We start from the raw sequence: 54,191 nt of genomic DNA on the forward strand, positions 1-54,191 counted from the left end.
AGCAGGTCGTCACCGTGAAGAAAGGCGTGTCGGGCGATCTCGCGAAGAAGATCGTCAAGATCGTGAAGGACAGCAAGATCAAGGTGCAGGCGAGCATTCAGGGCGACACGGTGCGCATACAAGGCACGAAGCGCGACGACCTGCAAAGCGCCATTGCACTGTTGAAGAAGGACGTCACGGATACGCCGCTCGACTTCAACAACTTCCGCGACTGATCGTTCGCGGGTTCGGGCTTTCGAAAAAGCCGTTCCGGGTGGCACCGGAACGGCTTTTGTTTGATTGGCCGCTGTTTGACTTCCGAGGCCTTCAAGTCCCGGTCGCGTAACGCCGGCAATGCTCCAGATAGCCGGCTTCGTGACTGCTCACCAGCTGGACGATGCTGTTCCAGAGCCACAACGGCGCATCGATGGTTTTCGACCGGTTGCGCCGCAAGTCGGCCTGCCATTCTTTCCGCGTCGCCGCCTCCATCTGCCGTGCATGCGCCTTGCCGACGACGGCGGCCAGATAGTGCGCCACGTGCATCGCGTCGTCCTTGTCCAGTTGCTCGATTTCGAGCTTCATGTCCTGCGGCAGCAGTTCGCGAATGACGACCGCGCGATCGAGCAGACGCGCCGCCCGCATCCGTTCGCCGAGAAACGGCGAAAGATGCCGCGCGCCTTCGATGACGCGCAACGCGTTGTCGCGCGGCATCGTCACGTCCTTGTAGCGCGGAGCGGCCGCCTTCACGCCTTCCTTGATGTCGATGAGACACAGATCGTCTCCCTCGACCACGCCGCCGTCCACGTCGAGCAAGACCGCATAGCGCGCGCGGCCGAGCGAGCTGCAGCCCTTGACCCAATAGGCGGCGTCGAGCATCACGACCTCGCCGGAGTCGTCGCGGCCCCGCAGGCCCGTCGCGAGGCTGGCGATGTCCTTCTGCCGAAAGAGCGCTTCGATCTCGCGACGCTCGTCCTTCGCGAGCGGCCAGAACCGCCTGCCCAGCGGTATCGACGGATGGAGGTCGTCAATACGCTCGCGGGCGAGGTTCTGCCACGAGCGCCGGACCGCCTCCTTCAACGTCACATGGACGGGTGCGGGACGCCGCGACTCGATGTCCAGGTTCGAGAACGCTGATTCGTAGCCGGCGGCCAGCGCCTCGATCATGCGCACGACATTCAGTCCGGACAGCGAAGAGCCCCGCGCGGCCGTGGCAAGCGACAGCCCGAGCCGCACCAGGTCATGCACCGGATTGCCGATGACGGTCTGATCGAGATCGCGAATCTGGATCTCGACCTTGCCCTTCGCGTTGGCGATCGGGCCCAGATTGCCCGTGTGGCAGTCGCCGCAAATCCAGACAGCGGGTCCGTGCGGCAAGGTGTCGCCGTTTGCCTCGAGCACCCACTCGTAGAAGCGCTCCGTGTTGCCCCTGACGTAGGCGTGCGGGGAACGCGCCATCTTCCATCGACGTCGTTCCGTCAGTACGGCCTGCCGGCCCTCGGCTACAGGCAGCCCCTTCTTTGCTCTTGTGATTTTGTTCATGTGCCTTTGCGCTCAAGTTCGAACGCTCCAGGCGCAGAATGCGTGCCGCGGTCTTGCAGTCGTCTTACAGCGGGCACGCCGGATGCGGGTGTGCCCTGGCCAACATAATCCTCAGACGATGACAGCTAGGCTTGGCGCATCACTGCAAGCCACGCACCGCCACGCACGCATGGACAACTATTTCACGACACAGGAAGGCGCGATCCGACGGCTCGTCGGCATCAGGCGCGGCTCGCCGGGGACGCCCGGGCCGTCGATCATCGTCGGCAAGAGAAAGGACGGCGTCGAGGTCAACGGCATCGCCGATATCCTGTCCGCCGTCCGTGCAGGACGCATCGCGAGCTTCTTCTATTCGAGCCCGGCGGATACGTACATCGTCTTCGTCAGCTGAACCGGTCCGTCCGGCGCCTTATTCGGCTGCTCCCGCTGCCTTCTTCTTGTCGCCGATGCGGCTCTCCTGCCCCGCCAGCAGCTTCGAGATGTTCGCGCGATGCCGCCAGATGAGCAGCAGGCTCATGGCCAGCACCGCGAGCGAGATACGGCTGGGGCCGAACAGGAACACCTGGTAGAACGGCGCGAACACCGCCGCGACGAGCGCCGCCAGCGACGAGTAGCGGAAGAAGAACGCAATGATGAGCCAGGTCAGCAGCGTGGCGAGTCCGAGCACCGGATGAATGGCGAGCAGCACGCCCGCCGCCGTGGCCACGCCCTTGCCGCCTTGGAAGCGGAAGAAGACCGGGTACAGATGCCCGAGGAACACGGCGATGGCCGCGAGCGCCGTGGCCGTGTTGATGAGCGCCGGATCCCAGCCGAAGCCCGCGCCGAAATGCACGACGACCCACACCGGCAGCCAGCCCTTGAACGCATCGCCGATCAGCGTGAGGATCGCGGCCTTCTTGTTGCCGGTGCGCAGGACGTTGGTGGCGCCGGGGTTGCCGGAGCCGTAGGAGCGCGGATCGGCGAGACCCATTGCGTGGCTGACGACGACGGCAAATGAAATCGAGCCGATCAGATAGGACACAACGGCGACGATCAAAGGAATCATGGTGTCTTTTCGGTGGTGACGAGAGCGGAGTGCATTCTAATCGACGCTTGCGCACTGCACGGGCGTGGCATGCAGCAGGCGCGTCAGGACCTCCGGCGCGAGGCTGACCAGATAACCACGCCTTCCACCATTCAGATAGATGCGGTCCAGTTCGAGGATGCTGGCTTCGACGTACACCGGCATGGCCTTCTTCGTGCCGAATGGCGACGTGCCGCCCACCAGGAAGCCCGAATGGCGGTTCGCGACTTCCGGCTTGCACGGCTCGATGCGCTTCGCCCCTGTCTGCCGCGCGAGGTTCTTGGTGGACACGGTGCGGTCCCCGTGCATGAGCACGATGAGCGGTTTGGCGTGCTCGTCTTCCATCACCAGCGTCTTGACGACCTGATGCTCGTCCACGCCGAGCTGGCGCGCGGACTCCTCGGTACCGCCGTGCTCGACGTACTCGTACGGATGCTCGCCGAACGCGACCTGATGACGGCGCAGGAACTGCGTCGCGGGCGTTTCGGATACGTGTTTGCTTTTCGACATGGACGCATTGTAGCGGCGCGTCCGGCGCGTCACCATTGGCCAAATGGCCGAGTGTGCGTGCCCCGGCACCTGTGGCACGATCGTTCTCCAGCACAAGGAGATTCCATGATCCGCGACACCGAAATCCAGACCCTTCTCGAAGACACCATTCGCCGCTTCGTGCGCGAGCAGCTCGTGCCGCGCGAGCGCGAAGTCGACGAAACCGACGAGATCCCCGCGGACCTCATCGGCGCCATGCGTGAAATCGGCATGTTCGGCCTCACCATCCCGGAAGCCTACGGCGGCCTCGGCCTCACCATGGAAGAGGAAGTGCGCATCGCGTTCGAACTGGGGCAGACCTCGCCGGCGTTCCGCTCGGTGATCGGCACGAACAACGGCATCGGCTCCATCGGTATCGTGCTGGACGGCACCGAGGCGCAGAAGTCGCACTATCTGCCGAAGCTTGCTTCCGGCGAATTGATCGGCTCATTCTGTCTCACTGAACCGGATGCCGGCTCGGACGCGGCCTCGCTCAAGACCAGCGCGCGCAAGGAAGACGAGTTCTACGTGCTCAACGGCACCAAGCGCTTCATCACCAACGCGCCCGAAGCCGGCCTCTACACCGTCATGGCGCGCACCGGCGACCCGCAGGAAGCGAAGGGCGCGAGCGGCATCTCGGCGTTCATCGTCGAGCGCGGCACGCCGGGGCTGTCCATCGGCAAGCCGGACCGCAAGATGGGCCAGCGCGGCGCGCATACCGCGGACGTCGTCTTCGAGGACTGCCGGGTGCCGGCGAGCCAGCTGATCGGCGGAGTGGAAGGCGTGGGCTTCAAGACGGCGATGAAGACGCTCGACAAAGGCCGCATTCATATCGCCGCCATCGCGGTGGGCGCGGCCCGGCGCATGCTGCGCGACGCCGTTGCCTATGCCCAGGAGCGCCGTCAGTTCGGCCAGCCCATCGGCGAGTTCCAGCTGGTGCAAGGCATGCTCGCCGACAGCAAGGCCGAGCTTTACGCCGCCGAATGCATGGTGCTGGACGTGGCGCGCCGCCGCGACGAAGGACGCGACGTGTCGGTGGAAGCGTCATGCGCGAAGTATTTCGCCACCGAGATGTGCGGACGCGTCGCGGACCGCGCGGTGCAGGTGCATGGCGGCGCGGGGTATGTCGCAGAGTACGGCATCGAGCGCTTCTATCGCGACGTGCGGCTCTTCAGGCTGTATGAAGGCACGTCGCAGATCCAGCAAGTGATCATCGCGCGCGGACTCATGCGCGGCGCGGAAATCTGAAGCGCTTCCAACGCTCGAACCTACCCGCGCGGATGATGCTCGCGATGCAGCTTGTGCAGCCGCTCGCGCGCCACGTGCGTATAGATCTGCGTCGTCGAGATGTCGGAGTGGCCGAGCAGCAGTTGCACGACGCGCAAGTCCGCGCCGTGGTTGAGCAGATGGGTGGCGAACGCGTGCCGCAAGGTGTGCGGCGACAGCGGCGCATGCACGCCGCCATTCAGCGCGTGGCGCTTGATGATGTTCCAGAACTGCTGGCGCGTCATGCCCTCGCCGCGCGAGGTGACGAACAGCGCATCGGCGGCGCGCGGGCCGAGCAGCGCCGGGCGTGATTCGCGCAGATAACGCTCGATCCATTCGTGCGCCTGCTCGCCGAACGGCACCAGGCGTTCCTTCGAACCCTTGCCCATCACGCGCACCACGCCCTCGTTCAGGCCCAGCTCCACGGTCTTCAGCGTCACGAGCTCGGTCACGCGTAGGCCGCTCGCGTACATCAGTTCGAGCATGGTGCGGTCGCGCAGGCCGCGCGGGGTGTCGGTGTCGGGGGCATGGAGCAGCGCCTCGACCTGCACTTCGTTCAAGGTCGAGGGAAAGCGCGGCGGCTGCTTGGCCGAACGCAGCTTGAGCGTCGGATCCGCCGCAGTGCGGTGTTCGCGCATCGCCCATGCGTAGTAGCGGCGGAACACGGACAAACGCCGGTTCGCCGAAGTCGCCTTGTCGCCGCGCCGGGCCGCCATGTAGCCGTTCATGTCGTTCTCGACGGCGGCATCGATCGACGCGCCGCGCGTCTTGCCGAGCCATTCGGCGAAGAGCTTCAGGTCGCGCCGGTAGGCTTCGAGCGAGTTCTTGGCCAGGCCGTGTTCGAGCCAGAGCGCGTCGCAGAAGAGGTCGATGGCGTCCCGGCTCGCGGCCAGCCCGGGCGTGTGGACCGGGTTGGTCGCCGCGTCCGTCGCGTCTGCGGTATCTGCTGGGTCCGTTGCGTTGATTGCGCTCGTCATGCGATGGATACACCTTCATGCGCCAGCAGCCAGCGCTTCACGTTGCGATAGAAACCGTCGCCGGGATGATGCGCGAATCCGCCGATTCCGCTCGCCGCGACGACCCGGTGGCACGGTATCACGATCGGCAGCGGATTGGAGCCGCACGCCTGGCCCACCGCGCGCGGCACGCTGCCTATTGCCCGCGCCAGTTGCCCGTAGGTCCACACCTGTCCCTGCGCAATGCCGCTGATGCCCTGCCACACGCGGCGCTGAAACGCCGTCCCGCCGACGCCGAGCGGCAGCTCGAAGCGCATCGACGGGGTGTCGAAGTAACGGCGGATCTGCCCGGCCGCTTCGCATGCCAGCGTCCCACGCGGCTCGACGCTGTCCACGTCATCGGGCAAATAGACGATCTCGCGCACGCACGCTTCGTCGGCGCGGATGCCTACCTTGCCGAATGGCGCGTCGATCACGGCATCGAATGGCTTCATGGTTGTTCCCCCGGGCTCTCTTGCTTCAGCGCCCACGCTACGTGCTCACGCACCAGCGCGGACGCATCTTCCACACGGGCTTCCAATGCGGCGACGATGGCTTCCCGCTCGCGGGCATCGAGCCCGGATGCGCGCAATGCATTGCCCATCGCCACCGCGATATTGCGCAGCCAGCGCTCGTGCCCGATGCGACGAATCGCGCTGCCCTGCATGCGCGTGTCGAAATCGTCCGCGCTCCACGCGAACAGGTCGACCAGCGTCGCGCGATCCAGCCCGTGACGCACGTCGAAATCCGCGACCGGCGCAGCCTGCGCGAACTTGTTCCACGGACAGATCAGCTGGCAGTCGTCGCAGCCATAGACGCGATTGCCGATCAGCGGACGCATCTCTTCGGGAATGCTGCCATGCAGTTCGATCGTCAGGTACGAGATGCAGCGCCGCGCATCCACGCGATACGGCGCGACGATCGCCCCCGTCGGACAGGCGTCGATGCAGCGCGTGCACTGCCCGCAGTGCGCGCCGTCGTGCTGGGGATCCGGATCCACGGGCAGCGGCACGTCCACGAAAATCTCGCCGAGGAAGAACAGCGAACCCGCGTCCCTATCGAGCAGCAAGGTGTGCTTGCCGCGCCAGCCGTTGGCCGCCTTCTGCGCCAGCGCCACCTCCAGCACCGGCGCGGAATCCGTGAACGCGCGATAGCCGAAGGCGCCGATCTCCCCTTCAATGCGCTCCGCCAGCTGCTGCAGCCGCTGCCGCATGACCTTGTGATAGTCGCGGCCGCGGGCGTAGACCGAGACCATCGCCTGCCCGGGCTGCGCAAGCCGCGACCATTCGACGGCACGCCAGTCGTTCTTCTGACCGTCGCCTGTCGCGACGCTTTCAGTGCCCGTCTGCGCAAGCGTCGCCGCGGGCAGATAGGCCATCCGCGCGGTGATGACACGTCGCGTGCCGGCCACAAGCTCGGCCGGCCGCGCGCGTTTCATCCCATGTTTGGCCATATAATCCATGTCGCCGTGATAGCCTGCTTCGAGCCACTCAGCAAGGCCTTGCTCGGCATCCGCCAGGTCGATATCGCTGATGCCGACCGCACCGAATCCCAACTCGCGCCCCCAGGTCTTGATGCGCTGCGCGAGTTCCGCCAGCGCAGCTTCCTCCATGCGAGTCGAGGCGCGCGACTCTGAGACGGACTCAGCGGCGGCGTCGCTGGACGCGGTCGTGATTTCAACGGAATGTTCCGGCAATCGGTTCATCACGATATTTTACGAGCAATGCCCGAAAGCCCCGACCGCATCACGCCCGATTCTTCTGCCGCGCTGCTCGAACGCCGCTTCGACCTGCGCGACGAAGCGGCCACGCTCGCGTTCGGCGCGCGCTTCGCGCAGGCCATCGACGCCACCCGCCAGCTCATTTCGCCTGAACGTTTCGCGGGGCTGCAAGTCCAGTTGATCGGGGATCTTGGCGCAGGCAAGACCACGCTCGTGCGCGCGACCTTGCGCGCGCTCGGGCACCAGGGCCGCGTCAAGAGTCCGACATACACGCTCGTCGAGCCGTACTCGCTCGCTACCCGCAGCGGTCCGCTCGACGTCTATCACTTCGATCTCTACCGCTTCGCCGATCCGGCCGAATGGGCCGATGCCGGCTTTCGCGAATATTTCGACCGGGGCGCGGTGTGCCTGGTCGAGTGGCCGCAGCAGGCAGGCGGACTGCTCGGCGTGCCGGATCTCGTGTTCCAGCTATCGCTGCCGGGCGAGCATGATGCGCCCGGCGATTCGAACGAAGAAGAAGGCCGCGTGCTGACCGCGCGGGCGTTTAGCGAAACAGGAAAGACATGTCTCGAAAGATGTTGATCAAGCCGTTCCATTCGATCGAATCGAGCGCCACCGCGCCGCACAACTGGCGTCGCCGCCAGGTGCTGCGCGCAGGCGCTTCGACGCTCGTGCTCGCGCTCGTCGCGCCGAAGCTCGCCCATGCCAGTTCGGTGCTCGGCGTGCGCGTGTGGCCCGCGCGCGACTACACCCGCGTGACGATCGAATCGGACCAGCCGCTGCAGAACACCAACCAGATGCTGCAGGGTCCGGACCGGCTCGTCGTCGATCTCTCCGGTATCGATCTCGACCAGGCGCTGCGCGACCTCGTCTCGAAGATCGCGCCGAACGATCCGCAGATCCAGGCCGTGCGCATCGGGCAATATCAGCCGCACGTGGTGCGCATGGTGTTCGACCTGAAGGGATCGGTGAAGCCGCAGGTGTTCACGCTGGGGCCGATCGGCAGCTACAAGTACCGGCTCGTGTTCGACCTGTACCCGGCCGTCGCCCCGGACCCGCTGATGGAACTGCTCGCGGAAACCGAGCGCAAGCAGGAAGCGCTCGACCGCGCCAACCCGAATCCGTCCGCGCCGCCGCCCGCCACGCTGTCCGGGCCGACGACCGCGCAGAAGCCCGGCGCGTCCGACTCGACCGACGAGTTCTTCCAGAAATACGCGCAGAACGACGCCGCGCCGGCCGTTCCCGCGGCGCCGTCCATCCCCGTGCCGAAGCCCGCGCCGAAACCGCGCGTGCCGTCCGCGCCGCCGGTCATCGCGCAAAAGGACGACGACGATCAATACACCTTCTCCGCGCCCAAGCAGGGCGCCGGCACCACGCGCCTGCTGACGGTCGCGATCGATCCGGGACATGGCGGCGAGGATCCGGGCGCGATCGGCGGCCAGGGCACCTACGAGAAGCACATCGCGCTCGACATCGCGAAGAAGCTGCGCGCGAAGATCGACGCCCAGCCGAACATGCGCGCGATGATGACCCGCGACGCCGACTTCTTCGTGCCGCTCAACGTGCGCGTGCAGAAGGCCCAGCGCGTGTCCGCCGACCTGTTCGTGTCGATTCACGCCGACGCCTTCACGTCGCCCGACGCGCGCGGTTCCTCGGTGTTCGCGTTGTCGGAACATGGGGCGTCGAGCGCGGCGGCGCGCTGGATGGCGAACAAGGAGAACGCGTCGGACCAGGTGGGCGGCATCAACGTGAAGTCGCAGGATGCCAGCGTGAACCGCGCGCTGTTCGACATGTCGACGACCGCGCAGATCCGCGATTCCATGCGCTATGGCAGCTTCGTGCTGAACGAGATCGGCGGCATCAACAAGCTGCACAAGGGCTCGGTCGAACAAGCGGGCTTTGCCGTGCTGAAGGCGCCGGACATTCCGTCGATCCTCGTGGAAACGGCCTTCATCAGCAACCCGGACGAGGAAACGCGCCTCAACGACGACGCCTATCGCGAAAAAATGGCCAACGCCATTCTCAAGGGCATCAAGCGCTACTTCGCGGCCAATCCGCCGCTCGCGAAGAGCCGCATGACTTGAGACTCGCGCAGGAACTCGTTCAGCGCGCCGCCGGCATCAGCCGCTGAACGAGCCACTTGCCGAACACGTTCACCACGAGCCCCGCCATCACCAGCGCTGCGCCGGCGATCTGCGCGGCGCTCAGGTCTTCGCCGAGAAACACCGCCGCCGACACCAGGCCGATCACCGGCACGAGCAGCGAAAACGGCGCGACGCTCGCTGCCGGATAACGCGCGAGCAGCTTGCCCCACAGGCTGTAGCCGACGATCGTCGCGACGAACGCGAGATAGCCGATCGCAAGGACCGACACGAGCGGAATGGCAGCGAGACTGGATTCGATGCGCGCCGGGCCTTCGAAGATCAGCGACAGTGCGAGGAACGGCAATGGCGGAATCAGGCTGCCCCAGACGACCAGCGACAGCAGGTCGACCTTGCCCATCGCTTTCGTCACGACGTTGCCGAGCGCCCACATCGCGGCGGCCGCGAGGGTGAAGAGGAAGCCGGTCAGCGTCATCGCGTGGCCGCCCTGGATGCCGATCAGCGCAAGACCGGCCGCGGCGATCACGAGCCCGACGAGATTGGCCGCGTGAATGCGCTCGCCGAGGAACATCGCGGCGAAGAACAGCGTGAAGAACGCCTGCGCCTGCAGCACGAGCGACGCGAGCCCCGCCGGCATGCCGACCGACATGCCATAGAACAGCAGCGCAAATTGTCCGAGCGAGATGGTGAGGCCGTACGCGAAGAGCCAGCGCAGCGGGATCTGGGGACGCTTGATGAAGAACGCGGGCGTGGCGGCCAGCGCGAAACGCAACGCGCCGAGCAGCATCGGCGGTACGCCATGCAGGCCCAGCTTGATGACGACGAAGTTCACGCCCCACGCGAAAATGACCACCGTGGCGATCAGCAAGTCCCTTGGCGACATCGCCCTTCCCCTCGTGCCTGACGCAATGTTGTCGAGGCGCAAAGTGTAATCGAGCGGCGCTGGGTTTCGCTTGTGAGTTGCGCTTGCCGGATCGTGCAGGAAACAGCACGGCGCTCGCGCCGCCGAAGCGACGCGAGCGCCGGAACAGACTCGCAGCAGCGCGTATTACTTGCTTTGGCCCGACTCGGCCGCCGCGTTGTTGCCGGTGGTCGCTTCAGGCGTCTTCTTGCCCGACGACGGACGCGCCATGTGCTTGCGCGGCTTCTTGTGCTGGGTCATGCCGCTCGAATTGTCCGTGGTCGTCGCGGCGGTATCGTTGCCCATTGCCGCCGACGAATTGCCCGACGACGTCTGCGCGAATGCGCCGCCCGCGGCGGTCGCGGTGAAGACGCCTGCGGCAATGGCCATCAACAGTTTGTTCTTGCTCATGTCTTTACTCCCCAGTCAGGTTGGATGACGTCGCGCGCGTCTGCGCGCATGCTCGAAAACGCGACGGCAGAAGATGAAGGACCGACTCCGAACCGGAAAGCGCATCTGCGCCGCGCGGCGTCGGCCGGTAGAATCGAAAGTTCCGCGAGCGCCATTCCGGCACTCCCATCACGTCCGCTCCCGCTCATGCCCTCGACCCCGCGCACGCTGCTCAAGCCTCACCAACACGACGTCGGCGGCCTGACGGTGCGGCGCGTCCTGCCCGCACTGGCTGCCCGGACGGTCGGGCCATTCATCTTCTTCGACCACATCGGTCCCGCAACGCTCGTGCCCGGCAAGGGCCTCGACGTGCGTCCGCACCCGCACATCGGGCTCGCGACCGTCACCTATCTGTTCGAAGGCGCGATCATGCATCGCGACAGCGTCGGCTCGGTGCAGAAGATCGTTCCCGGCGACGTCAACTGGATGACCGCCGGACGCGGCATCGTCCATTCGGAACGCACGCCCGACGCGGAGCGCGCCGCCGGCCAGACCATGCACGGCATCCAGACCTGGGTGGCGCTGCCGGTGGCGAGCGAAGAGGTGGAGCCGTCGTTCGAGCATCACACGGCGGCCGCGCTGCCGCAGATCGAACGCGATGGCGTCACGCTGCGCGTGATTGCCGGCAGTGCGTTCGGCGCCACCGCGCCCACGCGCACTTTCTCGCCGACGCTTTACGTCGCCGCGCAGTTCGCGCCCGGCAGCGCGATCACGCTCGACACCGAGCACGAAGAGCGCGGCGTCTATCTCGTCAGCGGCGACCTGAGCCTCGACGGCGAAGCGCTGCCCGAACAGCAGATGGCCGTGCTCGCGCCCGGCGCGGACGTGCAGCTCACGAGCGCCGGCGGCGCCGTCGCGATGCTGCTGGGCGGTGCGCCGCTCGACGGCACGCGCTTCATCGAATGGAATTTCGTGTCGAGTTCGCGCGACAAGATCGCGGCGGCCAAGACGGCCTGGAGCGAACAGCGCATGGGGCACGTGCCCGGCGAAAGTGAGTTCATCCCGTTGCCGCCGCAGCGCCGCGAACCGCAAGCGCCGGAAGCCTGACGCGCGGCGCAACTTGAAAAATCGCGCATCGCCCTTATTTGAACGAGATTGACTGCAGGCACTTGGAGAACGCATGGAAACGACCCTCGCCACTTTCGAGAACGATGTCATCAACGCGTCGATGCTGGCGCCCGTGCTCGTCGATTTCTGGGCGCCGTGGTGCGGCCCGTGCAAGACGCTCGGACCGATGCTCGAAAAGCTCGAAGCCGAAGCCGCCGGGAAATGGAAGCTCGTCAAGGTGAACGTCGATGAAAACCAGGAGCTCGCCGGGCACTTTCAGGTGCGCAGCATTCCGCACGTGATCGCGTTCGCGGAAGGCCGTCCGGTCGACCAGTTCATCGGCGTGCTGCCGGAAGGCCAGTTGCGCGAGTTCCTGGACCGGCTCGTGCCGGCCGGCGCCGACGCCGAACGCCTCAGCGCGCAGGCCGCCTGGGCGGCGGGCAACCGCAAGCTCGCCATCGACACCATCAAGGCCGCCATCGCGCTCGATCCCGGCTATGACGACGCCCGCCTCGACCTGATCGAATGGCTGATCGCCGAGCGCCGCTACGACGAAGCGAAGGAAGAAGACAAGCTGCTGTCGCCGAAGACGACGCAAGGCATCGACGCGCGCTACAACGCGCTGAAGACCGAGCTCGACGCCGCCGACGCAGCCGCCGACCTCCCGCCCGCCGACGCCCTGTACGCCGCCGTCAAAGCCCATCCGGACGATCTCGACGCCCGCTTCGCGCTGGCCAACCGGCTGATCGCGGGCCGCGAATTCGACGGCGCCCTGGAGCATCTGCTGGAAATCGTCGTGCGCGACCGGTCCTTCATGGACGATGTCGGCCGCAAGACCATGCTCTCGGTCTTTGAACTTGCCGCGAATCAGCCGGATGTCGTCTCGCGCTGGCGGCGCAGGCTCAGCGCGGCGATGAACTGAGCGGCGCTCGACGCTCCCTCAAAGACAAACGGCCAGCTCGTGCAGCTGGCCGTTTTGCATTGGCAACGCGCGACGCTCAGCCCGCGCGTTTCGCCAGATCTCTCAGCACGCGCGCGGCGGCCGCGAAGCCGAAGCTCGCCGTCACGCACACGCTCGAACCGAAGCCCGCGCAGTTGAGCCCGACCGGCCCCTGATGTCCGCTGCCGGTTTCCAGATGCTCCGCGCCTTCGCTCAGATCGCAGACGGGCGCTTCGGGATAGATCAGCGGCTCGTCCGAATACACCGCGTTCACCTTGAAACGCGCCTTCGGACCGCGCGGAAAGCCGTGCAGCTTGCGCAACTGGCCGCGCACCTTCGACAGCAGCGGATCCTGGATGGTCAGCGCGAGATCGTCGATGCGGATGCGCGTCGGATCGAGTTGCCCGCCCGCCCCGCCCACCGTGATCAACGCCTGCCCGTTCTTCACGCACCACGCGATCAAAGCGGTCTTCGTGCGCACGCTGTCGATGGCGTCGACCACGTAATCGAAGCCGGTGCCGAGCACCGCATCGAAGTTGCCGGGCTCGATGAAGTCCTCGATCTCGCGCACCTCGCACGCCGGATCGATCAGCCGGATGCGTTCGGCCATCGCCGTGACCTTGGCCTTGCCGTAGTTGCCGTCGAGCGCGTGGATCTGCCGGTTCGTATTGCTCTCGGCGACGTTGTCCAGATCGATCAGCGTCAGGCGGCCCACCGCGCTGCGCGCCAGCGCCTCCGCCACCCAGGAGCCGACGCCGCCAATGCCGATCACCGCGACATGCGCGCGCTCGAACGCGGCCAGCGCGGGTGCGCCGTACAGACGCGCAATGCCGCCGAAACGGCGCTCGCGGTCGGCGGCATCGGCGGTATCGGCAGGGAGAGAAGCGGGGGAAACGGAAGAAGCGTTCATGGCGGACGAGGTAAAAGCACACTGCACTGAAAGCAAATCTGAAGCCTGCAACAAGTCGAAAATCGCCCGAAGCTTGTGCTGCCTCAACACACGCTTTCAAATGCCTGTCGGTGTTTCGTTCAGGGGTACGGATTCATGCAAAATACGGCCGGATTGCGTATTCTGCCTTATCGAAACCCGTGACGTGATAGCCGCTCACGATCCTTCCTGCGCATCCGGAGTCGCGCCCGGGTAATCAGGGCAAGATCGTTTCACGTTGGCTATACTGTCGCGACTGAAGCGTTTGCATAAAAATGACGACCCTCGCAGATCTTCGCCAAAACTATTCGCGCGGCGCGCTGGACGCGGCCGACGTGGACCCGAACCCGGTGCGTCAATTCGAAACCTGGTTCGCACAAGCACTCGATGCGAAGTTGCCCGAACCAAACGCCATGACGCTCGCCACCGTCGATGCAGCCGGCCGGCCTTCTGCCCGCATCGTGCTCATCAAGGGCGTCGACGAACGCGGCTTCGTCTTCTTCACCAATTACGACAGCCGCAAGGGCCGCGAACTCGCCGCCAACTCCGCGGCGAGCCTGCTGTTCCACTGGATCGAACTCGAGCGCCAGGTGCGCATCGAGGGGCGCGTCGAAAAAACCAGCGAAGCCGAGAGTGACACCTATTACGCATCGCGTCCGCTCGGTTCGCGGATCGGCGCGTGGGCCTCGCCGCAGAGCGAGCCGCTCGACAGCCGCGCGACGCTCGAAGCGCGCGAGCGCGAGATGATCGCCCGCTATGGCGACGCACCGCCGCGTCCGCCGCACTGGGGCGGTTATCGCGTCGTGCCCGACACCATCGAATTCTGGCAGGGACGCCCTTCGCGCCTGCACGACCGCATCGTCTATACGCGGGATCGTGCGGACGACGCATGGCGAATCACGAGACTCGCGCCCTGACGCGAGCACTGCGGCAAGCGAGACGACAACGGCAACGAGCATGAAGGCACACGCCTTCCCCTTGATTTTCTTAGCGCGGAGAAACAAGCATGTTCTGGGAGAAGAAGCTGACGCAATGGGTTGAGGAAGTGCGGGACCGGGCCAACCTGCCCGCGCGTCTCGTGCTGTGGGATGGCCAGCAGCATGACTTCGGCCAGTTCGCCGCGCCTCAGGTGACGCTGCATGTGAAGAGCGCGACTGCGCTGCAGTACCTGCTCGAACCGACCCTCGACAATCTCGGTGAAGCCTATGTGAAAGGCAAGATCGACATCGAAGGGAAGCTGAGCGACATCATCAACATCGGCTATTCGCTCGCGAAGAGCACGGTGACCAGCGCCAGCAAGCTGGCCCGCGTGCGGCGTTACTTCACGCACTCGAAGGCGTCGGACAAGAAAGCCATTCAGTACCACTACGACGTGTCGAACGAGTTCTACCAGCTCTGGCTCGACAAGAACATGGTCTACTCCTGCGCGTACTTCGAGAACGGCGACGAAGACATCGACACCGCGCAGCTCAAGAAGATCGACCACATCCTCACCAAGATCCAGGTGCAGCCGGGGCACACGCTGCTCGACATCGGCTGCGGCTGGGGCGCGCTCGTGATACGCGCGGCGCAGAAGTTCGGCGCGAAGTGCGTCGGCGTCACGCTCTCGGAAAACCAGTTCAAGCTGGCGACCGAACGCGTCAAGGCCGCCGGGCTCGAAGACAAAATTGAGATCCGCCTCCAGGATTACCGCGACATCCCGGGGCAGTTCGACCGCATCACGAGCGTCGGCATGTTCGAGCACGTCGGGCGCAAGAATCTGCCGGCCTATTTCGCGAAGATCCGCGAACTGCTCGTCGATGACGGCGTCGCGATGAATCACGGCATCACCTCGTCGGACGCCGACAGCGGTGAAACGTCCTTCGGCGGCGGCGAGTTCATCGACAAATACGTGTTCCCGGACGGTGAACTGCCGCACATCAGCCTCGCCTTGCAGACGATGCAGGAAGGCGGTCTGGAGGCGCTCGACGTCGAAAGCCTGCGCCGTCACTACGCGCACACGCTCGACGTCTGGGCCGACCGCTTCGAGGCCAATGCCGAGGAAGCGAAGAAGCTCGTGGACGACGAGCATTTCCGCATCTGGCGCGTGTATCTGGCGGGCTGCGCGTATGCGTTCGAAAACGACGACGTGTCGATCTACCAGGTGATCTGCCGCAAGGCGGGACGCAGCGCGAAGACGCTGCCGTGGTCGCGGCGCTATATCTACGAGAAGGCGCTCTGAACCGCGATCTCACGCAGCACGACGCGGGCGGGCCGGACGAGGACACCCTCGACCTGTTCGGCGAGCCTGCGCCTGTGGTGGGTGAACCTTCGAAGCCCCCGCCGAAGCCGACGCCCAAGTCCACCAAAGCGCGCGGCGTACTGCCCGCGCCGTCGCAGCCCGAACTCGAACTGCTCGCGCAACGCCTTCCTGATTCGATCCATCTCGGCACCTCGACATGGTCGTTTCCGGGCTGGCGCGGCATCGTCTACGGCGACGACTATTCGAACACCAAGCTCTCCCGCGACGGTCTCGCCGCTTATGGCGCGCATCCGCTGCTCAGAAGCGTATCGATCGACCGCTCGTTCTACGCGCCGTTGTCGCTCGCCGAATACGCACGCTATGCGTCGCAGGTGCCCGATCACTTCCGCTTTATCGTCAAGGCGCCCGCCTCCGTCACCGATGCCTTCGTGCGCGGCGAACGCGGCGCGCCCGACGCGGACAATCCCGCGTTTCTGAACGCGCAAATTGCCATCGATGAATTCGTGACACCCTGCATCGGCGGATTGGGTGCGAAAGCGGGCGCGCTGGTGTTCCAGTTCTCGCCGCTGCCGGATGCGCTGGTGGTCGAGCCGGCGTTGTTCATCGACCGTCTCTATGAATTTCTGAAAGCGCTGCCGCCGCTCGAAGGCGACGCCTGCTACGCGGTGGAAATACGCGACGCGGTCATGCTGACGCCGCGTTTCATCCGCGCGCTGCGGGAGGCGAAGGTGCGCTATTGCATCGGCGTGCACGCGCGCATGCCCGACGTGCGCCGCCAGGCCAAAGCGCTCGCGCTGCTGGATGAGGACGGCCTGGGACCGCTCGTCGTGCGCTGGAGCCTGCACAGCGGCTTCCGCTACGAGCAGGCGAAGTCAAAGTACGAGCCGTTCGACCGGATCGTCGACGAGGACCTCGACACGCGCGAAGCGCTGGCCGAACTGGCCGCGCAATATGCGATCGCGGGCCAGCCGGTGGTGATCGCGGCGAACAACAAGGCGGAAGGCTCCGCGCCGCTCACGTGCTTCGAGCTGGCGCGGGGCATTGCCGCGGCGTGCGAACGCGCCTCGTAGGCGCGCTCACGCCTTTACCTCATCACGCTTTGAGGCGATGCGCGAACTTCTTGCGGAACTTGGCGACCTTCGGCCCGACGACCGCCGCGCAATAGCCCTGCTCCGGATGCTGCGCGAAGAAGTTCTGGTGATAGGCCTCGGCGGCATAGTAGTTGCCGTCGAGCGGGCTGACTTCCGTGACGATCCTGCCGCCGTAGATATCTTCGCGCTGGAGTTCCTCGATCACGTCGAGCGCAATCTTGCGCTGCTCGTCCGAATGCGTGAACACGACGGAGCGGTACTGCGTGCCGGTGTCGGCGCCCTGGCGGTTGAGCTGGGTCGGATCGTGGGTCGCGAAAAAGATCTCGAGGATTTCCCGGTAGCCGATGACGGCAGGATCGAACACGACCTTCACCACTTCGGCGTGGCCGGTGTCGCCGCCGCAGACCTGTTCGTACGACGGATTCAGCACCTTGCCGCCCGCGTAGCCCGATTCGACCGATGCCACGCCCTGCACGGCCAGAAACACCGCTTCGGTACACCAGAAACATCCGCCGCCGAGCGTCGCGGTTTCATATCCGGCCTGCTCGTTCTGCTGGGTCTGCTGAGTCATAAGGCGCAACTCCTCATCAAGTGCATGCGGCGCTTGCCGCGGATCATGCATATGGATGCGCACGGCCGCTTCTTCAATGCATGCGCGGCCGGGATCATTCATCGAGTTTATTGGGTTTGGACAGGCGACGCTGAAGGGCCTCGCAGGCAGAAAACCTGCTTGCCCGGTACGGCCTTGAACGTCCGGCGACAGCCGATTCCGCTAGAATCGCAACACATCACCTGTTTTTACATGACTTCCGAAAAGTCTCACCGACTGAAGCGCGACGCGCGGCCGGCTCGGTAGCACACGGCAGACTCGACCGCCCATCCGCACCATGACACGCGCCAAAGCCCCGAATTTCGACCCGTCAGCGTTTCGCACCGCACTCGGCCAGTTCGCGACCGGTGTCACCGTCATCACGACGCTCACGCCGTCCGGTCAGCCTATCGGCATTACGGCAAGCTCGTTCAACTCCGTGTCCCTCGACCCGCCGCTCGTGCTGTGGAGCCTCGCGACCCGGTCGGCGTCCATGGCGGTCTTCCGCTCGAACAGTCACTACGTGGTCAATGTGCTGGCGGCGTCGCAGCTCGACTTGTGCCGGCGCTTCGCGACGGTCAAGGGCGACCGTTTCGCGGGCGTGTCGCACGCGGCCGGCGACAGTGGCATGCCCGTGCTGGACGGGGCCATCGCCTGGTTCGAGTGTCATAACCGCAGCCGCTATGACGAAGGCGATCACGTGATCTTCGTCGGCGAAGTGGAGCGCTGCGGCGTGCGCGAAGATGGCGACCCCGCCGCGCCGCTCGTCTTTCAGGCTGGCGGCTTCCATACCCTCGGGCCGCTGGACTGATTCGGAACTTCGCCTCGCTCAGGACGCCGCTGAAGACGTCCCTGAGGCCACCGCCGAAGACGCCACCGAGGACGCCCGCTCGATCCGCACGGCCGGCTGGTCGATCAGCGCGACCGGCACGCCCGCGTCGTCCTTCATCGTTTGCAGCACGATGTTCGAGCGGATGTCGATCACGCCGGGCGCCTTGTACAGCTTCGAGAGAATGAAGTCGGAATAGTGCTTGAGGTTGTGCGCGAGCACCCGCAGCACGTAGTGCGTGTCGCCGGTGACGACGAACGCGCCGACCACTTCCGGCCAGTCGCGCACGGCGGCGGCGAACTTCTCGTGCCAGTTTTCTTCGTCGTTGCGCATCGAGACGTGGACGAACGCTTCAAGTTCGATACCGAGGCGTTCGCGGTCGAGGCACGCGCGATAGCTCGCGATTACCCCTTCCTCTTCGAGCAGACGCATTCGGCGCAGGCACGCCGACGGCGAGAGCGAAATGCGCTCCGCCAGGTCCAGGTTGCTGATCCGTCCATCTTCCTGCAGTACCGCCAGAATTCGGCAATCCGTTGCATCGAGCGTGAAGCCGGTCATTTTTGATTCCCCTAGGCCCGTTTCATCGAATTATGTTCTAAGCGCGACACTTTTGGGTATTTATTTCGCAAGCACCTTGCGAGACAACACGACTATGATTTGACGCATCTCCACGCTTTCTGCTAAGGCGCGTCATGACGCTGCTGGATATTTCCCCGCCCATCGAACCCGCCACGCCCGTCTGGCCGGGCGATACGCCTGTCGGCATCGAGCGCGTGTGGCGCATGGAAGCGGGCTCGCCGGTCAACGTCGCGCGGCTCACGCTGTCGCCGCACACCGGCGCGCACGCCGACGCCCCGCTCCATTACGACGAACACGGCGCGCCGATCGGCGCCGTCGCGCTGGACACCTATCTCGGCGCGTGCCGGGTCGTGCATTGCGTCGGCGTCTCGCCGCTCGTGCTGCCGGAGCATGTTGCCGGGAAACTCGACGGCATGCCGCCGCGCGTCCTGCTGCGCACCTATCGGAATGCGCCGCTCGACGCGTGGGACAGCGCCTTCACCGCGGTCGCACCCGAGACCATCGACCTGCTGGCCCGGCACGGCGTGAAGCTCATCGGCATCGATACGCCGTCGCTCGATCCGCAGGAATCGAAAACCATGGACGCACACCGGCGCATCCGCGCCCACGGCATGGCGATCCTCGAAGGCCTGGTGCTCAATGCCGTCGCGCCGGGCGATTACGAACTGATCGCCCTGCCGCTCAAACTGTCCACGCTCGACGCCAGCCCGGTGCGCGCCGTCCTGCGTCCGCTGGCCTGATTCATAGTCATAGCCGATCTTTATTACAGAAATGGAATTTTCGATGCGACATCGTGACGAAGCTGCGGCGCTCGACCGCGACGACCCGCTCAACGCCCTGCGCAAGCAGTTCGCCCTCGCTGACGGCGTGATCTATCTCGACGGCAATTCGCTCGGCGTGCCGCCGAAGGCCGCTGCGGCGCGCGCGGCGAGCGTGATCGGCGCGGAATGGGGCGAAGGCCTGATCCGCAGCTGGAACACGGCCGGCTGGTTCGCGCTGCCGAAGCGCCTCGGCAACAAGCTCGCGCCGTTGATCGGCGCGGCCGAGGATGAAGTCGTCGTGACCGACACGATCTCCACGAATCTGTTCAAGGTTCTTTCGGCGGCGCTGAAGCTGGCGCACGAGCGCGATCCGAAGCGCCGCGTGATCGTCTCCGAACGTTCGAACTTCCCGACCGATCTGTACATCGCGCAAGGCCTGATCGAACAACTGGACCGCGGCTACGAGCTGCGCCTGGTCGACGATCCGTCCGAACTGCCCGCCGCCATCGACGAGCACACGGCGCTCGCGATGATCACGCACGTCAACTACCGCACGGGCGCCATGCACGACATGGCCGCGCTCACGCCGATGATCCAGCGCGCGGGCGCGCTTGCCGTGTGGGACCTCGCGCATTCGGCTGGAGCGGTGCCGGTCGATCTGAACGGCGTCGGCGCGGATTACGCGGTCGGTTGCACCTACAAGTACCTGAATGGCGGCCCTGGATCGCCGGCCTTCGTCTGGGTGCCGAAGCGGCATCAGAACGCGTTCTCGCAGCCGCTGTCCGGCTGGTGGGGCCACAAAAAACCGTTCGAAATGAACCCGGTTTATCGTCCGGACGACGGCATCGGCCGCTTCCTGTGCGGCACCCAGCCGATCGTGTCGATGGCGCTGGTCGAGTGCGGTCTCGATGTCTTCCTGCAAACCGACATGCAGGCGCTGCGCCGCAAGTCGCTCGCGCTGAGCGATCTGTTCATCGAGCTCGTCGAGACGCGCTGCGGCGAATTTCCGCTGTCGCTGGCCACGCCGCGCGAGCACGCACAGCGCGGTTCGCAGGCGAGCTTCGAGCATCCGAACGGTTATGAGGTGATGCAGGCGCTGATCGCGCGGGGCGTGATCGGCGATTATCGCGAGCCGCGCATCCTGCGTTTCGGCTTCACACCGCTTTACACGCGGTTCGTCGATGTGTGGGATGCCGTCGAGATCCTGCGCGACGTGCTCGCGACCGAAAGCTGGCGGGCGCCCGAATTCGCCGAGCGGGCGTCGGTGACCTGAACGGACGACGATCATGACCCAGACCCAAGGCTGCCCGTTCGGGCATGGCGCGACGAACACGACCAACACGGGCGACACCACCGGCGCCGGTCAGAAAGAAGGCTGGCACGAAGCCAAGCTCGATTTCACCGACTCGATGAGCTACGGCGATTATCTCGGCCTCGATGCGATCCTGAGCGCGCAGCATCCGCTCTCGCCGGATCACAACGAGATGCTGTTCATCGTGCAGCATCAGACCAGCGAGCTGTGGATGAAGCTCGCGCTCTACGAACTGCGCGCGGCCCTGGCGGCGGTGCATCGCGACGAACTGCCGCCCGCGTTCAAGATGCTCGCGCGCGTGTCGCGCATCTTCGAACAGCTGGTGCAGGCGTGGAACGTCCTCGCGACGATGACGCCCTCCGAATACACCGCGATGCGTCCGTATCTCGGACAATCGTCGGGGTTCCAGTCGCATCAGTACCGGCAGATCGAATTCATGCTCGGCAACAAGAACGAGCAAATGCTGAAGCCGCACGCGCATCGCCCGGAAATCCACGCTCAGGTGCGGGAAGCGCTCGAAGCGCCTTCCTTCTACGACGAAGTGATTCGCCTGCTGGCCCGGCGCGGCTTCGAGATCGATCCCGCGCGCCTGAACCGCGACTGGTCGCAGCCGACCCTCCACGACCCGTCCGTCGAGGCGGCCTGGCTCGCGGTGTATCGCGATCCGTCGCGGCACTGGGACCTGTACGAGATGGCGGAAGAACTGGTCGACCTGGAAGACGCGTTCCGGCAATGGCGCTTCCGGCATGTGACGACGGTCGAGCGCATCATCGGTTTCAAGGGCGGCACGGGCGGTACGGCCGGCGCGTCCTATCTGCGCAAGATGCTCGATGTCGTGCTGTTTCCGGAGCTGTGGCACGTCCGGACAGTCTTGTAAGCGTCAGGCGCTCAGGCCAGCCGTGCGGCCAGCGCCTTGAGACGCGGGCCGATGGTCTCGCGGAAATACGACTCGCCCATCGAAGAAGCCGGCCCGCTGCTCGACAGCACCAGCCAGCGCCCGTTGCGCAAATCGCGGAACGGCGCGGCGACGGCGTTGACGTCGTCGTGCCATTCGCGGAACGAGTAACAGCAGCCATCGCGCGCGAATTCGTCGAGCGCGGCGCGCGCTGCATCGACCTTGTCCGCACCCTCGTTGCGGCCGAGCTCATCCAGCAACGCCTCCCGCGCCGCCGGTTCCTGCACGGCGAGCCAGGCACGGCCCATCGAACTCGTCAGCATCGACAGCCGCGAGCCGGGCGCCAGGCCCAGCGTCAGTGCTGTCTCGCTGCGGATGGTGTCGAGATAGATCATGTCGAGCCCGTCACGGCAGCCCAGCGATACCGCCGCGCCGATCTCCTTGGCCAGCGCGCGCATGTGCGGACGCGCCAGTTCGAGCGTGTCCGACTCCGCCAGCAACGTGAAACCCAGCGACAGCACGCCGGTATCGAGCGCATATTTGCCGGCGGATTCGTCGAAGCGCAGATAGCCGAGTATCGTCAGCGTGTAGGCGAGGCGGTTGACCGTCGCCTTCGGCAAGCCGGTGCGTTCGACGAAATCGCGATTGCCGAGCAGCGTCTCGCCCGGACGGAACGCGCGCAGCAGATCGAGCCCGCGCGCCAGCGCAACCACGAACTTGCGCTCGTCGAGGTCTTCCGGCGCGACATGGCGCAATGAAGCGGGCGTGGAATTTCGATTGGAGCCGACTGACATCGGATGCTAGACTCAAGGCTGATTTGCAAAACATTGTTTCGCCTAGCGGAACGCATGTCAAGCGCGCGTGCCCGGGTTCCTGATACGACATCCCGCCCGGGGCAGCGCTTTTCACTGAATCAGGAGATCGCACATGGCCGAAGCCGCCCGTTTCAACTGGGAAGATCCGCTGCTGCTGGATCAGCAACTGAGCGAAGAAGAACGCATGGTGCGCGACGCGGCCCGCGCCTACGCGCAGGACAAGCTTCAGCCGCGCGTGACGCAGGCGTTCCGCGAGGAAAAGACGGATCCGTCGATCTTCCGCGAGATGGGCGAACTCGGCCTGCTCGGGCCGACCATTCCGGAACAGTACGGCGGCCCGGGTCTCAACTATGTGTGCTACGGCCTGATCGCGCGTGAAGTGGAGCGCGTGGACTCGGGCTATCGCTCGATGATGTCGGTGCAGTCGTCGCTCGTCATGGTGCCGATCAACACCTTCGGCAGCGACGCGCAAAAGGAAAAGTACCTGCCGAAGCTCGCGCGCGGCGAATGGATCGGCTGCTTCGGGCTGACCGAGCCGAACGCCGGCTCCGATCCCGCCGGCATGACGACCCGCGCGAAGAAGGTGCAGGACGGCTATTCGCTTTCCGGCACGAAGATGTGGATCTCGAATTCGCCCATCGCGGACGTCTTCGTGGTCTGGGCCAAGCTGGAGGAAGACGGCCGTGACGAGATCCGCGGCTTCATCCTCGAAAAAGGCTGGAAGGGACTGTCCGCCCCGGCGATCCACGGCAAGGTGGGACTGCGCGCGTCGATCACGGGCGAGATCGTGATGGACGAAGTGTTCGTGCCGGAAGAAAACCTGCTGCCGGACGTGCGCGGCCTGAAGGGTCCGTTCACGTGCCTGAACTCGGCGCGCTACGGCATATCGTGGGGCGCGCTCGGCGCCGCCGAGGCGTGCTGGCATACGGCCCGGCAATACACGCTGGATCGCAAGCAGTTCGGCCGGCCGCTGGCGGCGAACCAGTTGATCCAGAAGAAGCTTGCCGACATGCAGACGGAAATCACGCTGGGTCTGCAAGGCGTCTTGCGTCTGGGACGTATGAAGGACGAAGGCACGGCGGCGGTGGAGATCACCTCCATCATGAAGCGCAATTCGTGCGGCAAGGCGCTGGATATCGCTCGCCTCGCGCGCGACATGCTCGGCGGCAACGGCATCTCCGACGAATTCGGCGTCGCGCGGCATCTGGTGAATCTGGAAGTGGTGAACACCTATGAAGGCACACACGACATCCACGCGCTGATCCTCGGACGCGCGCAGACGGGCATTCAGGCGTTCTTCTGATGGCTTCGTCTGGCCTGGTTTCGATGGCGTGAAAGAGCCGGCACTTGCCGGCTCTTTGCATTTTGGAAAGGCACGCCTTTGTAACTTTCGATATGCCGCTGAAACTTTTACGGGACAGATCGTATCCATTCTGGATGATGTCGAAGCTTTGACCAGTCACAGCGCCGCGGGCCGCGTCGGCTTGCCCTTTGCGGAACTGGAATGAAATCTGCGTCATCTGGCCCGCGAGAGTCAGCCTCCTCGTCAGCGACCCCATCTTTGGTTACGATTCGCGTAGCCTCATCGATTGGAGCCTTTAATGTCAGAAATCAACAAGGAGCGATTCATGTCGGATATCAAAACCGTACTCGCTGACGCCGAAGACCTTTTGAAGCAAGCGGCGACCGCCACCGGTGAACGCGCCTCCGAGCTGCGCGAGACCGCGCTTGCCCGCCTCAAGCAGGCGAAGGAAAAGGCCGCCGATGCGCAAGTCGTCGTCATTGAACGAGGCAAGAAAGCGGCGCGCGCCACTGATGACTATGTGCATGAACATCCGTGGGCGTCCATTGGCATTGCGGCCGGCCTCGGTATGGTGATCGGCCTGCTCATCAACCGAAAGTAGAGAACGCACGGGCCTGACTTGCTGTCGAGGTCAATGGCCCGTTGTTTGCTGAACCCGTATCCGTCGGGGTCGCAACCGGACTGAACCGAAAGCGCCTTGCCCGGGCGCGCGGCTCGACCGCGGCTCGACATTCGTACCGGCAGGCCGCTCCGCGCGCCGGCCGGAAGCACACCAAGCGGCACCACTGCGCTTCTCGCATTCAAGCCATGACGACAGAACGGCCACCGCAGCAATCGTCCCCCGGACCATTGCGACGCATCTTGACCTCCGCCTTCGCCATCTTCGAGACGCGCCTTGAACTGATCGGCATCGAGCTCCAGGAAGAGAAGGAACGTCTGATCGGCGTCCTGTTTCTCGGACTTGCCGCCATGATGCTCGCGATGATGGCGCTCATCTCGCTGACCGTCCTGATCGCGATTTTCTTCTGGGACACCTACCGCTGGCAGGCGCTGGGCGGCATCACGCTGCTGTATGCGCTGATCGCAATCGCATGCGGCCTGCGGGCGCGCAGCAACCTGCGCGACGCGCCGCACCTGTTCGACGACACACTCACCGAGTTCCGCAAGGACCGCGACATGTTTCGTTGATCCCCGATCCGCGTACCTGAATCCGCCATGAGCCAACAAGACGACACCTTCAAGACGCCGAAGCGCGACAAGATGCAGAAGCTGCGCACGCCGCACATGCGCGCGCTGCGCAAGGAACTGCTGATTGCGCGCGCGGACGTTGAACGCATGGAAATGCGCCAGGCCACGCACGACCTGCGCTCGTCCATCACGCATTTCAGCTTCCTGCGCTTCCTGATCCCGGGCGGCGGCACCAGCCGCTGGAGCAAACGCGGCCGTGGCGCGTCGACGGGCGGCGTCGGCGGGATGCTGGGATCGCTGCTCGGATCGAAGAACATCGGCGTGCTGTTCAAGCAGTATCCGATCATCGGCTCCGTCGCCTCGCTTGTGCTCACCAAGACGGTGCGGACCAAGCTCCTGAGCGGCGCCAAGCCGCTGCTCAAGTGGGGCGGCCTTGGATTTGCCGGCTGGGAAGCCTGGCGCATCTATCAGCAGATGAAGTCGAACACGCCCGAGACATCGAACGACGCCGTCGATCCGACGGTCTTCTGACGCCCTCCCGCCCCGCTACATTCTCCCCGCCCAGCAGGCAAGCGACTGCGCCGCGTCCAGCGACGCAGTCGCCCCGGGCGCGCGATTCCAGCGCAGTCCGGTGGCATCGACGACGAAGACACCACACGCGTCATCCTGCATCGCACCGGGGGAGACCGGCGTGGCTTCGATTCCATACCCGCCATTGGTGGCGTTCTCGGGCAGCACGGCGAGGCGATAGACTGCTCTGCCGTTCGATGGCGCCTGATCGAAGCCCGCGCTCAGGACGATGGCATCGCCGCCGGCCGCGACCTGTGCGAGCCGCGCCGTTTCGACGAACTGGACCGCCTTGAGCGCCGCAGTGGCGGCGTCGACGCGATGCGCCTTAGTCACATGCGTCCGATAGGCCGGTACGGCGAAAGCCGCCATGACCGCGGCCACGGCAAGCGCGATCATCAATTCGAGCAGACTGAACGCTGCCTGCCTCGTTGCTTCGACGCGTTTCATGCGCACCTCTCAGAACGGTCGGGCGACGACGCGCCGCCAATGCTGCGCGCTGACGTCGTCGGCGACGTCGATGCGCAATTGCAGCCACGTTTCCGAGTCCGGCGTGGCGCCGAAACCGCGCGCGGTGATCAGGTAGGAGACCTCGGCCGTGCCCGACGGATGCGCCCACGCTTCGATCAGGCATTGCGGCGCGCGATAGGCATACGGCCAGGTGTCGAATGGCTTGACGGCAGGGGCCGCCGCGCCTTCGAACGAAGCCTTCGAGCGCCAGCGCGCTGGCTCGCTGTTCGTCGCCGGCAGTGCTGCCGCGAGCATTTCGGTGCAGCGGAGCAGCGCGCCGTCCGCCGCGTGAAATGCCTGGGCCCGTTCGCGCGTGGCGACCGTCGAGCGCGCCGCGACCAGCGAGCCTTGCAGCCAGGCACTCGCAGTGACGAGCATCATCGCGGCGAGCATCAGCACGATGGGCAACGTGGCGCCGCGCGAATGTGAACGTGAGCGTGAAGGTGCTTTCATGGCTCAGCCGGTCTCGCGCGCCGAAAAAAGCGGCGCATTGCGCAGCGCGACGCGCCGCCAGAAGGCTTGTCGGGCGCGGCCGTCATCGCTGTAGGCGGGGGCGCCGTCGCAATCGATATGATTCACGCGGCGTTTCGCCTGCGCCGTGAAGCCGCGCACCAGCACGCAGAGATCGACAGCATGCACCTCCTTCCAGCGTGCGCGCGCAATACCCGAAGCGGCCAGCGCGACGGGCGCGCCCGGCAGCCAGTACAGCGCGCGAATACGCTCGACGCCCTCGACGATCGGCTGCGCCTGCTTGCCGTTGCCTTCGCAATAAAGCTCGGGCTCGCCGGTGGAGGTGCTCGCCTTCGCATGGAAGCGAATCGTGGCGTAGGCGTCGGGGACCGCCTGGCCGAGGCAGTCGGTGGGCGCACCGCCGGAAGTCGGCCAGGTGGCGATGACGTCGGCCGCGTAACGGACCTGCACGCCGTCGGAGCGGCTCGCGAGCGTCTCGCAGGAAGCAGCGGCCTCATCGCCGATCACGCGCCCCTGCGCACAACCGAAGAGCGGCGCGTCCAGCGCGGCGTGCGGGTCGAGGTCGGCGTTGAATCCTGCCATCTGCAACTGCTGACCGAGCATGTCCAGCGCGACCGACGCGGCTTCATGCATGCGCACGGCGTCGGCGGCTCGGTCGAAAGCCGCGCGCTGGGCGCGGTAGAGCGAGAGACATGCGCTCACGATCGACAGGCCCAGCGCGAGTGCGATGCTCAGTTCGAGCAGCGTGTGCCCGCGTGAGCGTGAGGCTGAGAACCGGATGCGCGGATTCATCGTGCGAACGCCACTGCAACGCACGACGAGCGCGGCGGCGCCTGCGGCTCCGGACAAGCCTGCCCACTCTCCTCCGCGCGCCAGCTCACGGTCGCGACATGCACGCCGGCTGCGCGATCGAACACGGCGACATCACCCGCGGGAAGCATGGACGCCGCTCTCGTGCGCCATTGCGACAGGATTGCCGCGCTATCCGCGTCGCCGCGCATGCTTTCGGCAACGGAATCCGCAATGAGCGCGGCGCGCTCGCGCAGCAGCGCCATGCGCTCGCCCCGCGCCAGCGCGCTCTGCAGGCCGGTCACTCCCAAGGCAGTCACCGCCGCGAGCGAGAGCGCGATCATCACCTCGACCAGCGAGTCGCCGCGTTGAACCTGCTTCATGCCGATGCTCCGCACGCGCCCTGCGTCATGCGCGCGCGCCCGCCCGCCGCGATGCGGATGCAGCGCCGCAGCGCCGCGCTCGCGGAAGATTCGCTACCGCGTGAAGCGAACTCGAAACTGCGAAATCCGCCGATCACCTGCCCCGAGGGCGGCGTGAACGACATGTCACTCGACGTTCCCGCAATGGATACAGACGACATCGCCGTCTGCAACCGCAACAACACCGGTACGCCCTCTCGTTCGACGAACAGCCCCCAGCCGCACGACCAGTCGATGGCGCCGCCCTCGCAGCTGCGTCCGGCCGCGAGGCAGCGACGCGCCGCATCGATCCGGCACAACGTGACGCGCACGCCGCGCCGAATGGCTTCGGCGCGAGCGAGTGAAAGCGTGGAAAAGAGCGCGTGCGCGCGGGCATCGACCTGATCGCGCATTTGCCAGGACACGAACGAGGGCGCGGCGAACATCGCGACGATCGCCATCACGGCGAGCACGACGCACAGCTCGACGAGTGTGAAACCTGGAGGTAGCCGGTGAAGCTTGTGGACCATCTGCATGCCTTATCGAATGAATTGAGCCGGAGAGCCCAATCTAGCGACAAAACATGCCGGCCGCCATTAGCCGGATGGACGAGTGTTCACGCCGCCCGAAGCCCGGCACACTGCGCGGACGAACGGCTGGAAACCTGTCTGGGAGAAAGAGATGCGAGAAAAATCAGCGCTTGCGCGTAGTGGTTTTCTTCGGCGCGGCGCGCCGGAATTCCTCGAGCACGTCCTCGAATTCGGAGACGTCCTCGAAACGCTTGTAGACGGAAGCGAAACGAACGTAGGCAATGGTGTCGAGCTGGCGCAACTCGTTCATGACGAGTTCGCCGAGCCGCTCGCTCTGCACTTCACGCTCGCCGCTGCCGAGCAACTGGTACTCGATACGCGCGACGGACGCATCCACTGCATCCGCCGCAACGGGCCGCTTCCTGAGCGCGAGCTGCATGCTGGAAACGATCTTGCGCCGGTCGAACTCCACGCGGCTGCCATCCTTCTTGACGACCGAAGGCAGCGCCAGCTCCACCCGTTCATACGTGGTGAAGCGCTTGTCGCACGCGGGACAGCGGCGCCGGCGCCGGATCGCCGCGCCGTCCTCCGACACGCGAGAATCCACGACCTGGGTGTCTTCGTGTCGGCAGAACGGGCAGCGCATGAGCGTCGGACTCGCAGATTAACGGTAGACCGGGAAACGCTTGGTCAGGTCGGACACTTGAGCGCGCACGCGCTCGAGGTTCGCCTGATCTTCCGGGTTGTCGAGCACGTCGGCAATCAGGTTACCGACGATCTCCGCTTCCTTCGTGCCGAAGCCGCGCGTGGTCATGGCCGGCGAGCCGAGACGCACGCCGCTCGTGACAAACGGCTTTTCCGGATCGTTCGGGATGGCGTTCTTGTTGACGGTGATGTGCGCGGCGCCCAGTGCGGCTTCAGCAGCCTTGCCGGTGATCTTCTTCGCGCGCAGGTCGACCAGCATCACGTGGCTTTCCGTACGGCCCGAGACGATGCGCAGGCCACGCTTCACCAGCGTTTCCGCCAGCACGCGCGCGTTCTCGACCACGGCCTGCTGATAGGTCTTGAACTCCGGCGAGAGCGCTTCCTTGAACGCAACGGCCTTGGCGGCAATCACGTGCATCAGCGGACCGCCCTGGATGCCCGGGAAAATCGCCGAGTTGATCTGCTTTTCGAACTCGGCCTTCATCAGGATCACGCCGCCGCGCGGGCCGCGCAGGCTCTTGTGCGTGGTCGTGGTGACGAAGTCCGCATGCGGCACCGGGTTCGGATACACGCCGGCGGCAACCAGACCGGCATAGTGCGCCATGTCCACCATGAAGTAAGCGCCAACGCTCTTCGCGATCTTCGAAAGACGCTCGAAGTCGATCTTCAGCGCAAACGCCGAAGCGCCCGCGACGATCAGCTTCGGCTTGTGTTCCTTGGCAAGCGCTTCGGTCTTTTCGTAGTCGATGTCTTCGGCTTCGTTCAGGCCGTAGCTCACCACGTTGAACCACTTGCCCGACATGTTCACGGGCGAGCCGTGCGTCAGGTGGCCGCCTTCGGCGAGGCTCATGCCCATGATCGTGTCGCCCGGCTTGAGCACCGCGAAGAACACGCCCTGGTTGGCCTGCGAGCCGGAGTTCGGCTGCACGTTCGCTGCTTCCGCGCCGAACAGTTCCTTCACGCGGTCGATGGCGAGCTGCTCCACCACATCCACGTACTCGCAACCGCCGTAATAGCGCTTGCCTGGGTAACCTTCGGCGTATTTGTTGGTGAGTTGCGAACCTTGCGCGGCCATGACCGCCGGCGAGGTGTAGTTTTCCGACGCGATCAGCTCGATGTGATCTTCCTGGCGGCGGTTTTCCTGCTCGATCGCCTTGAGCAGTTCGGGATCGACTTTGGCGAGGGTACTTTCGGCTCTGTCAAACATACGTTTTCCGTGAGTTCAATACAGGTTGACCGGATCGCGCGCGCGCCATGTTCGAAGTTGACTTCAGAGCAGACTTCGAAGCAGACGCAGGGAACGCTGGACACCGAGGATGTCCAGGCGCGACGGATGAGGGAAGAATCCGATTTCGCAAGGCGGACAGCCACCGGCAACGCAGCAACGGCGTGCGGATCTCAGCTGCCCAGGCGAACGGCAAAACGACGCTCCGCGCTTCCTGGTGGGTCGCTCCACCTTGAATCCGAAGATTCTATCGCCAGTCACGCGGGGTTTGAGCGTTGTAGTGTAATGGGCGGCCCCGCTTTAGGCAACCGACTCCCCAGGCCCGCCGGATGGCGCGGGACGGCACTTAAAGCACGATCGTTCGCACCCGCGATTGCTTGCCGCGATGCATCAATGGAAGTACCCTTTGCGCCGTTGCCGGACGCGCGTCCCTACCTGCTCCGGCTCTGCACAATCAACCTCATCCGGAGTCCGCCCATGATCGTCTTCGTCACCGGTGCATCCGCCGGCTTCGGCGCTGCCATTGCCCGCACCTTCGTCAAGGGCGGCCATCGCGTGATCGCCGCGGCGCGCCGCAAGGACAGGCTCGTCGCGCTGTCGAAGGAACTCGGCGATGCCCTCCTGCCGCTCGAACTCGATGTCCGCGACGAAGCCGCCGTCCGGAACGCCATCGCGTCGCTGCCCGAGGCGTTCGCCCAGATCGACGTGCTGGTCAACAACGCCGGCCTCGCGCTCGGCCTGGAGCCCGCCCAGCGCGCCAGTCTCGACGACTGGAAGAACATGATCGACACGAACTGCACGGGCCTCGTGACCATCACGCATGCAATCCTGCCCGGCATGGTCCAGCGCAACCGCGGTCACGTGTTCAACATGGGTTCGGTCGCGGGCACCTATCCGTATGCGGGCGGCAACGTCTATGGCGCCACCAAGGCGTTCGTGCGGCAATTCAGCCTGAACCTGCGCGCCGATGTCGCAGGCACCGCGCTGCGCGTGACCGACATCGAGCCCGGACTCGTCGGCGGCACCGAGTTCTCGAACGTGCGCTTCAAGGGCGACGACGCGAAGGCGGACACTGTATACAAGAACACGCAGGCGCTCACGCCCGAGGACATCGCCGACTCCATTTACTGGATCGCAACGCGCCCCGCGCATGTGAACGTCAACGCAATCGAGATCATGCCGATCGCGCAAAGCTTCGCACCGTTGCAAATTCACCGCGCCTGAATCGCGGATCCGCCTAAGGATTTGGCGGTGTCGCGTCCGCTTCCGGTAAAATGCCGCCGATGAATATTTGTCAAAAAGCGAGCCGTGGCGGTCTGACCTCCCACGGCGCGTGCAAGGCAGCACACAGGTGAGTGATCCGTTGACCTTCGAGTGGCCGATTCGGGTGTATTACGAGGACACCGACGCCGGCGGCATCGTCTTCTACGCGAACTACCTGAAGTTCTTCGAGCGGGCGCGCACCGAATGGCTGCGCGCTTGCGGCATCGACCAGCAGGTTCTCGCCGAGTCCGAAGGCATCGTGTTCGTCGTGAGGCGCACGGCCGTCGAATACTCGTCGCCGGCACGTCTGGACGATGTCATCCGGGTCGAGAGCCGCATCGAACGACTCGGACGCGCATCGGTGGATTTTCATCAGGAAGCGTGGCGCGACGGCGTGCTGCTCGCGACCGGCGACATTCGCGTCGCGTCGGTGGCGCGCGCATCGATCCGTCCGGTCGCGATTCCCGATGCGGTGACCGACGGACTGCGGCGCGGCCCGCACGCCGCCGGGCGCAGTGCCTGTCCTGACCGATCTGACCGAACCTGACCGATGAACTTGTCGCACCTCCAGACGGTCGATGCACCGCGCAACAGAGGAAGCACTACTGAACACGAGCCGGCCACGGCGCGGCTTTCGTTTTATTCACATTCGTTTCACGAAAGCATGACGCTTTGACCGGACGCCCCGTTCGGGACGTTACAGCGGACCTTTATGAACAATACTCAAGACCTGTCAATCGTTTCCCTCGTCATTCACGCGAGCCTGCTCGCACAGGCGGTGATGGCGCTGCTCCTGCTGCTGTCGCTCCTGTCCTGGACTTTCATCTTCCGCAAATGGTTTGCCATTCGCCGCGCACGTGCGCAGACCGAGCGTTTCGAGCGCGATTTCTGGTCGGGCGGCGACCTGCAGGCGCTGTATCAGAGCGCGGCCAACAATCGCCACACCATCGGCGCGCTGGAGCGTATCTTTGAATCCGGCATGCGCGAATTCCTGAAGGGAAAGGAGCGCCGCATCACCGATCCGGGCGCAATTCTCGACGGTTCCCGCCGCGCCATGCGCGCCGCCTTCCAGCGCGAAATGGACGTGCTCGAAGCGAATCTCGCGTTCCTCGCGTCGGTCGGTTCGGTGAGTCCGTACATCGGTCTGTTCGGCACGGTCTGGGGCATCATGAATTCGTTCCGCGGCCTCGCCAACGTGCAGCAGGCCACGCTCGCGAACGTGGCGCCGGGCATCGCCGAAGCGCTCGTCGCAACCGCCATCGGCCTGTTCGCCGCAATTCCGGCCGTGGTCGCCTACAACCGCTACGCGCATGACATCGATCGCCTGGCGATCCGCTTCGAGACCTTCATCGAAGAGTTCTCGAACATCCTGCAGCGTCAGGCGCACTGAGAAAGGAGTCCGCGATGGCAGGCCCGATTCGTTCCAGCATGCGCGGCAGTTCGCGCCGCGCCATGGCCGACATCAATGTCGTGCCGTACATCGACGTGATGCTCGTGCTGCTCGTCATCTTCATGGTGACGGCGCCGCTCGTTTCGCCTTCGATCATCAATCTGCCGACCGTCGGCAACGCGCAGCCGCAGGAACAGCAGCCGCCGGTCGTCATCAACATCAAGGCCGACGGCAGCATGAACGTCCGCTACAAGAACGACGACGGCGCGACGCAAGAGCAGAAGATGACCAAGGACGATCTCAACACGTTCGTGCTGAACCGCCAGGAGTCGCATCCTGACCAGCCGGTCGTGATCGCCGCCGACAAGACGGTGAAGTACGAGGTCGTCATGAACGTGATGTCCGATATGAAGTCGCGCGGCGTGAAGCGCGTCGGCTTGCTCGTCAAATCGCAATGACCGTTTCGCAGAACAAGCATCAGCCAGCGCGCGGCGCGTCCGCACGCCCTCTGCGCCCGCCGCGCGAGCGCGGCACGGGCCGCGCGTTCGCGCTGGCCGCGCTGATGCATCTGCTGCTCATCTGGCTGCTGTATCACGGCATCAACTGGCAGAACAACACGCCCGCCGGCGCTGAAGCAGAGATCTGGACCGAGCTCCCCGACACGCCCGCGCCGACGCCCCGCCCCACCCCCACGCCGCCCGTCCCGCAAGTGAAGGCGCCGCCGGCGCCGCCGCCCGCGAAGGACGAAGACGCGGACATCGCGCTGCAGGAAAAGAAACGCAAGCAACAGGAAGCCGCCGCGCGCGAAGCGCAGCTCGCCGAACAGCGCCGCCAGCAGGAACAAGCCCAGCAGGAAGCGGAAGCCAAGCGCCAGCAGCAGGCCGCGCAAGCCGCCGCAGCCGCGCAGCAGAAAGCGATGCAGGACAAGCAGAAGCAGATCGAGCAGCAGCGTCAGGCCGAACTGCAGAAGCAGCAGCAACAGAAAGCGCAGCAGGACAAGCAGCGTCAGCAGCAGGCCGAAGCGCAGAAGCAGGAACAAAAGCAGGAGCAGTTGAAGGAACAGCAGGAAGCCAAGGCAAAGGCTGAAGCCGACGCCAAGGCCAAGGCGGCCGCCGATGCGAAAGCCAAGGCCGCTGCCGATGCGAAAGCCAAGGCGGCCGCCGAAGCCAAGGCCAAGGTCGATGCAGAGCGCAAGGCCCGCCTCGCGCAATTGCAGGGTCAGCTGGGCGGCGGTACGGCGTCGAGCGGCGATGGGCTCGCGAAGAGCGGCACCGGCAAGGGCGCGGGCGGCAATGCGACCTCGCCGGGCTATGCGGAGAAGGTGCAGCGCCGCGTGCGGCCGAACATCGTGTGGGCGGGTGAGACCGCCGGGCTGGAGACGGTCGTGTCGGTGCGCTGCTCGCCGTCGGGCACGTTGCTGTCGGCGAACATCACACGCTCGAGCGGCAACGAGCAATGGGATCAGGCGGCATTGCGCGCAGTGCAACGATCGGATCCGATGCCCGTCGACACCGACGGCAAGGCGCCCGATCACTTCACGATCACGCTGCGCCCGGCCGGAAGCTGATGACGCAGGACACGCGATGCCTCGGCAACAGCAGCCAAGGCGCGTTGAAAGCCTGCATTAAGCAGCGGGAACGAATCGTGCGTCCGCGGGTCTGTTCTGCAATCCGCGGACACTTGAAAACGCTTTTTTCTGGAACCTATACAGCATGAGTTTGATGACGAAGCTTGGCCTGAGAACGCTGGTCGCGTCCTGCCTGATCGCAGCCGGCACTGCCGCACACGCCCAGTTGAACGTACTCGTGACCGGCGTCGGCTCCACGCAATTCCCGATCGCCACGGCCAACTTCGCCAATGAAGCGAGTTCGCCGCAGCAGGTCAGCGCGATCATCCGCCAGGATCTGCAGCGCAGCGGCAAGTTCACGAACATCGACGCGGGCAGCACGCCCGTCTCCGAAGGCGATACCGTCGATCTCGGCGCCTGGAAAGCCAAGGGCGCGGATGCGTTCGTGTCGGGCAGCGTGAACAAGCTGCCGAACGGCCAGTACGAAGTGCGCTTCCGTCTCTACGACACGGTCAAGCAGCAGAACCTCGGCGGCCTGTCGCTCGTCAGCGCCGAAAGCGGCCTGCGCATGAGCGCGCACAAGATCGCCGACTATATCTACGCCAAGCTGCTCGGCGGCCGCGGCGTGTTCGCGACGCGTCTGTCCTATGTCATCCAGACGGGCGGCCGCTACCAGTTGCAGATTTCCGATTCGGATGGTCAGGACGCGAAGATCGCCCTCTCCAGCCCCGAGCCGATCATCTCTCCGGCATGGTCGCCGGACGGCACGAAGGTCGCGTACGTGTCGTTCGAGCGCAAGAAGCCGGTGGTGTACATCCACGACCTGCCGACGGGACGTCGCGTGGTCGTGTCGAATCAGAAGGGCAATAACAGCGCCCCGGCGTGGTCGCCTGACGGCCGCAAGCTCGCGGTCGCGCTCTCGCGCACCGGCAACACGCAGATTTTCGAAGTCAATGCAGACGGCTCCGGCCTGCGCCGTCTGACCCAGGGCAGCTCGATCGACACCGAGCCGTTCTACTCTCCTGATGGCAACTCGATTTATTTCACGAGCGATCGCGGCGGCCAGCCGCAGATCTACAAGATGCCGGCGGCAGGTGAAAGCGCCGGCGCGGCCCAGCGGGTCACGTTCACCGGCGCGTACAACACGAGCCCGCGCGTGAGCCCGGACGGCAAGCAACTCGCGTACATTTCGCGCACTGGCGGCGGCTTCAAGCTGTATTTGCTGGACCTCGCGTCCGGCACGGCAACGGGGCTGACCGACACGACGCATGACGAATCGCCGAGCTTCGCGGCGAATGGTCAGTACATCCTCTACGCCACCCAAGTGAACGGACGTGGCGTGTTGGCAGCCGTATCGACCGATGGTCGCACGCGGCAAGTCTTGTCAGTACAGGGCGGTGCGGTGCGCGAGCCGTCCTGGGGTCCGTTCATGCAATAAGTCCAGCAATAACGTTCACATACAACGTTCAGCTACAACACAAGGAGAGGTACCATGATGTCGAAACTTCGTATCGGCCTGGCAGTTGCGATGGTCGGCGCATTGGCGGCTTGTCACTCGGGCGTGAAGCTCGACGAAGGCCAGAACAAGGGTGCAGTCGGCACGCAGCCGAACCCGACGGACGTGAAGCAGGTCAACATCGACCCGCTGAACGACCCGAACAGCCCGCTCGCCAAGCGCAGCATTTTCTTCGACTTCGACAGCTACGCCGTGAAGGACGACTATCAGCCGCTGCTGCAACAACACTCGTCGTATCTGAAGAGCCATCCGGAGCGTCACGTCCTGATCCAGGGCAACACCGACGAACGCGGCACGAGCGAGTACAACCTGGCGCTCGGCCAGAAGCGTGCGGAAGCCGTGCGTCGTGCGATGTCGCTGATGGGCGTGGCCGATTCGCAAATGGAAGCCGTGAGCCTGGGCAAGGAAAAGCCGATGGCGACGGGTCACGACGAAGCGTCGTACGCGCAGAACCGCCGTGCGGATCTCGCATACCAGCAGTAATCACGTAACGTAACCTGTCACGGGTGAGTCGCTCTATGTTGTATCGCTTTCCCTTGCTGCGCGCCGCCGCAGCCGCTTGCGTGGTGGGTTCGACGATGTTCGGCGTGCCTGCGCACGCCGGCGTCTTCGACGACAACGAAGCGCGCAAGGCCGTGCTCGACCTGCGCACGAAAACCGACAGTCTGTCGAATCAGTTGCAGGCCGCGCAACGCACGATCCTCGATCAGCAGAACCGCATCGACCAGTTGAATCAACAGGTCGCCACGGTTCGCGGGCAGAACGAGGATCTGACCAACCAGGTCGTGACGCTGCAAAAGCAGCAGAAGGACTACTACGCCGATCTCGACTCGCGCCTGAAGAAATTCGAGCCGCAGCAGGAGACGATCGACGGCGTATCCGGTTCGGTGCAGCCTGGCGAGACGGAAGCGTTCAACGCGGCGTCGACTCAATTCCGTAGCGGCGATTACAAGAACGCCGCGGCGTCGTTCAAAACGTTCGTGGCGAAGTATCCGCAGAGCCCGTATCAGCCGACGGCGCAGTACTGGCTCGGCAACGCGCTCTATGCCCAGCGCGACTACAAGGGATCGACTGCGGTCTGGCAGAACTTGGTGAAGAGCTATCCGACGCATCCGCGAGCACCCGAAGCGCTGCTTGCGATCGCGAACAACCAGATCGAGCAAGGCCAGAAGGCGGCTGCCAAGCAGACGCTTCAGCAGATCATCTCGCAGTACTCCGGTACCGAAGTCGCGACGACGGCGCAGAGCAAGATGTCGCAGGTGAAGTGAGCCAAAAGTGACCCAAGCCTGTTGCAAAGAATGAGGGAGAACGCCTGCGGCCGGTCACGCCCGCAGGCGTTTTTTCTGAGGCCATTGGCCGGTTTGCAATGCGGTTTGGTTGACAAAAAGCCAATTCGCAGATTATAATTTCGCCTCTTTTGGGTCGTTAGCTCAGCTGGTAGAGCAGCGGACTTTTAATCCGTTGGTCACAGGTTCGAATCCCGTACGGCCTACCAAAAGATTCAAAGGGCTCAGCGCATGCTGAGCCCTTTTCTTTTGCGTGAGCGCTTTGCACGCTCCTCACTCCCGCAGCATGCTCAACCGCGGCGTCAGTTCGACCTCCGTGACCGCGTCGAACATCGCATTCGCTTCGGCTAACGAACGATCCGCTGCTGCCCTGCGCTTCCGGTAGGTCAGAAGCTGGTTGACTCCAGCGGCATACACCATCGCACCCAGCAGCGCCCATTGCCACGCGACGAACGCCATCAGCACCAGCGCCGTGCCCCAGAATACGTAGGGCCACGGCTTCGGTTTTGCCGGCACGGTGCGCAACGCTACGCCAATCCGCGCCACCGACGTCTCCAGCCCTTCCACCGTGCCCACGTGCTCCGCGAGCCGGGCTTCGATTTCATACACGGCGCGCATCGACTTTTCCTTCGACGCCAGCGACAGCGAACCGATATCCGACAGCAGGCTGATCGCCTCATTGACCTGCGCGAAGCACGGCGTCAGAGCGGCAAAGGTCGCTTCATGCTCGGGCAGGCGCATCGCCTTTCGAATCTCAAGACGGCCCACACAGACGCCGTGCGAGAAAAAATACTGCTGAACGGCACGCGCTGTCCGGCCTTTGAGCCGCTCGAGAAATTCCTCGTTGGCTTGATCGCGCTTGCTCATGATGTCGCTCCTCGATAGCAAACCGGTTCCCTCACGAATGAACTGACCGGGCGCGGCTATTCTTTCCGCATCCGTCGAGCGTCGTCACCAGAACAATCTGAAATCGATGCACGGCGAGCCGGGCCGCAGCACTCGGACACAATCTGTCCCGGTGCTTCTTATAATCAAGCGCGGTTCCCAACTCGCCAAGAATTAGCCCAAGAGCTCGCCCAAGCCATGACCAACAGTCTCGACGAAGCCATCCTCCGCGTGCTGCCGACCGAACGGGACGCCACCGCCTGGCTTCCCACGCCGGAAATCCGCCGCCGTCTGGAGGAGCGCGGACATCGCGTCGGCTATACGAAGAAGGTGCAACGCCACTTGACGGCGCTCGAAGCGGACGGCCGCGTCGTCTCGATGCTCAACGGCCGCGAACTGCTGTGGCAACGCAAGCCCTGGCTGCACGGTCTGCAGGAAGGAGTCGGACTGATGAGCGCGTCGGAGGCCGTGGCGTTCCATATCCTCCAGCGCTTCGCCGGCAACAAGCTGCCGAACGCCGTGACCCGCGACATCGATCCGCTCTTCAAGGCCGCCGAGGCGCGGCTGTCGCAGGAAAAGGAGGACAGCCGCATCTATCGTGCGTGGGCGGACAAGATCGATTCCGTCGATGGCGCCTTCACGCTGATTCGTCCGAAGCTGCGTCCGGAGATCTTCCAGGCCGTCGCGACCGCGACCTTCTTCGAACGCGAACTGCTCGTGCAATACCGTCCCGCATACAAGAACGAAAAGAACGAGAAGAACGAAAGCGGCAGCCAGGCCGATGAACCGAAGACCCGCACGCTCTGGCCGCTCGCGCTGGTGGAATCGGCGGGCGTGATGTACATGGTCGCGCAGGATCCGAAGCGCGCGCCGCGTCCCGAGAAAGGCGAAACCGAGTGGATGCGCACGCTGTATAGGCTCGACCGGATTCGCTCGGTGACAGAGTCCGGCGAGGCCTTCACGTACCCCGAGGACTTCAAGCTGCGCAAGTACATCGAGACGCAGCAGGTGTTCGATTTCCTGCCCGAGCCCGCCGTGCGTCTCGAACTCGCCTTCGAAGGTCACGCCGGCAATCAGCTGCGCGAATCGCCGATGTCGAAGGATCAGCAGATCGATACCCTGCCCGACGGCCGCACGAAAATCTCCGGCACCGTCACGCCGAGCCTGAAACTGCGCTGGTGGCTGCGCGCCCTCGGCGCGGGCGTCGAGATTCTTGCGCCGCAGACCCTGCGCGATGAATTCGCGCAAGACTATCGCAAGCTCGCCAACCGTTATGTCGAAGGCACGTCGCCATGAACGACACCGCGCTGCTCGAACAAGCCGCCGCCTGGATCCGCGCCGCCGATGGCTTGCTCGTCACCGCCGGCGCCGGCATGGGCGTCGACTCGGGCTTGCCGGACTTTCGCGGACCAGAAGGGTTCTGGCGCGCGTATCCGGCACTGCGGCATCACGGCTTCTCGTTCGAGGACATGGCCAATCCCGCCGGCTTCGTGCGCCATCCGCAACTGACGTGGGGCTTCTACGGGCATCGGCTGGCGCTGTACCGGGCAACGCAGCCGCATGAGGGCTTCCACGTGCTGAAGCGCTGGGCGGCACGCATGCCGCGCGGCGCGTTCGTGTTCACGAGCAATGTCGACGGCCAGTTCCAGCGCGCGGGTTTCGCGCCGGAGCGCGTCGCCGAATGTCACGGCGCGATCGACACGCTGCAATGCCTCGACGCCTGCACGCACCACCTCTGGTCCGCGGACGGCTTCGATCCCGTCGTCGATGAAGCGCGCTGTGAACTGCTCAATGCGCCGCCGCGCTGCCCGCGCTGTCATGCGCTCGCGCGCCCGAACATCCTGATGTTCGGCGACTGGAACTGGGTCGAGCGGCGCTCGGCGCAGCAGGAACGCCGGCTGGCTGCGTGGCTGCATGGCGTCGAGCGGCTGGTGGTCGTCGAACTCGGCGCGGGGCGTGCGCTGCCCACGGTCAGGCGCTTCAGCGAACGCAACGGACCGCGCGTGATCCGCATCAATCCGCGTGAGCACGCCATTGCGCCAGACCGGGGTGTCGGCATCGCGGACGGTGCGCGCGCCGCGCTGCTGCGCCTCGATGCCCTGCTGCGCGACGCCTGAAACCACGCGCAAGGCGCGTCAGCCCATGTAACGCACGTTGACCTGAGGTCCGAACACCTCGCGCACGATCTCGACCAGATGATCGTGATGGCTCAGAAAGATCACCTGGGTACGCTTCGCGAGTTGCGCGAGCACACGCAGGCCGGCGCGCGCACGGCCGTCGTCGAAGTTGATGAAGAGATCGTCGGCGACGAATGGCAGCGAGGCTGCGCGCTCGCCATGTTCCTCCAGCGCCGCGAGGCGCAACGCGAGATACAACTGGTCGCGCGTGCCCTCGCTCATTCCGCCGATCTCGACATGCTCGCCGCTTACTCGCACCGCGGAGAGCGCCATCGGCTGGCGATCGTAGTCCACGACCAGCCGCGTGAAGTTGCCGAGCGTCAGTTCGGCGAAGATCGCACTGGCGCGCGACAGCATCGGGCCCTGACGGCGCTCGCGATAACGGTCGATCGCCCATTTCAGCAGCGTCGAAGCGGTTTCGACCTTGACGAAACGTTCGGCGGCATCAGCCATGGAGGCCAGCGCTTCCTGCCGCTTCGCCTCGGCGCGCGCGGCGTTGGCGTCGCCGGAGATGGCCGACAGTTCGCGCCGCGCACTTTCAAGCGCCGCCGCGATGTCGTGCGCCGCGTTCACCGACTCCGACAGCGCCGCGCCGATCCGCGACAGTTCCGCCGCCACGTTCGGCATGTCCGCGCCCTCCACTTCCGCGACGAGCTCGTCGAGCGCGAGGCCATCGCCGCCCTGGATGAGCGCGGCGCGCGCGTCGTCGGCGGCGGCCTTGAGCTGCGCCTTTTGATGCGATTGCGCGATCAGCGGCGCGAGCGCATCGGGCGTGTCCACCGCCGCCAGTTCGTAGAGCGGCCGCAGCGTGGCCTTCGCTTCCTCCACTTCGAGTCGCGCGTGGCTCACCTGCGCATCCGCCGCCGCATGTTCCTTCTTCAGCCGATCGCTGTCGGCCTGCGCGGCCACGGCGCGATCGAGCCGCGCGGACAGCTCCGTCGCGATCCGCGACGCGCCCGCTGCGGCCAGCGACGCGTCGAGTTCCTGCGCCAGTTGCGCCGCGTCGGCATCGAGTGCGGCAAGCGCGTGGCGCATGGGTTCGATCTGGGCGCTGCGCATGCCGTCCACGTGCGTCAGCTGCTCGCCGATCTGCTTCACGAGATCGAGCGCCGTTTCCGCCGCCGCCTGCGAATCCACGACGCCTGCGAGGCCTGCCTTGTCGAGCGCCGCCGCCCAGTCCCGCTGCCAGCGCTCGAACGCCTCACGCGCCGCCGTAGCCGCGCCTTCACGTGCGCCGCGTTCGGCCTGCGCTTCGTCGAGTTGCGCCTGGAGATTGCGGCGCGTCACGCCCGCTTCGTCGATGTCGGCAATGCGCGACTCGGCGCTGTCGCACAGCGCATCGATACCGGCGTGCAGGTCCTCCGGTGCGGCGGATGCACTCAACTGACGCGCGAGTTCATCGCGGCGCGCGGCGGCATCGGCGGTTTCGCGCGCCAGTTCCGCGCTGCGTGCATGCAGCGCCTGCGCCGCCGTCAGCACCGCATCGCGCGATGCCATCCACGCCGGGGCATCGTCCAGCGACATCTCCGCGATGCCCGCCTGCGCGGCGAGCGCGCGCCAGTCGTCGTCGAACTGCTTCAATGCCGCTGCGGCTTTAGTTACGCTTTCCTCGCGGCGCGCCAGCGTTTCTTCCGCGCTGACGATGCGCCGCTTCAGCGCCGTCACTTGCGTCGCCTGCCCGACCGAGCTCAACTGGCGGTCCGCCAGTCCGTCCGATGCATGCAGCTGCTGCTCGAAGTCCGGCGCGCCCGCGGCAAGCGCGACTTCGCCCGAACGGATCGCGTGCCACGCGGCATCGCGCGTCGCACGGGCATCGCGAACCTCGGCGGCCGTCACGACATCGTGTGTTTCGACCAGTTCGTCCAGCGCATGCTGCGCCGCGCGCAGATCATCGCGCGCCTCGTCCAGCCGATCCTCGGCGAGCGTCACGCGCGACGCCCGCTCCTGCCGCTCACGTCGAAGCGTCGCGATGCGCTCCGGCGCAGGCAGCGTCATCGACTGCAACGCGTCAAGCGGCCGCGTCCAGCGTCCGAGCGCGGCGAGACCCGCGTCGAGCGACTGCTCGGCCTCGCGCTTCGCGTCTTCGAGACGCCGTTGCTCCGTACCCGAATCGCGATACTTCTGCGCGGCGCGCAAGGCCGCGCGCAACGCCGGCGACACCTCGCCGCCGTCGATTCCCGCCAGCCGCGTCTTCAGCATGTCGATCTGCTTCGCGGCTTCATCGGCGGCCTGCCCGGCATTGCGCGCCGCGTGCTGCAATTCGCCGCGCTCCAGCATCAGGCTCGACAAGGTCTGGAGCACGAGCGCGCCCGGCAGTGCGTGACGCGCGCCCGCTTCGTCCTGCGGCCAGCCCAGTTGCGCGCTGAGCTGCGCGACCTGGCGCAGCCGCACGTCAACTTCGTTTTCCAGCCGCGCGATCTCGCCGGCGTGATTCACCGTGCGTTCGCGCGCGGCATCGAGCGCACGAATGCGCGCCTGCGCGGCGAGCATCGTCTGGTCGGGCTGGATGGCGTCCGCCTGGGCCCGCAAGCGCGCCGCTTCGGCCACATGCAGTTCGACGGCCCGTTCGGCGGACGCCAGCCGCGTCAGCGCATTCTGCAGCGTCGCCCCGGCGTCGGCCGGCAACTCCCGCACCTCGCCCAGCTCGCGCAACTCGGCGCTCTTCTCGCGCCACACGTTCAGATGCGGCGCCACGCGCCTCACGCGTTCGAGCCGGCCGCGCTGCGCTTCGAGCGCCGCACGCTGGAGGTCCTGTTCGCGGCGCTTCTCCTCGGCCTCCTCGACCGCGCCCTGCGCGCGCCGCCACTGCGCCGTGCGCACGCTTGCCGTCTTCAGCTCGGCGCTGGCTTCGTCGAATTGCTTGAGACCGGCGTAATACGCCCGATCGCCCGACTTGCGCCGGGCCCACAGCCGGTCCGCTTCGTCCGCGAGGCGCTGACGCACGTCGCCGAGACTCGCGATGCCCGCCGCCGACTGGAACAGCACCTGCCCGACATCGCTCGAGGCATCGAGAATGGCATCGCCGCCGCGCCGCAGCGCGTCGTGGTTCAGGCAGTACATCTGCTCGAAGAAGTGCTTGTCGGCGGCGCCGAGGAACGGCGTGAGCGCGTCGGCGGCGAGCGGGTCACCGTTCGGCGCCGTGAGCGACGACTTGCGGCTCTTCGTGCGATGAAACGCGAACGCCGCACCGTCGAGTTCGAGCGAAGCACCGAGCCGGAGGTCGCTCTGCGGATGCACGAACGCGAGCGGCGAGCTGTGCGGCATGCCGAACAGCAGCTCGGAAATGGCGTTCTTGATCGTCGACTTGCCGGCCTCGTTCGGCCCGACCACAAAATGAAAGTCGTGTTCCGCCACCGGGAAAGCCACGTCGTGGTCGGTGAATTTGCCGTAGCGGATGAGTTCGAGTCTGCTGATGCGCATGGGCTTACTCCGCGTCCGCCAGCTGCGCGATGAGCCCGGAGCGCACCTCGCTCACGAGCGCCGCCAGCTCGCCGTTGCGCACCTGCTCGAGCTCGGGCACGGACTTCTGCAATTCGCCCGGCGCCTGCGTCGCCAGCACGATCAGTCTTTCCTTCAGCATCTCCAGAAACTCCGGGTCGGATTCCGCTTCGATCAGGAGGCCGTGCAGGTCGGCGAGCGCGTCGCTGCGTCCGGCCGTGGGCACTTCCTGCGACAGCGGCCGGGTCGCGACTTTCACCTTTTCCAGCCACAGCCGGTCGTGGCTGATGGCCGCGATCTGCGCCAGCACCTCGGCGCGCAATTGCGTCGCGAGTCCGAACAGCTCGCCGTGCGCCTGGGTCGCGCCGGTGATCGTCACGCGCACGGCATACGGCACCGGCGACGCCGCATCGTCCACCAGCGCTTCGAGCGCACGGCCGACCGCGCGCGCGACTTCATCGAGCGTCGCGGCCTGCGAGGCATCGACGCTCACCGCTTCCCAGCGCAGCACGTCGATGAACAGCCGCTCGACGCTCACCTCTTCCGCCTCCGACACCGTCACCAGCACGGCGCCGCGCCGCCCGGTCTCGCGGATGTTGCGTCCTTGCAGATTGCCCGGAAACACGATGGTCGAGGCGTCCTGCCAGATCGCATATTCATGCACGTGCCCGAGCGCCCAGTAGTGATACTGCTTCGCGTGCAGTTCGGCGACCGAGCATGGCGCGTAGCTCGCGTGCTGCGCGGCGCCTTCGAGCGCGGTATGCAGCACGCCGATGTTGAAGTAGCCCGCGACCGGCGCCGGATACGCGGTGACGAGGTTCGTCGTGACGGCCTTTTCCTTGAAGCTGTGGCCGTGCAGCGCGACCTTGAGCGTGTCGATACGGAAGGTCTGCGGCTTTCGCGCCGAGAACGTGTGGACGTTGTCCGGCAGCTGCAACTGGCTCGTCATTTCGCTTTCGGCGTCGTGGTTGCCGAACAGCACATACACCGGAATGCCCGCGCGGCGCAGACGGCCCATCTCGCGGCAAAAGAAGATGCCGGTGTTGTGGTCGCGCCAGGTGCCGTCGTAGAGATCGCCGGCAATGATCATGAAGTCGACCTGCTCGTCCACCGCGACCGAAACGAGCCTCGAGAAGGCTTCGCGCGTGGCGTTGCGCAGCATGTCGGCGGGTGCGTCGGCATAGGCGGACAAGCCGTGCAGAGGGCTGTCCAGATGGATGTCCGCCGCGTGTATGTAGCGCATGCGCTGTCTCCGTGATGAAGGGTTGCCGCTGGCCTGCGACGATCGGGGCGTCGATCCTGACAGCCGCGCTGGACAAATCGTGTCCCGGTGTGACCTGACCGTTCGGGACGCCGGATGTCCCGCGCGGCCCACAGAATCAGCCGTCCGGAATCAACGCGACACGAGGCCAGAACGATGAACGAAACACTCGAACGACACCCGCGACACGCCGCGATCACGAGCCCCTACACGCCGGGCAACGTCGATGCCGCGATCCGCCATCTGGAACGTGTGCTCTCGGCGGAAGGCGCGAATTCGCTGTTTGGCCAGACTTACTGGCGCAGCCGCGTGTGCCAGGTGAGCGCGACGCGTGGACTGCAGCGTGATCAGCGTGCAAGGCTCGAACGTCTGATGAACCGCCTCGCCGATGCCGGCACGCTGTAGTACTCGATTCAGTGAGGATGTCAGGATGGCGCCCGGCGCGAGCGTTGCAGCGCCTGCGCCAGCGCGACGAATTCCGCGACCGGCACTTCCTCGGCGCGGCGGGTGAGATCGAAACCGATTGCATCGAAATCGATCGACTCGCGGTAAGCCGACAGGTTGTTGCGCAAGACTTTGCGACGCTGTGCGAAGGCCGCCTTCACGACGTCCGACAGCGCGTTCTCATCCACGTCGGGCAACTCGTGCGGCGCGAACGGAATCATGCGCACGATCGCGGAATTCACCTTCGGCGGCGGATTGAACGATTCGGGCGGCACGTCGAGCAGCTTGTCCATCACGTAGCGGTATTGCAGCATCACCGAGAGCCGCCCGTAGTCCTTGCTGGCGGGTTCGGCGATCATCCGGTCCACCACTTCGTCCTGCAACATGAAATGCTGGTCGATCACCCAGGGCGCGAAACGCGTGAGATGAAACAGCAGCGGGCTCGAGATGTTGTACGGCAGATTGCCGACGATCCGCAGCGTGGGCTTGCCGCTTTCATCGGCTTGAGCAAGCGCGCCGAAGTCGAATTCGAGGGCATCGGCGGAATGCACGACCAGACGCTCGCCGAAGCGCTTCTCCAGCCGCCCGATCAGGTCGCGGTCCAGTTCCACCGCATGCAGCGGCGACTCCGGCGTCGCCACTCTGTCGATCAGCGGTTCGGTCAGCGCGGCCAGTCCCGGCCCGATCTCGACCATGCGCTCGCCGCGACGGGGCGCGATGGTGTCGACGATCGAATCGATGATGCCCTGATCGACGAGGAAGTTCTGCCCGAAGCGCTTGCGCGCGAAATGGCCTTGATGTTTGGTCGGCATGTTCGTTTGAATGAAGCTCGCGCGGCGGCTTTCAGGCCGCGCGTTTGTGGCGCGCCATCGTGACGGCGGCGTCGATTGCGGCGATCATGCTGCCCGCGTCCGCGCGGCCCGTGCCGGCGAGATCGAGCGCGGTGCCGTGATCCACCGAGGTGCGGATGATCGGCAGGCCCAGCGTCACGTTGATGCCTTCGCCGAAGGTCGCGTATTTCAGCACCGGCAGGCCCTGGTCATGGAACATCGCCAGCACGCAGTCCGCGTCCTGCAGATAGCGCGGCTGGAACAGGGTGTCGGCGGGATACGGTCCCGGCGCGTCGATGCCGAGCGCGCGCGCCTGTTCGAGCGCGGGCGCGATCACGTCGATTTCCTCGCGGCCCAGATAGCCGTTCTCGCCCGCGTGCGGGTTGAGGCCGGTGACGAGGATGCGCGGCGCGGCCAGGCCGAAATGCGCGCGCAGGTCGTGATGGATGATGCGCAAGGTCTCGACGAGGCCCGCCACGCTCAGCGCGGCCGACACGTCCTTCAGCGGCAGATGCGTGGTGGCCAGCGCGACCCGCAGCGGACGCTCGCCCGAACCCGCCAGCATCATGACCACGCGCGGCGTGTGGGTGCGTTCGGCGAGATATTCGGTGTGGCCGGTGAAGGGCACGCCGGCGTCGTTGATGGTGCTCTTTTGCAGCGGCGCGGTGACGATGGCGTCGAAACGGCCGGACACGGCGCCGTCGATGGCAGCATCGAGCAGGCCGAGCACATAGCGCCCGTTGGCCGCGTTCAGCTTGCCTGCCTCGGCGGTCACGGCAAGCGCGTGATGTTCCAGTTCGACGGGTTCGCCCGCCGCCGGCCAGCTTGCGCCGGCACGTTCAGCGAGCAGCGCGCGGTCGCCGAGCACCGTGAAGCGCGCCTGTGGCCAGCGCGTGCGGGCCTGCGCGAGCGCCGCCGCCGTCAGTTCCGGGCCGACGCCGCCGGGCTCGCCCGTCGTGATAGCGATGGCGAGCGGGCGGGGATCGGCGGTGCTCATTTGCTTACTGCTGCGCCTGGGCAGCGACGCCCTTGTACTGGACGTAGGCGGTGTCGCGCAGTTCGCGCAGCCAGTCGGAATAAGCCTGCTCGGCCTTGCGCTGACCGATCGCCTGACGTGCGATGTCGAGCTGCTGCGTCGCCGAGCCTTCCGCCTCGCGACGGCCAAGCACCTGGATCAGGTGGTAGCCGTACTCGCTGCGCACCGGGTCGCTGACCGCGCCGTCCTGCAGGTTGTTCATCGCGCGCTCGAATTCAGGCACGGTTTCGCCCGGGCTGATCCAGCCAAGGTCGCCGCCCTGCGAGGCCGAGCCGTCCTGCGAATAAGTCCGCGCGAAGTTCGCGAAGTCGCCGCCCGCCAGCACTTGCTGCTTGATGTCGAGCAGCCGCTGGCGCGCCGCCTGTTCCGACATGCCGTCCGTCACGCGCAGCAGGATGTGGCGCACGTGGGTCTGCGTGAGCTTGGGGGCGTCGGCGGCCGTGCCCTGGCTCGCGCGCCGGTCCACCAGCTTGATGACTTCGAAGCCGCCGCTCGTACGCAGCAGCGTCGGCGCGACCTGACCCGGACGCAGCGTCGCGACCGCCGTCACGATGCCCGCCGGCAGCGAAGCCGGCGCACGGAAGCCGAGATCGCCGCCCTTGGAGGCGTCGGTGTCCTGGGAGTTGTTCTTGGCGAGCTTGGTGAAATCGTCGCCGTTGAGCGCCTGCTTCAGCACGGCGTCCGCCTTGCCCTGCGCCGCCGCGACGTCCGCCTCGGGCGCGTCCTGCGGCACCTTGAACATGATGTGCTGCAAGTGCAGGTCGCTCGTGTTGCGGGCGCCCGGACCGCGCTGGCTGGCGATGTAGTTCGCCACTTCGCCGTCCGACACGGTGATCTTGCTGTCGACTTCCTTCTCGCGCAGCTTCGACAGCGTGAGTTCGGTGCGGGCGTCGCGCACGAAGGTGGCCCAGGGCACGCCCTGTGCCTCGATGCGCGAGCGGTAGACGTCGAGCGTCATCTGGTTTTGCTGGGCCAGGCGGGCGAGCGTGCGGTTCACGGTGGCGTCGTCGACGTTGATGCCGTCGTCCTTCGCCTTCTGGAGCTGGATGCGCTCGAGCACCATCTGGTCGAGCACCTGGCGCTGCATCTGGTCCGCGGGCGGCAGCGGCGCGTTCTGCTGCTGGAGACGCTTGGCGATCAGCGCGGTGCGCTCTTCCAGTTCGCGCTGCGTGATGACGCCGTCATTCACGACCGCGACCACGGAATCCGCCACCTGCGCATTGCGGTTCGACAACGCCTGCGCGCCGGCCGGCGTACTCAGGATCAACGCAGCGGCGAGCGCGCCCGCCACGATGGCCGTCGATCTAAACAATTTCACGTTTGACACAGAGACTCCATCAAATTCCAGCTTCACCCGTTCGTGTGCTGCGTGTGTGGTGCGCGGCGCCCTCACCTGGCGCCGCTTGCGTGTTGCCTGTCTGTTGCCTGCCTGATGCTCACGGCTGCGGCGTCACTCGTAGTCGCTGTAGCGGGCGAGCGGCGGCGCGGCCGGCGGCGGCGACTGATACCCCTGGACACTCGCGCGGAATGCGCTGACGAGACCGTTGTCGACGTTCGACAAGCCCTTGAACGTCAGCTGCGCCAGCACCCGTGTGCCCGATGAAAGCTGGCCCGTGGTGTTGACGCCGTTGGCGTAGCGCTGCACGCCGAAGCCCAGCGCCCAGCAGTCGGCATCGTACTGGAAGCCCAGCAGCCCGTCGACGAGACGATGGCCTGCCATGTCGTAGTTGACGCGCCCGACCGCATAGAGGTGGTTCGTGAGCGGCCATTCGCCGGACACCAGGATCTGGTTGATCGGCTCGTTCGACAAGGTGGTCTGGTTCGAACGCGTATAGCGGTAGCCGACGTTGATCACCTTCTGCGCGCCGGGACTGAACGCGAAACCGATGCTCGAACGCACGAGCTGGTTGTTGTCGACATTATATTGGAACGCCGTTTCCGAAGCGAAACCTGCGCCGAGCTTGATCGCCGCGCCCGCGATCAGGTCCGAATGCTTGGCCTGGTCGGGCAGCTGGCCCGGCGTGATCGTGACGCGCTGGCTCTCGAAGTAATACTGCTGCGCGATCACGAAACGCGCGCGTTCGTCACCGGTCGCCGGATTGATGAAGCGCGTGGTCAGGCCGGCCGTGATGCGGTTGGCGTCGGCGATGCGGTCGTTGCCGACGAAGGTGTTCGGCGTATAGATCTCGGCCAGTCCGAAGTCGGCTTCGGAGGTGTCGAAGATCGGCGCGAAATCCTGGTTGTGGTACGGCGTGTAGACGTAGTAAAGCCGCGGCTCGAGCGTCTGGATATAGTCCTGGCCGAACAGCCGCACCGAGCGCTCGAACACGAGTCCGGAGTCGAAGCTCAGGGTCGGGATCGACTCGGTGAAGTTCTTGGGCTGGCCCGCGACCGGCGGCGACGTGCCCGCCACCTGCGACGTGGCGAGGTGGCTCAGGTCATACGACGCGAAGTGCCACTGCACCTTCGGCGTGATGAAGTAGCCCGGCGCGTTGATGCCGTAGCTGAGGTACGGATTGAAGTACAGCCGGTTGCCGTCGGTCGCGCCTTCCTGCGAGATCGTGAAGCGCGTGGCGTCCAGTTCCGCGCCGTAGTCGAAGCCGCCGACGTTGTACTTGTTGTACTGGACGTTGACCTGCGGCTCGCGCGCATACGGCGGAATGGACGGCTGCAGCGTCTGCCAGCGCTGCTCGCGGGCGAGCACCGACCACGGGCCGTTGTTGTACGTGAGACCCGCTTCCTGCTGATACAGCAGCTGCGTGCCGTTCAGGAACTGGTTCGACGCGTTGCCCAGGTCTTCCGGATACTGCGAGTCCGAAACCTTGTTGTAATTGACATAGCCGCCGAAGCCGTTGCCGAAATTCTGCTGGTGCTGCCAGAAGATCGCGTAACGGTTGGTATGCGTGTCGCGGTCGTTCGGCAGATAGTTGACGTCCAGCGAACCCGAATAGTTGGGCGACAGATAGCGGTAGTTCGCCTCGCCCAGCACGCCGCGGCGCGTCATGATGCGCGGCGTGATGGTGAGGTCGCGGTTCGGCGCGATGTTGAAGTAGTACGGGATCGTCGCTTCGAAACCGGTCGTCGAACTGAGCGAGAACGTGGGCGGCAGCAGGCCGCTGCGGCGGTCGCCCGTCAGCGGGAACGACATCCACGGGCTGCCGAACACCGGCACGCCCTGGAAGAACAGCACGCCGTTGTGCGCGATGCCTTCTTCCGCGCCGGTATCGAAGTCGAACGACGTGCCCTTGATGTACCACGCCGGATCGGTCGCGCACGCGCAGGCGGTATAGGTGCCGTGATCGACGCGCGCGCGCTCGTTGTCGATCATGTCGATGCGCTCGGCGCTGCCCGAGCCGCCCGTCAGGTTGAAGTGGTACTTCGGGTTCGTCATGAACCCTTCGTTGGCCTCCACCTTCAGATGCGCTTCCGGACCGATGAACGACACGCCGTTGTTGATCAACCTGACATTGCCGAAAGCATCGGCCATGTCGGTGTCCTGGTCGTAGTGCAGCGCGTCGGCCTTGATGACCGTCACCGTGCGCCGCACTTCGGCCGAACCCTTCGCGGCCATGTCCTCGTCGGACGTGCCGGTGGTCTTGTCGCCCAAGAGGAAAGTAGTGGGCTGCTGACCGGGCTGCAACGGGCGCTCCTGGAGCTGAGGCGCGAGGCGCAGGCTTTCAGGGCCGTCGAGCGGGACCGGATTCGCCGCGGGCCCGACGAGCTGCGCGTGCGCGAGCGCGGGCATCAGCCCCGGCACGGACAGCAGCGCGACGACGAGCCGCCGCCTGCGTGGCTGAGCGTCAGCGTTGATTTTCAAAACGGGAAACTGTCGTGGCGGCATGGATGGGTGCGGTTCGATTCCGTTTGCGTCCCATGCGCCCGATGCCGCCGGACAGGCGGCCGTGCCCTCACCGCAGTCACGAACTTGACGGTCCGTTGCTAGCAGGGACGACACTCGATTGAACGATGACGCTCACAGTCGTCGGGGGCCTGGCGCCAGGCGTGAAACGGATCGCTTAAAAAGTCGTGGGGTATTATATGGCAAGATGTTTGGCCCTTCGAATTTATGACGAACATTCCTTCCGACGCGCGCCTTGAACAACTCGGCGCCTGGCTTCAACGTCTTGCCGAACGTTACCGGCTGAACCTCACCAGTCTCGCTCCCGCTTCCGCCGACGCCAGCTTTCGCCGCTACTTCCGCCTGAAAAGCGACGCGGAGTTCGGCGCGACGCTGATCGCGGTGGATGCCCCGCCGCCCGAAAAGTGCCGTGAATTCGTGCAGGTCGCGGGCCTGCTGGAAGCAGCGCAGGCCCATGTGCCGAAGATCCTCGAAGCCGATTTCGACGCCGGTTTCATGCTCGTCACGGATCTCGGCAGCACCACGTACATCTCCGTACTCGACGAGACGAACGCGCGGCCGCTGATGCGCGCGGCCATCGACACGCTGATCCGCTTCCAGCAGACGGCGCGCGAAGGCGTGCTGCCGGCCTTCGACCAGGCGTTCCTGCGCCGCGAGATGGAGCTGTTGCCCGAGTGGTTCATCGGGCGTCACCTGGGCCGCGAGGTCACGGCGGACGAACGCAAGGTGCTCGACGCCACCTTCACGCTGCTCGAACAGAGCGCGCTCGCGCAGCCTCAGACCTTCATGCTGCGCGATTTCATGCCGCGCAACCTGATGGTCTGCGAGCCGAACCCGGGCGTGCTGGACTTCCAGGATGCGGTCTGCGGCCCGATCACCTACGACATGGCCTCGCTGATGCGCGACGCCTTCATCAGCTGGGAAGAGGCGTTCGAGCTCGACTGCATCGCGTATTACTGGGAACGCGCGAAGAAGGCCGGCCTGCCCGTGGATGCCGATTTCGGCGAGTTCTACCGGCAGCTCGAATGGATGGGCCTGCAACGGCACATCAAGGTGCTCGGGCTGTTCGCGCGCATCCACTATCGCGACGGCAAGCCGCGCTATCTCTCGGACCTGCCGCGTTTCATCGGCTATGCGCGCAAGGTGGCCGAACGCTATGCGCCGCTGTGGCCGTTCGCGCGCCTGCTCGATTCGCTCGAAGGCCGCGCGCAGGAAGTCGGCTACACCTTCTGAATCTGCACTCCGGACCCTCGATGACGCACGCTCTGACAACGGCGATGATCTTCGCCGCCGGCCGCGGCGAACGCATGCGCCCGCTCACCGACACCTGCCCGAAACCGCTGCTCGAAGCGGGCGGCAAGCCGCTGATCGTCTGGCAGATCGAGCGGCTGGCGCAGGCGGGCATCCGCACCATCGTCATCAATCACGCCTGGCTGGGCGCGCGCATCGAAGCCGCGCTCGGCGACGGCGCGCGCTGGGACGTCGAGCTGCGCTACTCGCCGGAAACCGAGGCGCTGGAAACGGCGGGCGGCATCGCGCAGGCGCTGCCTCTGCTCGGCGAGCAGGTGTTCGTCGCGGTGAGCGGCGACGTGTTCTGCGATTTCGACTATGCGTCCCTGCGCGCCGACGCCGAAGCCTTGCAGGCGCGCAGCGAGCCCGGCATGCATCTGGTGATGGTGCCGAACCCGCCGTTCCATCCCGCGGGCGATTTCGCGCTGCGCGACGGCCAGTTGGCGCTCGACGGCGAGCCGCGCTTCACCTTCGGCAACATCGGTCTGTATGACCCGCGCATGTTCCGCGATCTCGCGCCCGGCACCCGCCGCGCGCTCACGCCGTACTATCGCGAAGCCATAGCCGCCGGGCGCGCGAGCGGCGAGTTGTACCCGGGGCGCTGGGAGAACGTCGGCACACCCGCGCAGCTGCAGGCGCTGGACGAGGCATTGCGTTCGCGGTGAGCGCCCGGATTGCGCCGCATCCGATGGTAAAATGCGCGGTTCTTCCGTCTTTTCCTTCCGTTGCGCGAAGCAATCATGTCCGATACCCGTCCCGATACTCTCTTTGCGCTCACCGCGCTCTCGCCGCTCGACGGCCGTTATGCCGGCAAGACCGAGGCCCTGCGTGAATGGCTGTCCGAAGCCGCGTTCATGCGCCATCGCGTGACGGTGGAGATTCACTGGCTGATCGCGCTGTCGCGTGCGGGCTTCGCCGAAGTGCCGCGCTTCTCCGAGGCTTCCGAGCAATTCCTGCTGGGCCTCGCCGAACGTTTCACCGCCCATGACGCGGCGCGCATCAAGGACATCGAACGCGTCACGAATCACGACGTGAAAGCGGTCGAATACTGGCTCAAGGAATCGGTGAAGGGCCAGGCCGAACTGGAACGCGCGAGCGAATTCATCCACTTCGCCTGCACCTCCGAAGACATCAACAACACGTCGCACGGCCTGATGCTCGCCGGCGCCCGCGAGCACGTGATCCTGCCCGCGCTGCGTTCGGTGCATGAACGCCTCGTCAAGCTGGCGCACGCGCAGGCCGAACAGCCGATGCTCTCGCGCACGCACGGCCAGCCCGCCAGCCCGACGACGCTCGGCAAGGAAATCGCCAATGTCGCGGCGCGTCTGGCGCGCGCGATCCAGCGCATCGAGAAGGTGGAACTGCTCGGCAAGATGAACGGCGCGGTCGGCAACTTCAACGCGCATCTGTCGGCGTATCCGGAGTTCGACTGGGAGACGTTCTCGAAGGACGTCGTCGAAAACCGCCTGAAGCTCACCTTCAATCCGTACACCACGCAGATCGAGCCGCACGATTACATGGCCGAACTGTATGACGCCATCGCGCGGGCGAACACCATCCTGCTCGACCTCGACCGCGACGTGTGGGGCTACATCTCGCTCGGCTATTTCAAGCAGAAGACGAAGGCCGGTGAAATCGGTTAGTCGACGATGCAGCACAAGCTCAACCAGATCGACATCTAGAATTCGG

General features: G+C 65.4%; 57 protein-coding genes, 1 tRNA gene, 1 pseudogene and 1 riboswitch (2 of these 60 running past the window's edge). Of the genes and pseudogenes, 33 read left to right on the plus strand and 26 right to left on the minus strand.

Annotation, left to right across the window (positions count from 1 at the left end; genetic code table 11):
* Positions 1-215, plus strand: the 3' portion of a protein-coding gene (locus QCE83_RS11020) for a YajQ family cyclic di-GMP-binding protein (protein ID WP_309809622.1). It extends 271 nt beyond the left edge of the window; only the last 215 of its 486 coding nucleotides appear in the window; its start codon lies beyond the left edge, outside the window; the stop codon is at positions 213-215.
* Between the two features lie 91 nt (positions 216-306).
* Here QCE83_RS11020 and QCE83_RS11025 read toward each other — a convergent pair whose 3' ends face one another.
* On the minus strand, positions 307-1,518 hold the full coding sequence (locus tag QCE83_RS11025; protein WP_309809623.1) for a DUF2252 family protein: 1,212 nt from the start codon (positions 1,516-1,518) through the stop codon (positions 307-309).
* A gap of 169 nt (positions 1,519-1,687) precedes the next feature.
* Here QCE83_RS11025 and QCE83_RS11030 point away from each other — a divergent pair, with 169 nt between their 5' ends.
* On the plus strand, positions 1,688-1,909 hold the full coding sequence (locus QCE83_RS11030; RefSeq protein WP_309809625.1) for a hypothetical protein: 222 nt from the start codon (positions 1,688-1,690) through the stop codon (positions 1,907-1,909).
* 18 nt (positions 1,910-1,927) lie between these two features.
* Here QCE83_RS11030 and plsY read toward each other — a convergent pair whose 3' ends face one another.
* Together plsY and ybaK are read right to left on the minus strand one after the other, a co-directional pair.
* Positions 1,928-2,563, minus strand: a complete 636-nt coding sequence (gene plsY, locus QCE83_RS11035) for a glycerol-3-phosphate 1-O-acyltransferase PlsY (RefSeq protein WP_309809627.1) — start codon at positions 2,561-2,563, stop codon at positions 1,928-1,930.
* Between the two features lie 36 nt (positions 2,564-2,599).
* Positions 2,600-3,091: a Cys-tRNA(Pro) deacylase gene (gene ybaK, locus QCE83_RS11040; protein ID WP_309809628.1), complete on the minus strand. Its 492-nt coding sequence runs from the start codon at positions 3,089-3,091 to the stop codon at positions 2,600-2,602.
* Positions 3,092-3,196: 105 nt separating this feature from the next.
* On the opposite strand from ybaK, the gene QCE83_RS11045 reads away from it, so the two are divergent.
* On the plus strand, positions 3,197-4,357 hold the full coding sequence (locus tag QCE83_RS11045) for an acyl-CoA dehydrogenase family protein (RefSeq protein WP_309809630.1): 1,161 nt from the start codon (positions 3,197-3,199) through the stop codon (positions 4,355-4,357).
* A 20-nt stretch (positions 4,358-4,377) separates the two neighbouring features.
* Here QCE83_RS11045 and xerD read toward each other — a convergent pair whose 3' ends face one another.
* From xerD to queG, 3 genes are read right to left on the minus strand one after another with little or no spacing between them, the layout of a single operon-like run.
* Positions 4,378-5,352, minus strand: a complete 975-nt coding sequence (gene xerD / locus QCE83_RS11050; protein ID WP_309809632.1) for a site-specific tyrosine recombinase XerD — start codon at positions 5,350-5,352, stop codon at positions 4,378-4,380.
* The gene (locus QCE83_RS11055) at positions 5,349-5,825 is read right to left on the minus strand and encodes a methylated-DNA--[protein]-cysteine S-methyltransferase (RefSeq protein ID WP_309809634.1); all 477 of its coding nucleotides are present in this window, start codon (positions 5,823-5,825) and stop codon (positions 5,349-5,351) included. The genes xerD and QCE83_RS11055 overlap by 4 nt, the downstream gene beginning before the upstream one ends.
* Complete coding sequence (gene queG / locus QCE83_RS11060; RefSeq protein ID WP_404984492.1) at positions 5,822-7,075, minus strand: tRNA epoxyqueuosine(34) reductase QueG; 1,254 nt, start codon at positions 7,073-7,075, stop codon at positions 5,822-5,824. The genes QCE83_RS11055 and queG overlap by 4 nt, the downstream gene beginning before the upstream one ends.
* Before the next feature lie 18 nt (positions 7,076-7,093).
* Between queG and tsaE the strand changes: the two genes are divergently transcribed.
* Together tsaE and QCE83_RS11070 are read left to right on the plus strand one after the other, a co-directional pair.
* The gene (gene tsaE, locus QCE83_RS11065; protein ID WP_309809638.1) at positions 7,094-7,672 is read left to right on the plus strand and encodes a tRNA (adenosine(37)-N6)-threonylcarbamoyltransferase complex ATPase subunit type 1 TsaE; all 579 of its coding nucleotides are present in this window, start codon (positions 7,094-7,096) and stop codon (positions 7,670-7,672) included.
* Positions 7,654-9,174, plus strand: coding sequence for an N-acetylmuramoyl-L-alanine amidase (locus QCE83_RS11070; protein WP_309809641.1), 1,521 nt, complete (start codon positions 7,654-7,656; stop codon positions 9,172-9,174). Before tsaE ends, QCE83_RS11070 begins: the two co-directional genes overlap by 19 nt.
* A 19-nt stretch (positions 9,175-9,193) precedes the next feature.
* Here the strand turns inward: QCE83_RS11070 and QCE83_RS11075 are convergent, their stop codons facing one another.
* Both QCE83_RS11075 and QCE83_RS11080 read right to left on the minus strand, forming a co-directional pair.
* Positions 9,194-10,075, minus strand: a complete 882-nt coding sequence (locus QCE83_RS11075) for an EamA family transporter (RefSeq protein ID WP_309809643.1) — start codon at positions 10,073-10,075, stop codon at positions 9,194-9,196.
* 165 nt (positions 10,076-10,240) lie between these two features.
* Complete coding sequence (locus QCE83_RS11080) at positions 10,241-10,504, minus strand: hypothetical protein (protein ID WP_309809644.1); 264 nt, start codon at positions 10,502-10,504, stop codon at positions 10,241-10,243.
* A 186-nt stretch (positions 10,505-10,690) separates the two neighbouring features.
* Here QCE83_RS11080 and QCE83_RS11085 point away from each other — a divergent pair, with 186 nt between their 5' ends.
* The gene (locus QCE83_RS11085) at positions 10,691-11,590 is read left to right on the plus strand and encodes a pirin family protein (RefSeq protein ID WP_309809646.1); all 900 of its coding nucleotides are present in this window, start codon (positions 10,691-10,693) and stop codon (positions 11,588-11,590) included.
* A 73-nt stretch (positions 11,591-11,663) separates the two neighbouring features.
* The gene (trxA, locus tag QCE83_RS11090) at positions 11,664-12,512 is read left to right on the plus strand and encodes a thioredoxin (protein ID WP_309809648.1); all 849 of its coding nucleotides are present in this window, start codon (positions 11,664-11,666) and stop codon (positions 12,510-12,512) included.
* Positions 12,513-12,588: 76 nt separating this feature from the next.
* Here the strand turns inward: trxA and QCE83_RS11095 are convergent, their stop codons facing one another.
* Positions 12,589-13,440: a tRNA threonylcarbamoyladenosine dehydratase gene (locus tag QCE83_RS11095; protein WP_309809650.1), complete on the minus strand. Its 852-nt coding sequence runs from the start codon at positions 13,438-13,440 to the stop codon at positions 12,589-12,591.
* A gap of 293 nt (positions 13,441-13,733) precedes the next feature.
* On the opposite strand from QCE83_RS11095, the gene pdxH reads away from it, so the two are divergent.
* The 3 genes from pdxH to QCE83_RS11110 all read left to right on the plus strand — a co-directional run bounded on the left by pdxH (position 13,734) and on the right by QCE83_RS11110 (position 16,770).
* Entirely contained in the window at positions 13,734-14,375 is a 642-nt protein-coding gene (gene pdxH, locus QCE83_RS11100; RefSeq protein ID WP_309809654.1) for a pyridoxamine 5'-phosphate oxidase, read from the plus strand.
* 89 nt (positions 14,376-14,464) lie between these two features.
* A complete protein-coding gene (locus QCE83_RS11105) occupies positions 14,465-15,679 on the plus strand; it encodes a cyclopropane-fatty-acyl-phospholipid synthase family protein (protein ID WP_309809656.1) in 1,215 nt (404 codons plus the stop codon).
* Entirely contained in the window at positions 15,676-16,770 is a 1,095-nt protein-coding gene (locus tag QCE83_RS11110) for a DUF72 domain-containing protein (RefSeq protein ID WP_404984764.1), read from the plus strand. The genes QCE83_RS11105 and QCE83_RS11110 overlap by 4 nt, the downstream gene beginning before the upstream one ends.
* A gap of 22 nt (positions 16,771-16,792) precedes the next feature.
* Here QCE83_RS11110 and msrA read toward each other — a convergent pair whose 3' ends face one another.
* The gene (gene msrA / locus QCE83_RS11115) at positions 16,793-17,362 is read right to left on the minus strand and encodes a peptide-methionine (S)-S-oxide reductase MsrA (protein WP_309809658.1); all 570 of its coding nucleotides are present in this window, start codon (positions 17,360-17,362) and stop codon (positions 16,793-16,795) included.
* Positions 17,363-17,678: 316 nt separating this feature from the next.
* On the opposite strand from msrA, the gene QCE83_RS11120 reads away from it, so the two are divergent.
* Entirely contained in the window at positions 17,679-18,191 is a 513-nt protein-coding gene (locus tag QCE83_RS11120; RefSeq protein WP_309809660.1) for a flavin reductase family protein, read from the plus strand.
* Positions 18,192-18,209: 18 nt separating this feature from the next.
* Here the strand turns inward: QCE83_RS11120 and QCE83_RS11125 are convergent, their stop codons facing one another.
* The gene (locus tag QCE83_RS11125; RefSeq protein ID WP_309809662.1) at positions 18,210-18,767 is read right to left on the minus strand and encodes an Lrp/AsnC family transcriptional regulator; all 558 of its coding nucleotides are present in this window, start codon (positions 18,765-18,767) and stop codon (positions 18,210-18,212) included.
* A 134-nt stretch (positions 18,768-18,901) separates the two neighbouring features.
* Here QCE83_RS11125 and kynB point away from each other — a divergent pair, with 134 nt between their 5' ends.
* Genes kynB through kynA form a run of 3 tightly spaced genes read left to right on the plus strand, consistent with a single transcriptional unit; the run spans position 18,902 to position 21,738 of the window.
* Positions 18,902-19,528: an arylformamidase gene (kynB, locus tag QCE83_RS11130; protein ID WP_309809664.1), complete on the plus strand. Its 627-nt coding sequence runs from the start codon at positions 18,902-18,904 to the stop codon at positions 19,526-19,528.
* A 43-nt stretch (positions 19,529-19,571) separates the two neighbouring features.
* Positions 19,572-20,822: a kynureninase gene (gene kynU, locus QCE83_RS11135; RefSeq protein ID WP_309809666.1), complete on the plus strand. Its 1,251-nt coding sequence runs from the start codon at positions 19,572-19,574 to the stop codon at positions 20,820-20,822.
* A gap of 13 nt (positions 20,823-20,835) precedes the next feature.
* Complete coding sequence (kynA, locus tag QCE83_RS11140; RefSeq protein ID WP_309809668.1) at positions 20,836-21,738, plus strand: tryptophan 2,3-dioxygenase; 903 nt, start codon at positions 20,836-20,838, stop codon at positions 21,736-21,738.
* 11 nt (positions 21,739-21,749) lie between these two features.
* Here the strand turns inward: kynA and QCE83_RS11145 are convergent, their stop codons facing one another.
* A complete protein-coding gene (locus tag QCE83_RS11145; protein ID WP_309809670.1) occupies positions 21,750-22,550 on the minus strand; it encodes an IclR family transcriptional regulator in 801 nt (266 codons plus the stop codon).
* Positions 22,551-22,683: 133 nt separating this feature from the next.
* Here QCE83_RS11145 and QCE83_RS11150 point away from each other — a divergent pair, with 133 nt between their 5' ends.
* The 4 genes from QCE83_RS11150 to QCE83_RS11165 all read left to right on the plus strand — a co-directional run bounded on the left by QCE83_RS11150 (position 22,684) and on the right by QCE83_RS11165 (position 25,593).
* Positions 22,684-23,874 (plus strand): acyl-CoA dehydrogenase, encoded by a 1,191-nt coding sequence (locus tag QCE83_RS11150; protein WP_309809672.1) that lies wholly within the window; start codon positions 22,684-22,686, stop codon positions 23,872-23,874.
* A gap of 298 nt (positions 23,875-24,172) precedes the next feature.
* Positions 24,173-24,475, plus strand: coding sequence for a DUF883 family protein (locus QCE83_RS11155; RefSeq protein WP_309809675.1), 303 nt, complete (start codon positions 24,173-24,175; stop codon positions 24,473-24,475).
* Between the two features lie 206 nt (positions 24,476-24,681).
* Positions 24,682-25,062: a phage holin family protein gene (locus QCE83_RS11160; RefSeq protein WP_309811670.1), complete on the plus strand. Its 381-nt coding sequence runs from the start codon at positions 24,682-24,684 to the stop codon at positions 25,060-25,062.
* Positions 25,063-25,089: 27 nt separating this feature from the next.
* A complete protein-coding gene (locus QCE83_RS11165; protein WP_309809677.1) occupies positions 25,090-25,593 on the plus strand; it encodes a DUF3318 domain-containing protein in 504 nt (167 codons plus the stop codon).
* Positions 25,594-25,608: 15 nt separating this feature from the next.
* Here QCE83_RS11165 and QCE83_RS11170 read toward each other — a convergent pair whose 3' ends face one another.
* The 7 genes from QCE83_RS11170 to glyA all read right to left on the minus strand — a co-directional run bounded on the left by QCE83_RS11170 (position 25,609) and on the right by glyA (position 30,242).
* Positions 25,609-26,079 carry a type IV pilin protein gene (locus tag QCE83_RS11170; protein WP_309809680.1) on the minus strand — a complete coding sequence of 157 codons (471 nt, stop codon included), beginning with the start codon at positions 26,077-26,079 and terminating at the stop codon, positions 25,609-25,611.
* 9 nt (positions 26,080-26,088) lie between these two features.
* A complete protein-coding gene (locus QCE83_RS11175) occupies positions 26,089-26,592 on the minus strand; it encodes a hypothetical protein (RefSeq protein WP_309809682.1) in 504 nt (167 codons plus the stop codon).
* Between the two features lie 3 nt (positions 26,593-26,595).
* Positions 26,596-27,402, minus strand: a complete 807-nt coding sequence (locus QCE83_RS11180) for a PilW family protein (protein ID WP_309809684.1) — start codon at positions 27,400-27,402, stop codon at positions 26,596-26,598.
* Positions 27,399-27,782, minus strand: a complete 384-nt coding sequence (locus QCE83_RS11185) for a prepilin-type cleavage/methylation domain-containing protein (RefSeq protein ID WP_309809686.1) — start codon at positions 27,780-27,782, stop codon at positions 27,399-27,401. Before QCE83_RS11185 ends, QCE83_RS11180 begins: the two co-directional genes overlap by 4 nt.
* Entirely contained in the window at positions 27,779-28,336 is a 558-nt protein-coding gene (locus QCE83_RS11190) for a GspH/FimT family pseudopilin (protein ID WP_309809688.1), read from the minus strand. The genes QCE83_RS11185 and QCE83_RS11190 overlap by 4 nt, the downstream gene beginning before the upstream one ends.
* Positions 28,337-28,493: 157 nt before the next feature.
* On the minus strand, positions 28,494-28,976 hold the full coding sequence (gene nrdR / locus QCE83_RS11195; RefSeq protein ID WP_309809690.1) for a transcriptional regulator NrdR: 483 nt from the start codon (positions 28,974-28,976) through the stop codon (positions 28,494-28,496).
* A gap of 18 nt (positions 28,977-28,994) precedes the next feature.
* Complete coding sequence (gene glyA / locus QCE83_RS11200; protein ID WP_309809692.1) at positions 28,995-30,242, minus strand: serine hydroxymethyltransferase; 1,248 nt, start codon at positions 30,240-30,242, stop codon at positions 28,995-28,997.
* Between the two features lie 190 nt (positions 30,243-30,432).
* Positions 30,433-30,531: riboswitch (ZMP/ZTP riboswitch) on the minus strand.
* 206 nt (positions 30,532-30,737) lie between these two features.
* On the opposite strand from glyA, the gene ydfG reads away from it, so the two are divergent.
* From ydfG to QCE83_RS11245, 9 genes are all read left to right on the plus strand, one after another.
* Positions 30,738-31,484 (plus strand): bifunctional NADP-dependent 3-hydroxy acid dehydrogenase/3-hydroxypropionate dehydrogenase YdfG, encoded by a 747-nt coding sequence (ydfG, locus tag QCE83_RS11205; protein WP_309809694.1) that lies wholly within the window; start codon positions 30,738-30,740, stop codon positions 31,482-31,484.
* Positions 31,485-31,611: 127 nt separating this feature from the next.
* Complete coding sequence (gene ybgC / locus QCE83_RS11210; protein ID WP_309809696.1) at positions 31,612-32,070, plus strand: tol-pal system-associated acyl-CoA thioesterase; 459 nt, start codon at positions 31,612-31,614, stop codon at positions 32,068-32,070.
* A gap of 165 nt (positions 32,071-32,235) precedes the next feature.
* The gene (gene tolQ, locus QCE83_RS11215) at positions 32,236-32,913 is read left to right on the plus strand and encodes a protein TolQ (RefSeq protein WP_016346195.1); all 678 of its coding nucleotides are present in this window, start codon (positions 32,236-32,238) and stop codon (positions 32,911-32,913) included.
* 14 nt (positions 32,914-32,927) lie between these two features.
* Complete coding sequence (gene tolR, locus QCE83_RS11220) at positions 32,928-33,371, plus strand: protein TolR (protein ID WP_309809701.1); 444 nt, start codon at positions 32,928-32,930, stop codon at positions 33,369-33,371.
* Entirely contained in the window at positions 33,368-34,480 is a 1,113-nt protein-coding gene (tolA, locus tag QCE83_RS11225) for a cell envelope integrity protein TolA (RefSeq protein WP_309809703.1), read from the plus strand. The genes tolR and tolA overlap by 4 nt, the downstream gene beginning before the upstream one ends.
* A 145-nt stretch (positions 34,481-34,625) precedes the next feature.
* Positions 34,626-35,918, plus strand: a complete 1,293-nt coding sequence (tolB, locus tag QCE83_RS11230; protein WP_309809704.1) for a Tol-Pal system beta propeller repeat protein TolB — start codon at positions 34,626-34,628, stop codon at positions 35,916-35,918.
* 54 nt (positions 35,919-35,972) lie between these two features.
* Positions 35,973-36,479 (plus strand): peptidoglycan-associated lipoprotein Pal, encoded by a 507-nt coding sequence (gene pal / locus QCE83_RS11235; protein ID WP_309809705.1) that lies wholly within the window; start codon positions 35,973-35,975, stop codon positions 36,477-36,479.
* 35 nt (positions 36,480-36,514) lie between these two features.
* On the plus strand, positions 36,515-37,264 hold the full coding sequence (gene ybgF / locus QCE83_RS11240) for a tol-pal system protein YbgF (RefSeq protein ID WP_309809706.1): 750 nt from the start codon (positions 36,515-36,517) through the stop codon (positions 37,262-37,264).
* 151 nt (positions 37,265-37,415) lie between these two features.
* Positions 37,416-37,491 (plus strand) — tRNA-Lys (locus QCE83_RS11245).
* 64 nt (positions 37,492-37,555) lie between these two features.
* Here the strand turns inward: QCE83_RS11245 and QCE83_RS11250 are convergent.
* On the minus strand, positions 37,556-38,149 hold the full coding sequence (locus QCE83_RS11250) for a hypothetical protein (RefSeq protein ID WP_309809707.1): 594 nt from the start codon (positions 38,147-38,149) through the stop codon (positions 37,556-37,558).
* A gap of 216 nt (positions 38,150-38,365) precedes the next feature.
* On the opposite strand from QCE83_RS11250, the gene QCE83_RS11255 reads away from it, so the two are divergent.
* Together QCE83_RS11255 and QCE83_RS11260 are read left to right on the plus strand one after the other, a co-directional pair.
* On the plus strand, positions 38,366-39,463 hold the full coding sequence (locus QCE83_RS11255) for a WYL domain-containing protein (protein ID WP_309809708.1): 1,098 nt from the start codon (positions 38,366-38,368) through the stop codon (positions 39,461-39,463).
* Positions 39,460-40,284, plus strand: coding sequence for a Sir2 family NAD-dependent protein deacetylase (locus QCE83_RS11260; protein ID WP_309809710.1), 825 nt, complete (start codon positions 39,460-39,462; stop codon positions 40,282-40,284). The genes QCE83_RS11255 and QCE83_RS11260 overlap by 4 nt, the downstream gene beginning before the upstream one ends.
* Positions 40,285-40,302: 18 nt before the next feature.
* Here QCE83_RS11260 and QCE83_RS11265 read toward each other — a convergent pair whose 3' ends face one another.
* Both QCE83_RS11265 and QCE83_RS11270 read right to left on the minus strand, forming a co-directional pair.
* A complete protein-coding gene (locus tag QCE83_RS11265; RefSeq protein WP_309809712.1) occupies positions 40,303-43,764 on the minus strand; it encodes an AAA family ATPase in 3,462 nt (1,153 codons plus the stop codon).
* A 4-nt stretch (positions 43,765-43,768) separates the two neighbouring features.
* Positions 43,769-45,025 carry a DNA repair exonuclease gene (locus QCE83_RS11270; RefSeq protein ID WP_309809714.1) on the minus strand — a complete coding sequence of 419 codons (1,257 nt, stop codon included), beginning with the start codon at positions 45,023-45,025 and terminating at the stop codon, positions 43,769-43,771.
* A 174-nt stretch (positions 45,026-45,199) separates the two neighbouring features.
* Here QCE83_RS11270 and QCE83_RS11275 point away from each other — a divergent pair, with 174 nt between their 5' ends.
* Positions 45,200-45,448: a hypothetical protein gene (locus QCE83_RS11275; protein WP_309809716.1), complete on the plus strand. Its 249-nt coding sequence runs from the start codon at positions 45,200-45,202 to the stop codon at positions 45,446-45,448.
* A gap of 20 nt (positions 45,449-45,468) precedes the next feature.
* Here QCE83_RS11275 and rsmA read toward each other — a convergent pair whose 3' ends face one another.
* The 4 genes from rsmA to QCE83_RS11295 form a co-directional block, all read right to left on the minus strand.
* Positions 45,469-46,299, minus strand: coding sequence for a 16S rRNA (adenine(1518)-N(6)/adenine(1519)-N(6))-dimethyltransferase RsmA (gene rsmA, locus QCE83_RS11280; protein WP_309809718.1), 831 nt, complete (start codon positions 46,297-46,299; stop codon positions 45,469-45,471).
* Positions 46,300-46,330: 31 nt separating this feature from the next.
* Complete coding sequence (gene pdxA / locus QCE83_RS11285) at positions 46,331-47,314, minus strand: 4-hydroxythreonine-4-phosphate dehydrogenase PdxA (protein ID WP_309809719.1); 984 nt, start codon at positions 47,312-47,314, stop codon at positions 46,331-46,333.
* Positions 47,315-47,318: 4 nt separating this feature from the next.
* A complete protein-coding gene (locus tag QCE83_RS11290; RefSeq protein ID WP_309809721.1) occupies positions 47,319-48,680 on the minus strand; it encodes a peptidylprolyl isomerase in 1,362 nt (453 codons plus the stop codon).
* Between the two features lie 123 nt (positions 48,681-48,803).
* Positions 48,804-51,194 (minus strand): LPS-assembly protein LptD, encoded by a 2,391-nt coding sequence (locus QCE83_RS11295; RefSeq protein ID WP_309809724.1) that lies wholly within the window; start codon positions 51,192-51,194, stop codon positions 48,804-48,806.
* A 225-nt stretch (positions 51,195-51,419) separates the two neighbouring features.
* Here QCE83_RS11295 and QCE83_RS11300 point away from each other — a divergent pair, with 225 nt between their 5' ends.
* The 3 genes and pseudogenes from QCE83_RS11300 to purB form a co-directional block, all read left to right on the plus strand.
* A complete protein-coding gene (locus QCE83_RS11300; RefSeq protein WP_309809725.1) occupies positions 51,420-52,445 on the plus strand; it encodes a phosphotransferase in 1,026 nt (341 codons plus the stop codon).
* Between the two features lie 20 nt (positions 52,446-52,465).
* Positions 52,466-53,167 (plus strand): N-acetylmuramate alpha-1-phosphate uridylyltransferase MurU, encoded by a 702-nt coding sequence (gene murU / locus QCE83_RS11305; RefSeq protein ID WP_309809726.1) that lies wholly within the window; start codon positions 52,466-52,468, stop codon positions 53,165-53,167.
* Positions 53,168-53,242: 75 nt separating this feature from the next.
* Positions 53,243-54,191, plus strand: a pseudogene (gene purB / locus QCE83_RS11310) (adenylosuccinate lyase); it runs 440 nt beyond the window's last position.

This window comes from Caballeronia sp. LZ034LL (genome assembly GCF_031451215.1).
In the GTDB taxonomy this organism is placed as follows: Bacteria; Pseudomonadota; Gammaproteobacteria; order Burkholderiales; family Burkholderiaceae; genus Caballeronia.

Bases quoted from the DNA above. Each gene is read 5' to 3' on its own strand.
- QCE83_RS11025 (WP_309809623.1), bottom strand. From the start codon at position 1,518: ATGAACAAAATCACAAGAGCAAAGAAGGGGCTGCCTGTAGCCGAGGGC.
- QCE83_RS11030 (WP_309809625.1), top strand. From the start codon at position 1,688: ATGGACAACTATTTCACGACACAGGAAGGCGCGATCCGACGGCTCGTC.
- plsY (WP_309809627.1), bottom strand. From the start codon at position 2,563: ATGATTCCTTTGATCGTCGCCGTTGTGTCCTATCTGATCGGCTCGATT.
- ybaK (WP_309809628.1), bottom strand. From the start codon at position 3,091: ATGTCGAAAAGCAAACACGTATCCGAAACGCCCGCGACGCAGTTCCTG.
- QCE83_RS11045 (WP_309809630.1), top strand. From the start codon at position 3,197: ATGATCCGCGACACCGAAATCCAGACCCTTCTCGAAGACACCATTCGC.
- xerD (WP_309809632.1), bottom strand. From the start codon at position 5,352: ATGACGAGCGCAATCAACGCAACGGACCCAGCAGATACCGCAGACGCG.
- QCE83_RS11055 (WP_309809634.1), bottom strand. From the start codon at position 5,825: ATGAAGCCATTCGATGCCGTGATCGACGCGCCATTCGGCAAGGTAGGC.
- queG (WP_404984492.1), bottom strand. From the start codon at position 7,075: ATGAACCGATTGCCGGAACATTCCGTTGAAATCACGACCGCGTCCAGC.
- tsaE (WP_309809638.1), top strand. From the start codon at position 7,094: ATGCCCGAAAGCCCCGACCGCATCACGCCCGATTCTTCTGCCGCGCTG.
- QCE83_RS11070 (WP_309809641.1), top strand. From the start codon at position 7,654: ATGTCTCGAAAGATGTTGATCAAGCCGTTCCATTCGATCGAATCGAGC.
- QCE83_RS11075 (WP_309809643.1), bottom strand. From the start codon at position 10,075: ATGTCGCCAAGGGACTTGCTGATCGCCACGGTGGTCATTTTCGCGTGG.
- QCE83_RS11080 (WP_309809644.1), bottom strand. From the start codon at position 10,504: ATGAGCAAGAACAAACTGTTGATGGCCATTGCCGCAGGCGTCTTCACC.
- QCE83_RS11085 (WP_309809646.1), top strand. From the start codon at position 10,691: ATGCCCTCGACCCCGCGCACGCTGCTCAAGCCTCACCAACACGACGTC.
- trxA (WP_309809648.1), top strand. From the start codon at position 11,664: ATGGAAACGACCCTCGCCACTTTCGAGAACGATGTCATCAACGCGTCG.
- QCE83_RS11095 (WP_309809650.1), bottom strand. From the start codon at position 13,440: ATGAACGCTTCTTCCGTTTCCCCCGCTTCTCTCCCTGCCGATACCGCC.
- pdxH (WP_309809654.1), top strand. From the start codon at position 13,734: ATGACGACCCTCGCAGATCTTCGCCAAAACTATTCGCGCGGCGCGCTG.
- QCE83_RS11105 (WP_309809656.1), top strand. From the start codon at position 14,465: ATGTTCTGGGAGAAGAAGCTGACGCAATGGGTTGAGGAAGTGCGGGAC.
- msrA (WP_309809658.1), bottom strand. From the start codon at position 17,362: ATGACTCAGCAGACCCAGCAGAACGAGCAGGCCGGATATGAAACCGCG.
- QCE83_RS11120 (WP_309809660.1), top strand. From the start codon at position 17,679: ATGACACGCGCCAAAGCCCCGAATTTCGACCCGTCAGCGTTTCGCACC.
- QCE83_RS11125 (WP_309809662.1), bottom strand. From the start codon at position 18,767: ATGACCGGCTTCACGCTCGATGCAACGGATTGCCGAATTCTGGCGGTA.
- kynB (WP_309809664.1), top strand. From the start codon at position 18,902: ATGACGCTGCTGGATATTTCCCCGCCCATCGAACCCGCCACGCCCGTC.
- kynU (WP_309809666.1), top strand. From the start codon at position 19,572: ATGCGACATCGTGACGAAGCTGCGGCGCTCGACCGCGACGACCCGCTC.
- kynA (WP_309809668.1), top strand. From the start codon at position 20,836: ATGACCCAGACCCAAGGCTGCCCGTTCGGGCATGGCGCGACGAACACG.
- QCE83_RS11145 (WP_309809670.1), bottom strand. From the start codon at position 22,550: ATGTCAGTCGGCTCCAATCGAAATTCCACGCCCGCTTCATTGCGCCAT.
- QCE83_RS11150 (WP_309809672.1), top strand. From the start codon at position 22,684: ATGGCCGAAGCCGCCCGTTTCAACTGGGAAGATCCGCTGCTGCTGGAT.
- QCE83_RS11155 (WP_309809675.1), top strand. From the start codon at position 24,173: ATGTCAGAAATCAACAAGGAGCGATTCATGTCGGATATCAAAACCGTA.
- QCE83_RS11160 (WP_309811670.1), top strand. From the start codon at position 24,682: ATGACGACAGAACGGCCACCGCAGCAATCGTCCCCCGGACCATTGCGA.
- QCE83_RS11165 (WP_309809677.1), top strand. From the start codon at position 25,090: ATGAGCCAACAAGACGACACCTTCAAGACGCCGAAGCGCGACAAGATG.
- QCE83_RS11170 (WP_309809680.1), bottom strand. From the start codon at position 26,079: ATGAAACGCGTCGAAGCAACGAGGCAGGCAGCGTTCAGTCTGCTCGAA.
- QCE83_RS11175 (WP_309809682.1), bottom strand. From the start codon at position 26,592: ATGAAAGCACCTTCACGCTCACGTTCACATTCGCGCGGCGCCACGTTG.
- QCE83_RS11180 (WP_309809684.1), bottom strand. From the start codon at position 27,402: ATGAATCCGCGCATCCGGTTCTCAGCCTCACGCTCACGCGGGCACACG.
- QCE83_RS11185 (WP_309809686.1), bottom strand. From the start codon at position 27,782: ATGAAGCAGGTTCAACGCGGCGACTCGCTGGTCGAGGTGATGATCGCG.
- QCE83_RS11190 (WP_309809688.1), bottom strand. From the start codon at position 28,336: ATGCAGATGGTCCACAAGCTTCACCGGCTACCTCCAGGTTTCACACTC.
- nrdR (WP_309809690.1), bottom strand. From the start codon at position 28,976: ATGCGCTGCCCGTTCTGCCGACACGAAGACACCCAGGTCGTGGATTCT.
- glyA (WP_309809692.1), bottom strand. From the start codon at position 30,242: ATGTTTGACAGAGCCGAAAGTACCCTCGCCAAAGTCGATCCCGAACTG.
- ydfG (WP_309809694.1), top strand. From the start codon at position 30,738: ATGATCGTCTTCGTCACCGGTGCATCCGCCGGCTTCGGCGCTGCCATT.
- tolQ (WP_016346195.1), top strand. From the start codon at position 32,236: ATGAACAATACTCAAGACCTGTCAATCGTTTCCCTCGTCATTCACGCG.
- tolR (WP_309809701.1), top strand. From the start codon at position 32,928: ATGGCAGGCCCGATTCGTTCCAGCATGCGCGGCAGTTCGCGCCGCGCC.
- tolA (WP_309809703.1), top strand. From the start codon at position 33,368: ATGACCGTTTCGCAGAACAAGCATCAGCCAGCGCGCGGCGCGTCCGCA.
- tolB (WP_309809704.1), top strand. From the start codon at position 34,626: ATGAGTTTGATGACGAAGCTTGGCCTGAGAACGCTGGTCGCGTCCTGC.
- pal (WP_309809705.1), top strand. From the start codon at position 35,973: ATGATGTCGAAACTTCGTATCGGCCTGGCAGTTGCGATGGTCGGCGCA.
- ybgF (WP_309809706.1), top strand. From the start codon at position 36,515: ATGTTGTATCGCTTTCCCTTGCTGCGCGCCGCCGCAGCCGCTTGCGTG.
- QCE83_RS11250 (WP_309809707.1), bottom strand. From the start codon at position 38,149: ATGAGCAAGCGCGATCAAGCCAACGAGGAATTTCTCGAGCGGCTCAAA.
- QCE83_RS11255 (WP_309809708.1), top strand. From the start codon at position 38,366: ATGACCAACAGTCTCGACGAAGCCATCCTCCGCGTGCTGCCGACCGAA.
- QCE83_RS11260 (WP_309809710.1), top strand. From the start codon at position 39,460: ATGAACGACACCGCGCTGCTCGAACAAGCCGCCGCCTGGATCCGCGCC.
- QCE83_RS11265 (WP_309809712.1), bottom strand. From the start codon at position 43,764: ATGCGCATCAGCAGACTCGAACTCATCCGCTACGGCAAATTCACCGAC.
- QCE83_RS11270 (WP_309809714.1), bottom strand. From the start codon at position 45,025: ATGCGCTACATACACGCGGCGGACATCCATCTGGACAGCCCTCTGCAC.
- QCE83_RS11275 (WP_309809716.1), top strand. From the start codon at position 45,200: ATGAACGAAACACTCGAACGACACCCGCGACACGCCGCGATCACGAGC.
- rsmA (WP_309809718.1), bottom strand. From the start codon at position 46,299: ATGCCGACCAAACATCAAGGCCATTTCGCGCGCAAGCGCTTCGGGCAG.
- pdxA (WP_309809719.1), bottom strand. From the start codon at position 47,314: ATGAGCACCGCCGATCCCCGCCCGCTCGCCATCGCTATCACGACGGGC.
- QCE83_RS11295 (WP_309809724.1), bottom strand. From the start codon at position 51,194: ATGCCGCCACGACAGTTTCCCGTTTTGAAAATCAACGCTGACGCTCAG.
- QCE83_RS11300 (WP_309809725.1), top strand. From the start codon at position 51,420: ATGACGAACATTCCTTCCGACGCGCGCCTTGAACAACTCGGCGCCTGG.
- murU (WP_309809726.1), top strand. From the start codon at position 52,466: ATGACGCACGCTCTGACAACGGCGATGATCTTCGCCGCCGGCCGCGGC.